Origin of the sequence: Ensifer sp. Root558 (genome assembly GCF_001427045.1) — a bacterium.
Classification (GTDB): domain Bacteria; phylum Pseudomonadota; class Alphaproteobacteria; order Rhizobiales; family Rhizobiaceae; genus Ensifer; species Ensifer adhaerens.
This window is the reverse complement of sequence record NZ_LMGC01000002.1, coordinates 1-56,964: the sequence shown is the minus strand read 5'-3', so window position 1 is coordinate 56,964 and position 56,964 is coordinate 1. Positions and strand designations below refer to the sequence as shown.

At 63.5% G+C, this 56,964-nt stretch carries 53 protein-coding genes (1 of these 53 only partly in view); 23 read left to right on the top strand and 30 right to left on the bottom strand.

Annotated features, from left to right (window positions below):
• On the bottom strand, positions 1–2,020 hold the 5' portion of the coding sequence (locus tag ASD63_RS06210; protein WP_051659146.1) for a glycoside hydrolase family 9 protein. 233 nt of this gene lie to the left of the window's left edge; only the first 2,020 of its 2,253 coding nucleotides appear in the window; its start codon is at positions 2,018–2,020; its stop codon lies off the left edge, out of view.
• Between the two features lie 264 nt (positions 2,021–2,284).
• On the opposite strand from ASD63_RS06210, the gene ASD63_RS06205 reads away from it, so the two are divergent.
• Together ASD63_RS06205 and ade are read left to right on the top strand one after the other, a co-directional pair.
• Complete coding sequence (locus ASD63_RS06205) at positions 2,285–3,610, top strand: aspartate aminotransferase family protein (RefSeq protein WP_034788948.1); 1,326 nt, start codon at positions 2,285–2,287, stop codon at positions 3,608–3,610.
• 133 nt (positions 3,611–3,743) lie between these two features.
• Positions 3,744–5,441 carry an adenine deaminase gene (ade, locus tag ASD63_RS06200; protein ID WP_060528885.1) on the top strand — a complete coding sequence of 566 codons (1,698 nt, stop codon included), beginning with the start codon at positions 3,744–3,746 and terminating at the stop codon, positions 5,439–5,441.
• Positions 5,442–5,454: 13 nt separating this feature from the next.
• Here ade and aac(6') read toward each other — a convergent pair whose 3' ends face one another.
• Positions 5,455–5,919, bottom strand: coding sequence for an aminoglycoside 6'-N-acetyltransferase (gene aac(6') / locus ASD63_RS06195; RefSeq protein ID WP_051659141.1), 465 nt, complete (start codon positions 5,917–5,919; stop codon positions 5,455–5,457).
• On the bottom strand, positions 5,919–7,550 hold the full coding sequence (locus ASD63_RS06190) for an alpha-glucosidase family protein (protein ID WP_034788951.1): 1,632 nt from the start codon (positions 7,548–7,550) through the stop codon (positions 5,919–5,921). The genes aac(6') and ASD63_RS06190 overlap by 1 nt, the downstream gene beginning before the upstream one ends.
• A gap of 174 nt (positions 7,551–7,724) precedes the next feature.
• Between ASD63_RS06190 and ASD63_RS06185 the strand changes: the two genes are divergently transcribed.
• Positions 7,725–8,642, top strand: a complete 918-nt coding sequence (locus ASD63_RS06185; RefSeq protein WP_034788952.1) for a sugar kinase — start codon at positions 7,725–7,727, stop codon at positions 8,640–8,642.
• A gap of 72 nt (positions 8,643–8,714) precedes the next feature.
• On the opposite strand, the gene der is transcribed toward ASD63_RS06185, so the two are convergent.
• From der to ASD63_RS06165, 4 genes are all read right to left on the bottom strand, one after another.
• The gene (der, locus tag ASD63_RS06180) at positions 8,715–10,145 is read right to left on the bottom strand and encodes a ribosome biogenesis GTPase Der (RefSeq protein WP_034788953.1); all 1,431 of its coding nucleotides are present in this window, start codon (positions 10,143–10,145) and stop codon (positions 8,715–8,717) included.
• A gap of 328 nt (positions 10,146–10,473) precedes the next feature.
• Complete coding sequence (locus ASD63_RS06175) at positions 10,474–11,142, bottom strand: tetratricopeptide repeat protein (RefSeq protein WP_034788954.1); 669 nt, start codon at positions 11,140–11,142, stop codon at positions 10,474–10,476.
• 285 nt (positions 11,143–11,427) lie between these two features.
• The gene (locus ASD63_RS06170) at positions 11,428–12,015 is read right to left on the bottom strand and encodes an NnrU family protein (RefSeq protein ID WP_034788957.1); all 588 of its coding nucleotides are present in this window, start codon (positions 12,013–12,015) and stop codon (positions 11,428–11,430) included.
• Positions 12,016–12,048: 33 nt separating this feature from the next.
• On the bottom strand, positions 12,049–12,240 hold the full coding sequence (locus ASD63_RS06165) for a hypothetical protein (protein ID WP_060528884.1): 192 nt from the start codon (positions 12,238–12,240) through the stop codon (positions 12,049–12,051).
• Between ASD63_RS06165 and ASD63_RS06160 the strand changes: the two genes are divergently transcribed.
• A complete protein-coding gene (locus tag ASD63_RS06160) occupies positions 12,239–13,246 on the top strand; it encodes a polysaccharide deacetylase (protein WP_034789068.1) in 1,008 nt (335 codons plus the stop codon). The genes ASD63_RS06165 and ASD63_RS06160 overlap by 2 nt on opposite strands.
• A gap of 19 nt (positions 13,247–13,265) precedes the next feature.
• Here the strand turns inward: ASD63_RS06160 and sbmA are convergent, their stop codons facing one another.
• The 5 genes from sbmA to ASD63_RS06135 all read right to left on the bottom strand — a co-directional run bounded on the left by sbmA (position 13,266) and on the right by ASD63_RS06135 (position 18,805).
• Positions 13,266–14,525 carry a peptide antibiotic transporter SbmA gene (sbmA, locus tag ASD63_RS06155; RefSeq protein WP_034789080.1) on the bottom strand — a complete coding sequence of 420 codons (1,260 nt, stop codon included), beginning with the start codon at positions 14,523–14,525 and terminating at the stop codon, positions 13,266–13,268.
• Between the two features lie 154 nt (positions 14,526–14,679).
• On the bottom strand, positions 14,680–15,879 hold the full coding sequence (locus ASD63_RS06150) for an MFS transporter (RefSeq protein WP_167550696.1): 1,200 nt from the start codon (positions 15,877–15,879) through the stop codon (positions 14,680–14,682).
• A gap of 214 nt (positions 15,880–16,093) precedes the next feature.
• The gene (map, locus tag ASD63_RS06145; RefSeq protein WP_034788960.1) at positions 16,094–16,843 is read right to left on the bottom strand and encodes a type I methionyl aminopeptidase; all 750 of its coding nucleotides are present in this window, start codon (positions 16,841–16,843) and stop codon (positions 16,094–16,096) included.
• A 101-nt stretch (positions 16,844–16,944) separates the two neighbouring features.
• Entirely contained in the window at positions 16,945–18,003 is a 1,059-nt protein-coding gene (locus ASD63_RS06140; RefSeq protein ID WP_034788963.1) for an LLM class flavin-dependent oxidoreductase, read from the bottom strand.
• Positions 18,004–18,109: 106 nt separating this feature from the next.
• Complete coding sequence (locus ASD63_RS06135; protein WP_060528883.1) at positions 18,110–18,805, bottom strand: TetR/AcrR family transcriptional regulator C-terminal domain-containing protein; 696 nt, start codon at positions 18,803–18,805, stop codon at positions 18,110–18,112.
• A 196-nt stretch (positions 18,806–19,001) separates the two neighbouring features.
• Between ASD63_RS06135 and ASD63_RS06130 the strand changes: the two genes are divergently transcribed.
• Positions 19,002–19,490, top strand: a complete 489-nt coding sequence (locus tag ASD63_RS06130) for a RidA family protein (RefSeq protein ID WP_060528882.1) — start codon at positions 19,002–19,004, stop codon at positions 19,488–19,490.
• A 95-nt stretch (positions 19,491–19,585) separates the two neighbouring features.
• On the opposite strand, the gene glpK is transcribed toward ASD63_RS06130, so the two are convergent.
• Entirely contained in the window at positions 19,586–21,073 is a 1,488-nt protein-coding gene (glpK, locus tag ASD63_RS06125; RefSeq protein WP_034788970.1) for a glycerol kinase GlpK, read from the bottom strand.
• 254 nt (positions 21,074–21,327) lie between these two features.
• Here glpK and ASD63_RS06120 point away from each other — a divergent pair, with 254 nt between their 5' ends.
• The 3 genes from ASD63_RS06120 to xdhB all read left to right on the top strand — a co-directional run bounded on the left by ASD63_RS06120 (position 21,328) and on the right by xdhB (position 26,074).
• Positions 21,328–22,104 carry a 3-hydroxybutyrate dehydrogenase gene (locus tag ASD63_RS06120; protein WP_034788972.1) on the top strand — a complete coding sequence of 259 codons (777 nt, stop codon included), beginning with the start codon at positions 21,328–21,330 and terminating at the stop codon, positions 22,102–22,104.
• A gap of 155 nt (positions 22,105–22,259) precedes the next feature.
• The gene (gene xdhA / locus ASD63_RS06115) at positions 22,260–23,735 is read left to right on the top strand and encodes a xanthine dehydrogenase small subunit (protein ID WP_034789086.1); all 1,476 of its coding nucleotides are present in this window, start codon (positions 22,260–22,262) and stop codon (positions 23,733–23,735) included.
• A gap of 2 nt (positions 23,736–23,737) precedes the next feature.
• Complete coding sequence (gene xdhB, locus ASD63_RS06110; RefSeq protein WP_034788974.1) at positions 23,738–26,074, top strand: xanthine dehydrogenase molybdopterin binding subunit; 2,337 nt, start codon at positions 23,738–23,740, stop codon at positions 26,072–26,074.
• A gap of 18 nt (positions 26,075–26,092) precedes the next feature.
• Here the strand turns inward: xdhB and ASD63_RS06105 are convergent, their stop codons facing one another.
• A complete protein-coding gene (locus ASD63_RS06105) occupies positions 26,093–26,431 on the bottom strand; it encodes a hypothetical protein (protein ID WP_143106240.1) in 339 nt (112 codons plus the stop codon).
• 12 nt (positions 26,432–26,443) lie between these two features.
• Here ASD63_RS06105 and ASD63_RS06100 point away from each other — a divergent pair, with 12 nt between their 5' ends.
• The 4 genes from ASD63_RS06100 (at position 26,444) to ASD63_RS06085 (ending at position 31,234) form a co-directional block, all read left to right on the top strand.
• Complete coding sequence (locus tag ASD63_RS06100) at positions 26,444–27,358, top strand: LysR substrate-binding domain-containing protein (RefSeq protein WP_034788978.1); 915 nt, start codon at positions 26,444–26,446, stop codon at positions 27,356–27,358.
• Between the two features lie 72 nt (positions 27,359–27,430).
• Complete coding sequence (gene puuD, locus ASD63_RS06095) at positions 27,431–28,669, top strand: urate hydroxylase PuuD (RefSeq protein WP_034788980.1); 1,239 nt, start codon at positions 27,431–27,433, stop codon at positions 28,667–28,669.
• Positions 28,666–29,982, top strand: a complete 1,317-nt coding sequence (gene guaD, locus ASD63_RS06090) for a guanine deaminase (protein WP_034788983.1) — start codon at positions 28,666–28,668, stop codon at positions 29,980–29,982. Before puuD ends, guaD begins: the two co-directional genes overlap by 4 nt.
• Positions 29,983–30,097: 115 nt before the next feature.
• Positions 30,098–31,234, top strand: a complete 1,137-nt coding sequence (locus ASD63_RS06085; RefSeq protein ID WP_034788987.1) for an alpha-hydroxy acid oxidase — start codon at positions 30,098–30,100, stop codon at positions 31,232–31,234.
• Positions 31,235–31,364: 130 nt separating this feature from the next.
• On the opposite strand, the gene ASD63_RS06080 is transcribed toward ASD63_RS06085, so the two are convergent.
• The 5 genes from ASD63_RS06080 to puuE all read right to left on the bottom strand — a co-directional run bounded on the left by ASD63_RS06080 (position 31,365) and on the right by puuE (position 34,911).
• Complete coding sequence (locus tag ASD63_RS06080) at positions 31,365–32,381, bottom strand: dienelactone hydrolase family protein (protein WP_234798703.1); 1,017 nt, start codon at positions 32,379–32,381, stop codon at positions 31,365–31,367.
• 82 nt (positions 32,382–32,463) lie between these two features.
• Positions 32,464–32,826: a hydroxyisourate hydrolase gene (uraH, locus tag ASD63_RS06075; RefSeq protein WP_034788993.1), complete on the bottom strand. Its 363-nt coding sequence runs from the start codon at positions 32,824–32,826 to the stop codon at positions 32,464–32,466.
• Positions 32,827–32,884: 58 nt separating this feature from the next.
• Positions 32,885–33,382: an ureidoglycolate lyase gene (locus tag ASD63_RS06070; protein ID WP_034788995.1), complete on the bottom strand. Its 498-nt coding sequence runs from the start codon at positions 33,380–33,382 to the stop codon at positions 32,885–32,887.
• Positions 33,383–33,478: 96 nt separating this feature from the next.
• Positions 33,479–33,982: a 2-oxo-4-hydroxy-4-carboxy-5-ureidoimidazoline decarboxylase gene (uraD, locus tag ASD63_RS06065; protein WP_060528881.1), complete on the bottom strand. Its 504-nt coding sequence runs from the start codon at positions 33,980–33,982 to the stop codon at positions 33,479–33,481.
• Positions 33,982–34,911, bottom strand: a complete 930-nt coding sequence (puuE, locus tag ASD63_RS06060) for an allantoinase PuuE (RefSeq protein WP_034789000.1) — start codon at positions 34,909–34,911, stop codon at positions 33,982–33,984. Before puuE ends, uraD begins: the two co-directional genes overlap by 1 nt.
• A gap of 193 nt (positions 34,912–35,104) precedes the next feature.
• On the opposite strand from puuE, the gene ASD63_RS06055 reads away from it, so the two are divergent.
• Positions 35,105–35,566, top strand: coding sequence for an NUDIX domain-containing protein (locus tag ASD63_RS06055; RefSeq protein WP_034789092.1), 462 nt, complete (start codon positions 35,105–35,107; stop codon positions 35,564–35,566).
• Here the strand turns inward: ASD63_RS06055 and ASD63_RS06050 are convergent.
• Positions 35,563–36,366 carry a DUF1045 domain-containing protein gene (locus ASD63_RS06050; RefSeq protein ID WP_034789003.1) on the bottom strand — a complete coding sequence of 268 codons (804 nt, stop codon included), beginning with the start codon at positions 36,364–36,366 and terminating at the stop codon, positions 35,563–35,565. The two genes, ASD63_RS06055 and ASD63_RS06050, sit on opposite strands and share 4 nt — an antisense overlap.
• Before the next feature lie 225 nt (positions 36,367–36,591).
• Here ASD63_RS06050 and ASD63_RS06045 point away from each other — a divergent pair, with 225 nt between their 5' ends.
• A complete protein-coding gene (locus ASD63_RS06045; protein ID WP_034789006.1) occupies positions 36,592–36,981 on the top strand; it encodes a PRC-barrel domain-containing protein in 390 nt (129 codons plus the stop codon).
• Between the two features lie 58 nt (positions 36,982–37,039).
• Here ASD63_RS06045 and ASD63_RS06040 read toward each other — a convergent pair whose 3' ends face one another.
• Positions 37,040–38,182, bottom strand: a complete 1,143-nt coding sequence (locus tag ASD63_RS06040) for an FAD-binding oxidoreductase (RefSeq protein ID WP_034789009.1) — start codon at positions 38,180–38,182, stop codon at positions 37,040–37,042.
• Positions 38,183–38,221: 39 nt separating this feature from the next.
• Between ASD63_RS06040 and mnmD the strand changes: the two genes are divergently transcribed.
• The gene (gene mnmD, locus ASD63_RS06035) at positions 38,222–38,938 is read left to right on the top strand and encodes a tRNA (5-methylaminomethyl-2-thiouridine)(34)-methyltransferase MnmD (protein ID WP_034789095.1); all 717 of its coding nucleotides are present in this window, start codon (positions 38,222–38,224) and stop codon (positions 38,936–38,938) included.
• A gap of 166 nt (positions 38,939–39,104) precedes the next feature.
• Entirely contained in the window at positions 39,105–40,691 is a 1,587-nt protein-coding gene (locus ASD63_RS06030; RefSeq protein WP_060528880.1) for a trimethylamine methyltransferase family protein, read from the top strand.
• A gap of 54 nt (positions 40,692–40,745) precedes the next feature.
• Here ASD63_RS06030 and ASD63_RS06025 read toward each other — a convergent pair whose 3' ends face one another.
• On the bottom strand, positions 40,746–41,195 hold the full coding sequence (locus ASD63_RS06025; protein WP_034789016.1) for a host attachment protein: 450 nt from the start codon (positions 41,193–41,195) through the stop codon (positions 40,746–40,748).
• Positions 41,196–41,322: 127 nt separating this feature from the next.
• Positions 41,323–41,997, bottom strand: coding sequence for a YafY family protein (locus tag ASD63_RS06020; protein WP_034789019.1), 675 nt, complete (start codon positions 41,995–41,997; stop codon positions 41,323–41,325).
• A gap of 143 nt (positions 41,998–42,140) precedes the next feature.
• Between ASD63_RS06020 and ASD63_RS06015 the strand changes: the two genes are divergently transcribed.
• The 3 genes from ASD63_RS06015 to ASD63_RS06005 all read left to right on the top strand — a co-directional run bounded on the left by ASD63_RS06015 (position 42,141) and on the right by ASD63_RS06005 (position 45,424).
• Positions 42,141–42,440: a hypothetical protein gene (locus tag ASD63_RS06015; protein WP_034789021.1), complete on the top strand. Its 300-nt coding sequence runs from the start codon at positions 42,141–42,143 to the stop codon at positions 42,438–42,440.
• Between the two features lie 38 nt (positions 42,441–42,478).
• A complete protein-coding gene (locus ASD63_RS06010) occupies positions 42,479–43,579 on the top strand; it encodes a DNA alkylation repair protein (protein ID WP_034789023.1) in 1,101 nt (366 codons plus the stop codon).
• Between the two features lie 294 nt (positions 43,580–43,873).
• A complete protein-coding gene (locus ASD63_RS06005) occupies positions 43,874–45,424 on the top strand; it encodes a DEAD/DEAH box helicase (RefSeq protein WP_060528915.1) in 1,551 nt (516 codons plus the stop codon).
• A 147-nt stretch (positions 45,425–45,571) separates the two neighbouring features.
• Here the strand turns inward: ASD63_RS06005 and ASD63_RS06000 are convergent, their stop codons facing one another.
• The 3 genes from ASD63_RS06000 to ASD63_RS05990 form a co-directional block, all read right to left on the bottom strand.
• Complete coding sequence (locus ASD63_RS06000) at positions 45,572–46,447, bottom strand: DMT family transporter (protein ID WP_034803471.1); 876 nt, start codon at positions 46,445–46,447, stop codon at positions 45,572–45,574.
• Between the two features lie 182 nt (positions 46,448–46,629).
• Positions 46,630–47,085 (bottom strand): GyrI-like domain-containing protein, encoded by a 456-nt coding sequence (locus tag ASD63_RS05995; RefSeq protein ID WP_034803463.1) that lies wholly within the window; start codon positions 47,083–47,085, stop codon positions 46,630–46,632.
• 82 nt (positions 47,086–47,167) lie between these two features.
• Positions 47,168–48,037, bottom strand: a complete 870-nt coding sequence (locus ASD63_RS05990) for a LysR family transcriptional regulator (protein ID WP_034803462.1) — start codon at positions 48,035–48,037, stop codon at positions 47,168–47,170.
• 80 nt (positions 48,038–48,117) lie between these two features.
• Here ASD63_RS05990 and ASD63_RS05985 point away from each other — a divergent pair, with 80 nt between their 5' ends.
• The 4 genes from ASD63_RS05985 (at position 48,118) to ASD63_RS05970 (ending at position 52,735) form a co-directional block, all read left to right on the top strand.
• Positions 48,118–49,197: a YeiH family protein gene (locus ASD63_RS05985; protein WP_082572793.1), complete on the top strand. Its 1,080-nt coding sequence runs from the start codon at positions 48,118–48,120 to the stop codon at positions 49,195–49,197.
• Positions 49,198–49,431: 234 nt separating this feature from the next.
• A complete protein-coding gene (locus ASD63_RS05980) occupies positions 49,432–50,826 on the top strand; it encodes a circularly permuted type 2 ATP-grasp protein (protein WP_034803477.1) in 1,395 nt (464 codons plus the stop codon).
• 3 nt (positions 50,827–50,829) lie between these two features.
• Complete coding sequence (locus ASD63_RS05975; RefSeq protein ID WP_034803460.1) at positions 50,830–51,768, top strand: alpha-E domain-containing protein; 939 nt, start codon at positions 50,830–50,832, stop codon at positions 51,766–51,768.
• Between the two features lie 115 nt (positions 51,769–51,883).
• Positions 51,884–52,735: a transglutaminase family protein gene (locus ASD63_RS05970; protein ID WP_034803458.1), complete on the top strand. Its 852-nt coding sequence runs from the start codon at positions 51,884–51,886 to the stop codon at positions 52,733–52,735.
• A 52-nt stretch (positions 52,736–52,787) separates the two neighbouring features.
• Here the strand turns inward: ASD63_RS05970 and ASD63_RS05965 are convergent, their stop codons facing one another.
• The 4 genes from ASD63_RS05965 to ASD63_RS05950 form a co-directional block, all read right to left on the bottom strand.
• Positions 52,788–53,456, bottom strand: coding sequence for a hypothetical protein (locus ASD63_RS05965; protein ID WP_034803457.1), 669 nt, complete (start codon positions 53,454–53,456; stop codon positions 52,788–52,790).
• A 231-nt stretch (positions 53,457–53,687) separates the two neighbouring features.
• Positions 53,688–54,011: a nuclear transport factor 2 family protein gene (locus ASD63_RS05960; RefSeq protein ID WP_127889350.1), complete on the bottom strand. Its 324-nt coding sequence runs from the start codon at positions 54,009–54,011 to the stop codon at positions 53,688–53,690.
• Between the two features lie 589 nt (positions 54,012–54,600).
• Positions 54,601–56,346, bottom strand: a complete 1,746-nt coding sequence (gene araD, locus ASD63_RS05955) for an L-arabinonate dehydratase (protein ID WP_034803454.1) — start codon at positions 56,344–56,346, stop codon at positions 54,601–54,603.
• Between the two features lie 55 nt (positions 56,347–56,401).
• On the bottom strand, positions 56,402–56,964 hold a 563-nt coding region (locus tag ASD63_RS05950), incomplete at its 5' end, for an aldehyde dehydrogenase family protein (protein ID WP_156624114.1).

Genomic DNA, 56,964 nt, shown 5'->3' with positions numbered 1-56,964 from the left:
TGTGCTGGTTCTGCGGCGAGCGGCTGCCATAGCCGGTTATGTAGGAAAGCCCCATCGCATTGCGCCCGAGGATGTAGTCCATGCCCTCGCGCGCGCCGTCAAGAAAGACCCTGTCGCCGGAGAGATCGTAGGCGGCCGACAGCACGACGATGTTCTGCAGCATCAACTGGTTCGATCCCCAGTCGTAGCGGCGCTCGTTCGGCCGGTAGACGATACCGAATGGCTCCGCCTGTTGCAGCGACAGCAGGTGCTGCGCGCTCGTGAGCACCGAATTGCGGATCGTTTCCTGATCGACCGCCGGCAGCGCCCTGCCATAAAGGGCGAGTTGCAGCCGCGCGAAGCCGGCAACGTCTCGCCAGTTGAAAGCGCCGCCGGGCGAAAACACATCCGCCTCCCAGAGCGGCGAGGCCCGCAGGGTCTTGAGATATTCGCCGTTGCCGGTCGTCAGATAAAGCTCGGTCGCCGCCCAGAAAAGCTCGTCGGAAATGCTGTCGTCGTCGTAGTCGCCGCCGCCGCCGAACCCATCGGACTTGGGGGCGAGGAGCGCCGGATTGGCATTCGCCGCCACCCACGCCTTGCGCGCCGCCGAAAGCAGCCGCGCGGAAAATGTCGGGTTATGCTCGGCAAAGAGCCTCGCGCCCTGGGCAGCCACCGCCGCAACATCGAGCGTCGCCGCGGTCGAGGGGCGGTAAAGCGCGCGCGGCTGCGGGTCGTCGCCCGGCAGCATAGGTGCGGCGGTCCAAGCCGTATCGTGGATCTTGTGGTGCACCATGCCGGCGAGCGGCTCGCCGTCCGGGACCATCATCCGCAGCAGGAACTCCAGCTCCCAGCGCGCCTCGTCGAGGATGTCCGGAAGGCCATTGCCGTTTTCCGGAATACGCAACAGCCCGTCGCGCATCACCGCCGATGTGGGCGCAAACGTCAGGCCGCGTTCGTAGGCGGCCAGCAGTTGGGCAGCAGCCAGCGCTCCGGTCACCGCATATTTGCCGTGGTCGCCCGCGTCATACCAGCCGCCGGTGACGTCCAGTTGGTAGGAACAGGACCAGCCGCCGTAGAGCGCCTCGGCCTGCGCGCCGCCAAGGCACGTAACCGCCTTGTCGCCCTGGTTCGGCGCGACGCCGACATGGCCGGCCGTCCGGGCATAGGCCTTGCCGGCGATCGCCCCCCTGATCTCGATCCCGCTTCTTTGCGGGTAGAACCAGGACAGCGCATCGACCCGCAACCGCATGTAGAGATCCTCGCCGATCGAAAAGCGGTCGCTTGCCCAGTCGCCGGATACCAGTCGATAGCCGTCGCCCGGCGTCTTGAACGCTGAGAAGTCCGCAACCTGCGTCTCGACCCCGGCCGTCGGATCGAAACCGTGGGGCTGCGTCTTGCCCTTGCCGACGATCCTGTCCGCAGAATCCAACAGTCGAAAATCGATGGGTTGTTTCGCATCGGCGACGAAGGTCGCCCGCTTCGGGCCATCCGTCAGGTAGCCGAGCTGGTTGACGCGAATGGCCGGCCCTTCGGCCGCCCGCCGCGCCGCCGGCGAGGAAACCCCGGTCGCCACCAGCGAGACGTCGTCGAGGCAGACACGGCCGCTCTCGCCGCCGCCAAGCGGAAAAACGAGCTGCGCTTCGTCCGGCTCCTGCCCCGCGAACTCCGCCGAAAAAAGGCTGCCCTCCGGCGTGCCTTCCATCGTGAATTCGTCCACCATGGTCCAGGGATCGGCGGCGCGCTGCACCCTTGCCTGGACGCTGCGCGCCGGCTCGGCGATCACCCTCATCGACAAACGGTAGATGCGACCGGGCTCGAGCTTCAAGCCATTGGTGCCGATGAGTTGGCTCCAGGCTTCACCGCCCCGCGCAGCCTCGACGCAAAGCCGGCCGTTCTCGCGCGCGAACGCCAGCCCGTCGCTCGCCCAGAACGTGTCCTGTCTTTTGTCAAAGTGGCCGTCAGCAATCAGTTCGGCGCCCTTTGCCAGGCCCGGCAGGAAGAGCACGGCAATCGCCGCGTGTGCTATCCCGAACCTCGACACGTTTCCAACTCCGAACTCGCCGGCCGCCCAAAAGGCGCCACGGAGCCGACAAGCCATGGCAGCAGAGCGTTGCCGCAAACAAGTTAAGCTTGAGAAAAGATCCGGCGGCGCGGCGAAATTTCGCTGTCGCCAAGACCCGTCGCGACCTGTCTGGCGGACCGGTGCGAGGCTTGACGCGCCTCGGCGCCCTGATAGTTTGACCAAAGGGTAAAAATTTGGGCGGCAGCACCGCCCGGACGACAAGAGAGACCGAGGAGAACTGGAATGTCGAACCGCCTTAACACGCCGAACGACCTGCGTGCTTTCTGGATGCCGTTCACTGCGAACCGGCAGTTCAAGAAGGAACCGCGCCTCTTCGTCGGCGCCAAGGACATGCACTACACGACCCATGACGGCCGCACGGTACTGGACGGCACGGCGGGTCTGTGGTGCGTCAATGCCGGCCATTGTCGCCCGAAGATCACCGAGGCGATCCGTGAGCAGGCGGGCGAGCTCGACTATGCGCCGGCCTTCCAGCTCGGCCACCCCAAGGCCTTCGAACTGGCAAACCGCCTGGTCGACATCGCGCCCGAGGGCATGAACCACGTTCTCTACACCAACTCTGGCTCGGAATCGGTAGACACCGCGCTGAAGGTGGCACTCGCCTATCACCGCGCCAAGGGCGACGGCTCGCGTTTCCGCCTGATTGGTCGCGAGCGCGGCTATCACGGCGTCAACTTCGGCGGCATTTCGGTCGGCGGCATCGTCTCCAACCGCAAGATGTTCGGCACGCTTCTGACCGGCGTCGACCATATGCCGCACACCCACTTGCCGGCCCAGAATGGCTTCACCCGCGGCGAGCCCGAGCATGGCGGCGATATCGCGACCGAACTCGAGCGTATCGTTACGCTGCATGACGCCTCCACCATCGCAGCCGTCATCGTCGAACCGGTGGCCGGCTCCACCGGCGTGCTGATCCCGCCGAAGGGCTACCTGCAGAAACTGCGCGAGATCTGCACCAAGCACGGCATCCTGCTGATTTTCGATGAAGTCATCACCGGTTTCGGCCGCCTCGGCACGCCGTTTGCCGCGCAGTATTTCGACGTGAAGCCGGATATCATTACGACCGCAAAGGGTCTCACCAACGGCGTCATCCCGATGGGTGCGGTCTTCGTCACCTCCGAGATCCATGATGCCTTCATGAATGGCCCGGAGCACATGATCGAGTTCTTCCACGGCTACACCTATTCGGGCAACCCGATCGCCTCGGCCGCCGCCCTCGGCACGCTCGATACCTACAAGGAAGAGGGCCTCTTGACCCGCGCCGCCGAGTTGGCACCCTATTGGGAAGAGGGCCTGCACTCGCTGAAGGACTGCCCGCATGTCATCGACATCCGCAATCTCGGCCTGATCGGCGCGATCGAGCTGCAGCCGATCGCCGGCGAGCCGACGAAGCGCGCTTTCTCCGCCTTCCTCAAGGCCTATGAGAGCGGCCTCTTGATCCGCACCACCGGCGACATCATTGCGCTGTCACCGCCGCTGATCATCAGCAAGGCAGAAATCGACGAGCTGTTCGGCAAGCTGCGCGCCGTTCTCAACAGCAATATCTAAGCAGGCCTCGTCGAGACCGTCAGAACCCTTTCCCCGGCAACGGGGGAAGGGTTACTCTTATCCGCAACAATGAAACCAAGCGTCGTCCCGCCGAGAGAGCATCCGGGGCGCGTATAAGAAATGGAGTTGCCTCATGTCCGAAGCGCTGGAACGCTATATCGATCAGGGCGTTGGACGCGAGCCGGCTGACATCGTCTTGAAGGGCGGGCAGTTCTTCGATCTCGTCACTGGCGAACTGGTCGCCTCCGACATCGCGATCTCCGGCGACCGCATCGTCGGCACCTTCGGCAGCTACGAGGGGCGCGAGGAAATCGACATCACGGGCCGCATCGTCGTGCCCGGCTTCATCGACACCCATCTGCACATCGAATCCTCGCTGGTCACGCCGCACGAGTTCGACCGCTGCGTCCTGCCGCTCGGCATCACCACCGTCGTCTGCGATCCGCACGAGATCGCCAACGTGCTCGGCACCGAGGGCATCGAGTATTTCCTGGATTCGGCGCTCGAGACGATCATGGACATCCGCGTCCAGCTCTCCTCCTGCGTGCCGGCGACGCATCTCGAAACGTCGGGCGCCGACCTGCCGATCGAACGTCTCCTGCCCTTCCGCCACCATCCGAAAGTCATTGGCCTTGCCGAGTTCATGAACTTTCCGGGTGTTGTGCACAAGGACCCGGTCTGCCTCGCCAAGCTCGATGCCTTCCAGGGCGCCCATATCGACGGTCATGCTCCACTGCTTTCGGGCAAGGACCTGAACGGCTATCTGGCAGCCGGCATCCGCACCGATCATGAATGCACCAGCGCTGAAGAAGCCATGGAGAAGATCCGCAAGGGCATGCACATCCTCGTGCGGGAGGGCTCGGTCTCCAAGGACCTGCATGCGCTGATGCCCATCATCACCGAGCGGCTGTCGCCGCACCTGGCGCTCTGCACCGACGACCGCAACCCGCTCGACATCGCCGAGCAGGGTCACCTCGACCATATGATCCGCACGGCGATATCCGCCGGCGTCGAGCCGCTGGCGATCTACCGCGCCGCCTCGATCTCGGCCGCCCGCGCCTTCGGTCTGCGCGACCGCGGCTTGGTCGCGCCCGGCTGGCGCGCCGATCTCGTGGTCATCGACAGCCTGGAAAACTGCAAGGCCGAAACGGTGTTCTCCGGTGGTCGCCGCGTCACCGACGCGCTCTTTGCCACCCGCAAGACGGTCGCCCCCGTCGGGCTCGACAGCGTCAAGGCCGGCCAAGTCCATGCCAGCGCCTTCGGCATTCCGGTCGCAGACGGCGACACCTCGGTCATCGGCGTTCTGCCCGGCAAGATCATCACCGAGCACCGCCGCTACCGCCTGCCGGCGGTCGGCAACCAGACCGGCGTCGATCTCGGCCGCGACATCATCAAGGTCGCCGTCATCGAACGCCACGGCGTCAACGGCAATCATGCCAATGGCTTCGTGCAGGGGTTCGGGCTGAAGAAAGGCGCGATCGCCTCGACCGTCGGCCATGACAGCCACAACATCTGCGTCGTTGGCGTCAACGACGAGGACATGGCGATCGCCGCCAACCGGCTCGGCGAGATCAAGGGCGGTTTCGTCGTCGTCGAGGACGGCAAGGTGACCGGCGAGATCGCGCTTCCGGTCGCAGGCCTGATGAGCCTCGAGCCCTATGAGAGCGTCCGTGACACGCTGCACGACCTGCGCCACGCCGCCTTCGCGCTCGGCGCAACGCTGGAGGAACCCTTCCTGCAGCTCGCCTTCCTGCCGCTGCCGGTCATCCCGCATCTGAAGATCTCGGATCGCGGGCTGGTCGATGTCGACAAGTTCATGCTGATCGGGTGATTGGCGGCGGCACTCAGTTGTCGGCCACGGCGGGCGCCAGTTCCTTGCGGAAATAGACGACGCGCTCCGTCTCCTCAAAGCCAAGCGCCATGTGCAGGCTTTGGCTCCTCAGATTGTCGGTCGCCGTGTCGGAGGCGAGTTCCTGGCAGCCCCGGCTTGTCGCCCAGCGTTCGACCGCGGTGATCAGGGCGCGCGCCACGCCGCGACGGCGGTAGGCGGGCAAGACGTAAATGCCTTCGAGGAAGCCGACGGGCGAGGTCTCGCAGCCGTTGACGTAATCGTGGCGGATCGACGCTTCAGCGAAACCGGCAGCGACGCCGGCTTCGTCCTCGCAAAGGAACGAAGCGTAGCGGTCGCCCTCCGCGAGACTGGATTCGACTTCGGCGCGATGATCCGCCGCCGGTGTATCCGGCCAGAGCGCCAGACGCATCTCGACCCAGCGGCCGATGGTTTCGCCATCCATCAACAATACGCGCATCAGAACTTCCCTGAGAAGGCCGACAGTCCGGCAACCCTGATGCTACCGGCTTCAGGCCGTGCCGGATATCCGGGCAATTCCAGGGGCTCAACCGCCGACGGCGCCAGAAACTCCAGCGGTTCCCGGGTGAGATTGAAGACGAAGAGCAGCCGCTCGCCGTCTTTCTCGCGAACAAAGGCCAGGAGATCGCTGTTCGTGTCGAGGAACCGCATCGTGCCATCGCTGAGTGCCGGCTGCGATCGGCGGAAGGCGAGCGTCGCGCGATAGTGATCGAGCACCGTGTCCCCGGTTTGCTGGGCGTCGACCGAAAGCCGCCGATGATCCTCGGGCACCGGCAGCCACGGCTTGCCGGCGGTAAAGCCGGCATTGGCCGCCGCGTGCTCCCAAACCATCGGTGTGCGGCATCCGTCGCGGCCCTTATAGGAGGGCCAGAAACGGATGCCATATGGATCGCGCAGATCCTCGAAAGCAAGCTCCGCCTCCGGCAGCCCCAGTTCCTCGCCCTGATAAAGGCAGATCGAGCCGCGCAGGCTGGAAAGCAGTGTGATCGCCAGCCGCGCCACCCTCTCCCGCTCCGCTTCATTGCGGGCAAAGCGGCTGACATGGCGCGTCACGTCGTGGTTGGAAAAGGCCCAGCAGACCCAGCCGTCGGTCACCGCCTCCTGGAAGTTCTCGACGCAGCGGCGGATATGGGTCGCGGTAAAGTCCGGCCCCAGGAGGTCAAAGGTATAGCACATGTTGAGCTTGTCGCCGCCGCTGGTATAGGCGGCCACGGTCTTCAGCGAGCGGGCGCCGTCGCCCACCTCGCCGACGGTCATGCGGCCTTCGTAGCGATCAAGCAATGCCCGGAACCGCGCGAGGAAGGCGATGTTTTCCGGCTGGCTCTTGTCGTGGAGATGGTCCTGCATGCCGTAGGGGTTCACGTCGGGCGCATCGTTGCTGGTGGCATCCGGATCCGGCACGAGCGGCGGGTTGTCCCGCAAGTGCTTGTCGTGGAAGTAGAAGTTGACCGTATCTAGACGGAAGCCGTCGACGCCCCGCTCCAGCCAGAAGCGGGCAGCATCGAGCACCGCGTCCTGAACTTCGGGATTGTGAAAGTTGAGGTCCGGCTGCGAGCCTAAGAAGTTGTGCATGTAATACTGCTTCCGCACCCCGTCCCATTCCCAGGCCGGTCCGCCGAAGATCGACAGCCAGTTGTTGGGCGCTGTGCCGTCCGGCTTAGGATCGGCCCAGACATACCAGTCCCCCTTCCCGTTCGTTCGGCTGGAGCGGCTCTCGACAAACCAGGGATGGCGATCGGCGGTGTGGGAGATCACCTGGTCGATGATCACTTTCAGGCCAAGACGATGGGCCTCGCCAAGCATCTCGTCGAAATCGGCGAGTGTTCCGAACATCGGATCGACGTCGCAGTAATCCGAGACGTCGTAGCCCATGTCGGCCTGCGGCGAGGTGAAGAACGGCGACAGCCAGATCGCTTCGACGCCGAGCGAGGCGATGTGCGGCAGCCTGCGGGTGACACCCTTGAGATCGCCGATGCCGTCGTCGTCGGTATCCTGGAACGAGCGCGGATAGACCTGATAGATCACCGCACCGCGCCACCAATCGTCACCCGATACCTGCCGAGACGCCATGTAAGCCCCCTGAAGACGGTCTGTCGCGCAAAGGTGTAGCGTTGCCCGGCGCCGGAGTAAACGCCATTCACCGCCACGCACGGATCGCCACCAAACAGCCGGAAACTATCTCTTGCCGAGAACGATCGAGACCCTTATCCCGTCTCAGACGAAATCTTGTGAGGAGGAAAGTCGTTGGCCGGAAAGATGCTTGCGATCGGAGAGTGCATGGTCGAGCTCATGCAGGCGGAAGGCGGGCTCTTGCGCAAAGGCTATGCCGGCGACACGTTCAACGCCGCCTATTATGCGCGGCTCTTCATGCCTGCTGATTGGACCGTCGCCTATTGCTCCGCCGTCGGCACCGACACGGTTTCCGACGAGATGCTGGCCTTCATGGCGGAAAAAGCGATCGACACCTCGGCCGTCCGTCGCATCGAGAACCGCTCGGCAGGCCTCTATATGATCCATCTGAAGGACGGCGAGCGCAGCTTCTCCTACTGGCGCTCGCACTCGGCTGCCAAGCTGCTTGCCGACGACGCCGAGCACCTCAGACGCGCAATCGAAGCCTCCGACCTCATCCTCTTCTCCGGCATCACGCTGGCGATCCTTGCGCCCGATGCCGTAGAAACGCTGCTGTCGGAACTGCGCCGCGCCAAGGCTGCCGGCAAGACGGTGGTCTTCGACCCGAACATTCGCCCGCGTCTCTGGGACGATGCCGAGCGCATGCGCCGCACGCTGACCGACGGTGCCCGCGCCGCGACCCTGGTGATGCCGAGCTTCGACGACGAGATGACCCATTTCGGCGATGCATCGATCGACGCGACGATTGCCCGTTACAAGAGCCTGGGCGCCACCAACCTTGTCGTCAAGGATGGCGAGAAGGGTGTGACGCTCGCCTTCGGCGATGCCCCGGTTGAGCATGTGCCGGCGACCCCGGTCGAGCGCGTCGTCGATACGACCAGTGCCGGCGACAGCTTCAACGGCGCCTTCGTCTCCCGCCTGGTGGCGGGCGACAAGCCAGCCCAGGCCGCCGCCCTTGCGGCAAGCGTCGCTGCCGGCGTCATCGGCCATCACGGCGCGCTCGTGGCGCGGGAGAAGCTGCCTGCCGCGTGAGCGGCGGGGTCACTTTTCAGGAACTTTAGGAAGGATGCAGACGGAAAGCCTGTTTGGTTTTCCGCTCCCTCTTTAGCGGCGCTTCTTCGCCTTGGACTCGTACGGGTTGTCGCCCGAACGGAAGTGCATGCGGATCGGCACGCCCGGCAGGTCGAAATCGTTGCGCAGGCCGTTGATCAGGTAGCGCACGTAGGATTCCGGCAGCGCGTCCGGCCGCGTGCAGGAGATCATGAAGCCCGGCGGGCGCGCCTTCACCTGGGTCATGTACTTGAGCTTGAGCCGGCGACCGGAAACGGCCGGTGGCGGATGCTGAACCGTCTGCGATTCCAGCCAGCGGTTGAGCCGCGCGGTGGAGATGCGGCGGTTCCAGGTCTTGTCGGTCTCGATGATCGCCTGCATCAGCCGATCGAGGCCGTAGCCGGTGTGACCGGAAATCGGCACGGCACGGATGCCGCGGGCCTGCGGCAGCAGCCGCTCGGTCTTTTCGCGAAGATCGGCAAGCACCGCCTGCCAATCCTCGACCAGGTCCCACTTGTTGAAGGCGAGAACGGCCGCCCGGCCTTCGCGCAGCACGAGGTCGACGATCTGCAGATCCTGCTTCTCGAAAGGGATGGTCGCGTCGAAGACGATGACCACCGTTTCGGCAAAGCGGATCGCCCGCAGGGCGTCGGCGACCGAGAGCTTTTCGAGCTTCTCCTGAACCTTGGCCTTGCGGCGCATGCCGGCAGTGTCGAACATCTTGATGGTGCGACCGCGCCAGTCCCATTCGACCGAGATGGAATCGCGGGTGATGCCGGCTTCCGGGCCGGTCAACAGCCGGTCTTCGCCGAGGAAGCGGTTGATCAGGGTCGACTTGCCGGCGTTCGGCCGGCCGACGATCGCCACCCGCAGCGGCTTGGTCTCGTCATAGGCGGTCTCCACCTCTTCGTCTTCACCGTCGTCCTTGAACGTGGGGCGCAGATCGATATCGGTTTCGGCCACGTCGTCTTCCGGCGGGTAGGCCCGGTCTTCGCCGATCGCAGCGACGATCGCGTCGCGCAGATCGAGCATGCCCTGGCCGTGTTCGGCCGAGATCGGGCACGGCTCGCCAAGGCCAAGCGTGAAGGCATCGTAGAAGCCACCGTCGGAACCGCGTGCTTCCGACTTGTTGGCGACCAGCACCACCGGCTTGCCGCGGCGGCGCAGCATTTCGGCAAGCGTCTCGTCTGCCGGCGTCAGGCCGCCCTTGGCGTCCACCAGGAACAGCGAAAGATCGGCTTCGTCGATCGCGGCCTCGGTCTGCGCCCACATGCGCCCCTGCAGCGTGTCGGGTCCCGATTGCTCGAGACCGGCCGTGTCGATGATGCGGAAGCGCAGATCGATCAACTTGGCGTCCCCCGGGCGACGGTCGCGGGTGACACCCGGCGTATCGTCGACGAGCGCCAGCTTCTTGCCGACCAAACGGTTGAACAAGGTGGACTTGCCGACATTGGGACGCCCGACGATGGCGACGGTGAAGCTCATGGATCTATCCGTTTCCGCTTGGAGCGCTGCTGCCAACAAGGCGGCTGCGCTCATAAATTCGTTTTCTGCCGCATCGGGCAGCGACAGTCCCAGCAGGAACTGTTCCGATTGTACTCGGCAATCCCGAACGCAAAACCGCTTAAGCACTTTTGCTGGAACTGCTTGCCTTGTCTCTCACAGTTCCGGACGCAAAACCGCTGAGCACTTTTGCTGAAACTGCTTTAAACGCTTTAGCGCACAATCCCAAGGTCGAGACCGACATTGGGATCATGCGCTGATTCGAAAGGGTCTTTCACCCTGTGCCCTTCCGGTGGGATGGGCTGTCGTCTTATGCCTTGCCGCTCGCGGCGATCACGTCGAGCAGCATCTGGGCGCGACCGGTGACGTTGCGCGGGCTCTGCGCATCGTCGACGATCTGCTGGAACCAGGTCTTCGCCTTGGCGTAGTCGCCGGACTTGTAGGCAGCGAGGCCAAGGGCTTCACGCGCCGAGTGGCGCATGTTGTTCTGCGGCGTAGCAAGCTGCTCGACCTCGGCCGAAACCTGGTCGTAACCGCCGGTATCGACGAGCAGGTAGGCTGCACGCAGACGCGCTGCCTCCTGGATAGCTGCCGGGACGCTGCTGTCCTTGCCGATAGCGGAGAAGGCCTTGGCAGCCGCCTCTGTCTCGCCCTTCTGCGCCTGCAGCGTGGCAGCGCGCAGACGCGCCAGCACCGGATAGGCGCCGTAGCCGTCCTTCTCCAGCGTGTTCAAGGCGGCGAGCGCCTCGTCCGTCTTGTTTTCCTTGGCGAGGTTCAACGCCTGCAGGAACGCATCGCCCGACTTCGAGGAGGCGCCATCCTGCCAGTAATCGAAGCCGACCTTGCCGATGGTGCCGAGTACGATAAGCACGGCGATGGCCACGATGACGCCGCCGAAGCGGGCCCAGATGCTCTTCATCTGGTCGGAACGCAGTTCCTCATTGACCTCGCGGATAAAGCTGTCGTCTTGGTTCGCCATCTATTGCCCCGGCCTTGCCTGCACACTGGCCCGTCGCGCCAACGGTCATATGACGATCGGCGAAACGGACACTCTCAAACTGTTCGAGCATGCACGAGGGGTCCTTGCCGCACCCGCCGCACTCTCATGGATTTTGCGCCTTCTACCCGATTTTGCGGCGCTTGTAAGGGGGCCGACGCGATTTAGAGCGCCTATGGCCGACACGAGGCCGACTCCGTCGCTCTAAATTTTCTGTTACTGCAATTCCGGACGCAAAACCGCGGTGCACTTTTGCTGGAAATTGCATCAGCCCATGACGACCGGTGCAACGCCGATCAACCATTCGTGCAGCTTCCAGACGAAGAGCACGTAGGCGACGAGGCCGATGATGATGGCGAGCACGTCGTTGGAGGCCGATTTGAACACCGGCAGTACGCGTTCGCCTGCCCGCTCGCGGCGTTTCAGCGAGATACGCAGGATCACCGCCCAGGCGAGAAACGAGCCGAACAGCAGGACGGAGGACGTCTCGCCGTTGGCGAGCAGATGCGCCAGCGCCCAGACCTTGATCGAAAGCACCTGAGGATGCTTGACCGCAACCGCGATGCGCCCGGCCGGAAGGAAGCCGGCAGCAAGGAAGATGAAGGCAAAAAGCATCAGAAGCAGTGCGATGTGGCGCATGAATACGGGCGGATCGTAGAGCATGCCCGTTTCGCTGCGGGCCTGGCCGAAGCCATAGATGATCAGACAGAGGCCGATGAGGCTGAGGATTGCATAGATCCCCATCCAGGTGCCCTTGCCGCGGCGCTCGATGACGCCGGCGCGGAAACCGGGCGCGACGACGCGGATGAGATGCAGGCCGAGAAAAAGAAGGATGCCGAGAACGAGTATCGCCATGGGGCCACCGCTTTGTTCGAGTATCGGGCAAACTCAGCGCCGCTCGTCGGAAAAGACGGGAGCTGGCCGCTGAAGCGTGTTGATTTCCAGTGTATTCGGTTCCCGGACCGATTCCGCCCAGGTTGCTATGGAGTAGCCTTGATGGCGCGTTTTTTCCAGACCGATCAAAGGATTGCCGCATTTTCGAACCATTTGCGACAAAACCAAAACAGTGCAGTTGATCATGATCCGTATTCCGCTTGCCCTCTCGCTCGCCCTTCTTCCCGCTCTTGCCAGGGCCGAGCCGGCGTCGCCGGCCACCGCGCCCGCCGGTGACAGGCAGTTGGTGATCGTCTCGTTCGACGGCGCGCATGACAACGCGCTATGGGAAAAAAGCCTGGCGATGGCCAAGCGCACCGGTGCGCATTTCACCTATTTCCTCTCCTGCACCTTTCTGATGACCCGGGCGGACGGCAAGACGCTCTACAAGCCGCCGGGCCAGAAGGCAGGCCGCTCGAATGTCGGCTTCGCGCAGAGCCGTGAAGAGATCGCGGCCCGCGTCGGCCACATCTGGCAGGCCCATCTCGACGGCCACGACATCGCCAGCCACGCCTGCGGCCACTTCGACGGCAAGGGCTGGAGCAAAGCCGACTGGCAAAGCGAGTTTTCGACCTTCAACGCGGCGCTCAAGGACGCCTGGAAGAAGGCGGACAAGCCCGAGGCCGAGCCGGCCGGCTGGGCCGAATTCGCCGCAACCGGGATCAAGGGATTCCGCGCGCCCTATCTGTCGCTGAGCGACGGCCTGCTGCCGGCACTCAAGGCGGACAACTTCACCTATGACGCAAGCCTGGTGACCAAGGGTCCGGGCTGGCCGACGACAAAGGATGGCCTGCCGCGTTTCGGACTGCCGCTGATCCCCGAAGGGCCGTCGCAGCGCCCTGTCATCGGCATGGACTACAATCTCTTCGTCCGCCACTCCATGGGTGTGGAGAACAAGAAGGACAGCGCCCGCTTCGAGGAGCGCACCTACGAGGCCTACAGGAAAGCCTTCGACCGGGAATATGCGGGCGACCGCATCCCACTGCAGCTCGGCTTCCATTTCGTCGAAATGAACGGCGGCGCCTACTGGCGCGCGCTCGATCGGCTGCTGGGCGAAGTCTGCGGCAAGCCCGACGTCGCCTGCGTCAGCTACGCCCAGGCGCTGCCGCTGATCGAGCAGGCAAAAAAGAAGGCGGGTCGAACCGCCTTCTGATTGGCTTTTTTCGCTCGCCTCAGGCCAGCTCTTCGTTGCCGCCAACCGCAATGAACTTCTGGTCGATGTGCGGCAGCGGCTCGTCATCGATTGCCGCTTCGAATGCGCGCAGGCGCTTGTAGATCGACAACAGTTCGACGATCGTCGGCCAGGACGAAACTAGGTACTGAAATGACGACGACACCTGCCCGAAAGCATTCGAGATCTGGTTCAACGCACCAAGCGCAACCTTGCCGGCGATGATCGAAGGCACGATGATCACCAGCGAAAAGATACCATTGATCTGCAAATAGAAAATGCGGGCAACGTTGAAGTACAAATAGTGGAAATAGAGCCGGAAGTAGTTCCGGCGAACGTTATCGAAGAGATCGGCGACCGTCGGCGGTTGGGCGCGATCAGCATGGTCCTCACCATAAACCAGCTCTTTGCGGTAGGCAGCTTCCACGCGCTGGTTGCGGAACTCGAGGCCCGGCAGCTTGATACCAACGAGAGCCAGGAACACCGTACCGAACAGCGACCAAAGTATAGCGGACGTAACGAGCGGATACGGGATGACGCCAATGAGCGGCAATTCGGTGACGTGCGACTCGAGCCGGATCAAGACCGGCATGAACGCTATCAACGTCATCACACTATCGATCAGGCTAACGCCAAGCCCTTCCACTGTAGTGGAAAAGCGCATCGTGTCTTCCTGCACGCGCTGCGAGGCCCCTTCGATATGGCGCAGCTTGTCCCAGTTGGCCATGTAGTATTCGTTCATCGCTGTTCGCCAACGGAAGATGTAGTGACTGACGAAAAAGCGTGTGATGACCCCGACCGCGACCGCGACCATGGCGATGCCGAGAAAGACGGAGATTTCTCCGTAGACTTCCGCTGCAGGAACCACCTTGGTCTTCGCAATGATTGCCTGGATCATATCCCAGAACGGGCCGTACCAGTTGTTGATTGCGACGCTGACCTGCACCTGAAAATAGGTGACGAAGAGGATGAGTGCCGAGCCGAGGATCGACCAGTTCTGCCAACGGTGCGGCGAGTAGACGTACCAGAAAGCGGCAAACAGCCCGACGACAAGCGCGAAATAGAGGTAGAACCAGATGAAGGCCGGCGACCAGAAGGCAGAGATGCCGGTGATCGGCGGCGCATCCGCGGCCAAAGGCGGCATTCCGAAGACGGCACCCAGCTGTTCGCCACCGCCATACCAGAAGGCTACGGCAACCAGCGACCAGACGACAAAAGATATGAAGAAGAGCTTCGGCTTCGGAAAGAAGGATAGGAACAAGTGCGGCACTCTCGTTTCGGTGGAGACGAACAACTCGCCTCCCGAAGCGCCGAAACTAGGGCAAAGCGCCGTCGTCAACAATCGGGTAATGTAAACGTTACTGTTATTTCATCCAGGCGCGCGCCGGTGCCGGAGGGTCTTTTTTCGCCGCTGCTCAGGCCCTCAATGCCTGTGAAATCCGCTTCAGCTCGACGACGATGACCCCACCGCACAGGAAAAGAACGGCAGCCGCGATCAAGGTTGGTGCGGCGAAGCTGCCGGTGCGCTCCGCAAGCCAGCCGGCGACCAGCGGACCGACGATTTGCCCAATACCGAAAGCAGCCGTCATCAACGCAAGCGCCTTGCGCGGGCTCTCGGGCGCCAGCTTCCGGCCGATCTGCAGGCCATAAGCAGTGATCATCATGAAGGTTGCGCCGAGCATCAGGCCGCCGGCAAGCGGCGCATAGGGCAAAGGCAGGCTGACCGTCAGCACCAGCCCGACCGCCTCGACCAGAAGGCCGATCGCGTAGACACCGGCAAGACCGAAGCGCGGCACGGCAAAGCGCCAGAGATAGACGGAGAGCGCTGCGGCAAGCCCCGTTAGCAGCCAGGCGAGAAATTCGATGCTGTGGCCGCCGCTCGGATCGCGCGCCATGGTGACGAGGAAGGTTGCGGTGATCACGTAGCCGAAGCCGAAGAGCGCATAGGTGAACGTCACTACGGTCAGCGGCCGCGTCCAGCGCAGCGGCCTTTCGCGCACCGGACCAGAACCGGACGACGGAACGCCGGGAAGAAGTGCGGCAACGACGATCGTCCCGACCAATCCGACCAGCGCGCCGGTAAACCAGTCGCCCATGGAGGTCGTCAGGCCGGCGTGACCCGCGATCGGGTTCGCCCAGACGCAAAGCGATGAAAACGCGATACCGAGGCCGACGCCGCCAAAGTGAACGGCCGGCACGTGTTCCGAGCGCGCGAGCACGCCATGGCCGAGCACGATGCCGGAGATGAAGATCATCGCAAAGGCGCTGGCAAGGCCGGCGAGGAAACGGATCAGCGCCAGCACGACGACGGAGGACGAGAGGCCCATGGCCGCCAGCAGAGCCGTCGTGGCGACGAGCGACAGCAGACCGATCCGCCGCTCGTGCCCATGGGCCCAGCCATAGGCCGCAAGAATGGCGCCGGCGAGATAGCCGACGAAATTGGCCGAGGCGATGAGCCCGGCATCACCCGGCGACAGGCCGAGATCCACCATCATCGCCGGCAGGATCGGCGTATAGGAGAAGCGTCCGAAGCCCATGGCGACGGCCATGGCGATGGCGCCGGCGGTTGCCGTGGCGGAGATGTTGGTCTGCAGCGGTCGGTCGAGCGTGGTCATATCATTTTATTGCGCCGCAACACGACGCACGACAAACGACAATAATTGAAGGATCTATTGAAGAAATCGAACGATCGCCGATTTCAATGGCTTAGACCAATCGCCTAAAAGGTGAGGTGCACCACATCACGGCGGCAGATCATGCATCGCGGCGATGGAGCAAAAAATCGTCTGGAGGACGACGGAGGCTGCAGGCCGCCGCCGTATCCCTGGGTCAGCCCGGTAGTGTCACCACCAGCGGCCCGCCGCGGGTGACGACAACTGTGTGCTCATACTGCACCGTCGGCGCGCGCGGGTCGCTGTAGAGCGTCCAGTCGTCGTTGCCGCCCTCGGCCCATTGCGCGCCCATCGACAGGAAGGGTTCGACGGTGAAGACCATGCCGTCGGTCATCCGGCGACGTTCGCGCGGATCCGGCCAGGTGGCGATCTCGGTCGGCTCCTCGTGCAGCGAGCGGCCGATGCCGTGGCTGGCGAGATTGGTGACAAGCGAATAGCGGTTCTTGCGGGCGAAGTCGCCGATCGCGTTGCCGATGGCAGCCAGCGGCTGGTCGGGGCGCACCTGCTTGAGGCCCACCCACATCGCCCGCTTGCCATCGCGGCAGAGCCGGTCGATCGCGGCCGTGACCGGCGGTACCGGGAACGAGGCGCCGGTATCGGCAAAGATGCCGTCCTTTTCGGCCGAGACGTCGATGTTGACGAGATCGCCGGCCTTGATCACGCGGTTGCCGGGAATGCCGTGGGCGATTTCCTCGTTGACGCTGATGCATGTGGCACCAGGAAACTGGTAGCAGAGTTCGGGCGCCGAGCGTGCGCCGGCCTCTTCCAGTACCTTGCGGCCGATCGCATCGAGTTCCGCAGTGGTAATGCCGGGCTCGAGCGCCTCGCCCATCGTCTGCAGGGCATTGGCGCAGATGCGGCCGATTTCCTTCAGCCGCAGCAGATCTTCTTCGTTGTTGAGGGTCATCCGTGTCTCGCTTTCGCGCTCACATGTAGCGTGTCGCAACGCGTTATGCCAGCGTCGAGCGGGACGACCGGAGCCGGGCCCCAGCCCCGGTCGTCGAATGGTCAGACGGAGGCCGCCGCTGCTGCCCTTTCCTCGGCCAACGCCTGGCGCACGAGCGGCGCCACCCTGGTGCCGTAGAGTTCGATGCCGCGCATGATCTGGTCGTGCGGCATCGGACCGATCGCCATCTGCAGCAGGAAGCGATCGTTACGGAACAGCTTCCAGTTCTCGACGATCTTCTCGGCCACCGTTTCCGGATCACCGAGGAAGAGGTTGCCGGAGGGGCTGCGCGCCTGGTCGAAATGCGCCCGGTTCGTCGGTCCCCAGCCGCGCTCGCGGCCGATGCGGTTCATCACTTCCGCCTGCGGCCCGTAGAACTGGTCGGCGGCAAGATCGGTCGTATCGGCGATGAAGCCGTGCACGTTGATGCTGGTCTTCAGCCTGGCGGCGTCCTGGCCGGCACGCCGGGCCGCCTCGCGGTAGAGATCGAACAGCGGCGCAAACCGGCGCGGCTCTCCGCCGATGATCGCAAGCGCCACCGGCAGGCCGAGCGCACCCGCGCGGGCCACCGATTGCGGCGTGCCGCCTACGGCGATCCAGAGCGGCAGCACCTCCTGCAGCGGCCGCGGATAGACGCCGCGATCATGGATCGCCGGCCGCATCTCGCCGGCCCACGAGACCTTTTCGCTTTCGCGCAGCGCCATCAGGAGGTCGAGCTTTTCGGCAAAGAGCTGGTCGTAGTCATCGAGCGACTGGCCGAAGAGCGGGAAGGATTCGATGAACGACCCGCGACCGGCCATGATCTCGGCGCGGCCGCCCGAGATCAGATCAAGGGTCGAGAATTGCTGGAAGACGCGTACGGGATCGTCCGAGCTCAACACCGTGACGGCACTGGTCAGCCGGATATTCTTCGTTTTTGCCGCTGCGGCCGCGAGGATGACCGCCGGCGCGGAGGCCGCGTAGTCAGGCCGATGGTGTTCGCCGAGCCCGAAAACATCGAGGCCAACCTGATCTGCAAGCTCGATTTCCTCGAGAAGGTTCTTGAGGCGACGCTGGCCCTCCATGCCCTTGTGATCCGCGTTCGGATCGACATCCGCAAATGTGTAAAGCCCGAGTTCCATGAGGTCTGTCCTTTTTCTGTTTGCACAACAGATAGTTGGCGCACACATGAGCAGCAAATGCGCATCCGGGAAACGCTGTGTTTCCCGGATGCATACGAACGAGACCTTACCCTCTCGGTAGACCGTCAAGCAGGACGTCGAGGCCCTTCCGGAACGTGCCATCCCAATCGCTGTCCAGGAGCAGGCGCGTGCGCTCGATCGTCGGGTAGCGTTCGCTGAGCGCCGAGAGGCGCTTCTGTCCGGCAGCCTGGTCGGCGTGCGAAAGCGCGAAGCTCGCCCGGGTGACGGTGGCGCCGAGCACGTAGTTCCAGAGCGACCACATCGCGACATTCATGTCCGCGTCGGCAACGCCGGCTCTCGACAGCACCTCGCTCATGGTTTCCAGGCGGCCGAGTACATTCGCGCCGAGCGCCCGGCGCGGCAGCAGCGACGCCGACCAGGGATGGCGCAGCATGATTGCGCGCCAGTCTTCGAGCATGTGAACCACATCCCTGCGCCAGTCCTCGGGCTCGATCCTTTGCGGGGGGGCGCGATAGGCAAACACCGCATCGAGCGCCAGGTCGAAAACCTCCTCCTTGTTGGCGACATGCCAATAGAGGCTCATGACGCCCGCACCGAGACGGTCGGCGAGACGGCGCATCTTCAAGCCGTCGATACCCTCGGCGTCCAGCAATTCGACCGCAGTCGCCACGATGCGCTCCAGAGACAGGGACGGCTCGCCGCCCGGCTTCTTCCCGGCCTGGGCTGCCGACTCTATCCGCTGGGAGCGTTTGCCCTGCCCGCCGTTCCCTTTCGCCGCCATGCGTCTTCCTTGCTGATTGGAGTGTCGATTTACGCCGACAACGCGCCGGATGTCGATCCTGAACGATTGACTCGTACGGCGTACGATGTAAATGAGTCGTACGCTGTACGAGTCAATAGCAAGAGCGTCGGCGAAAGGTCAAACCTGCAGGCCTGCAAGCGGCATCGCGCGCAGACCTCGGAGACGAGAGAACACCATGTCACGCGCAATCAGACATCTCATGATCGGAGGACTCATCATCATGACTACGGGCGTTTCCACGGCGGCCACCGCGAGCGAGCAGGCGGCCAAGCTGACGGTCGTCAACCCCAAGAACCTCTACGACCCGACGCCGCATGGCTATAGCACCGCGGTGATCGTGCCTGCCGGGGCACGGGTGGCCTACATTTCAGGACAGGGCGGCCAGGATAGCATCGGCGGCCTGTCTCCCGACTTCGCGGTTCAGGTCAAGCAGGCCTATGCCAATCTGGGCGCAGCGCTCGAGGGGCTCGGCGCAAGGCCGGACCAGGTCGCCAAGCTCACCATCTTCGTGGTCGACCACGACATGTCCAAGCTCGAGGTCCTGACCGGCAGCGTCAAGGAAATGTTCGGCGCGACGCTGCCGGCGCAGACACTGGTACCCGTGCCCAAGCTGGCGGTCGACGGCATGCTGTTCGAGGTGGAAGCGGTCGCTGTCATCGACTGACGGCGGCCCGGTTTGCGGCACCGCGCGTCGGCCCGGAAGGCAGAGTATGGTCGGGAGAAACGGACGCGCGGCGAAAATCGCCGCTCGCCCGGCTCTTAGCTCAGCGTCCTTTTGACCGCGTTGCGCCAACCCTTGAACTTGGCCTTACGCGTCTTTTCGTCCATGGCGGGCTCGAAGCGGCGGTCGCGTGCCCAGGACTTGGCAAAGTCTTCCTGCTTCGGCCAGACGCCGGCGCGGCTGCCGGCAAGCCAGGCGACGCCGAGCGCAGTCGTTTCCAGGATGACGGGCCGATCGACCGGCGCGTCGAGCAGGTCGGAAAGCCGCTGCATCGTCCAGTCGGAGGCAACCATGCCGCCGTCGACGCGCAGAACCGTCTCCTTGCCGTTGCTGCGCCAGTCCTTGTGCATCGCCTCAAGCAAGTCGCGCGTCTGGTAACAGACGGCTTCGAGTGCCGCGCGGGCAAACTCCGCCGGACCGGTGTTGCGGGTCATGCCGAAGATCGCGCCGCGCGCGTCCGGATCCCAATGCGGCGCGCCGAGCCCGGTGAAGGCCGGCACGAGATAGACGTCCTGCGTCGGATCGGCGCTTGCGGCAAGCGTCCCGGTATCGGGCGCAGCCTTGATCACCTTCAGCCCGTCGCGCAGCCATTGCACCGCAGCACCCGCGACGAAGATCGAGCCTTCGAGCGCATAGGTGGTTTCGCCATCAAGCTTGTAGGCAATGGTGGTGAGCAACCGGTTCTTCGAACGCACCATGTCCTTGCCGGTGTTGAGCAGTGCGAAGCAGCCGGTGCCATAGGTGGATTTCAACATGCCCGGCTTGAAGCAGGCCTGGCCGATGGTCGCCGCCTGCTGGTCGCCGGCAACGCCGAGGATCGGGATCGCCGCGCCGAAAAGTGCGGTATCGGTAACGCCGAAATCGGCGGCGCAATCCTTGACCTCGGGCAGCATGGCGCGCGGCACCTTGAGGATCTTCAGAAGCTCGTCGTCCCAGGCATTTTCGGCGATGTTATAGAGCAGCGTGCGCGAGGCGTTGGTCGCGTCGGTCACGAAGGATTTGCCGCCGGTCAGCCGCCAGATGAGGAAGGTATCGATGGTGCCGAAGCAGAGTTCGCCCTTGGCGGCGCGGGCCTGCGCCCTGTCGATGTTGGTCAGCAGCCAGTTGAGCTTGGTACCGGAGAAATAGGGATCGAGCAGCAGGCCCGTCTTCCGGGTGAAAGTCTTTTCCAGCCCCTGCTTCTTCAGCCGATCACAATAGGAGGCGGTGCGACGGTCCTGCCAGACGATGGCGTTGTGAATGGGATTGCCGGTCTTGCGATCCCAGACGACGACGGTTTCGCGCTGGTTGGTGATGCCGATCGCCGAAAGGTCGCCGGCCTTGATGCCGGCCTTGGCGATAGCGTCCTCAACCGTCGAAAGCACCGTTTGCCAGATTTCCTCGGGATCGTGTTCGACCCACCCGGATTTCGGAAAATACTGCTTGAATTCCTTGTGGCTGGCCCCGGCGATCTGCTGCTGACCGTCGAAGATGATCGCCCGGCTCGAGGTCGTACCCTGATCGATCGCGAGAATATATCCGCCCATATGCCCCTCCCCGGCCACACGCATGTTTGTTCACCCGGCCTTGAAGGCGGGATCTCATTTCGAAAACTTCAATACGATGGCAAAACGAATGTCAAACGAAAACAAAACGCAACCGCCGACTTCGCCATTCCCCTCCTCAACTCTGCGGTCCCGATCCCAAAAACACAATTGTCAGCGCCGGCGTTTTCCGCGTAGGCTGGCGCTGTTGCGCCGCAACAAAGCAGTGCGCGGCGCCACAAAGGGAGAGAGCAGCAATGACGAAAACAGCGGTCATCACCGGTTCGACGAGCGGCATCGGGCTTGCGATCGCCAAGGCCTTCGCCAAGGGTGGCGCCAATATCGTGCTGAACGGCTTCGGTAGCCCGGACGAAATCAAGAAGGCGACGGACGACGTGAGCGCGCTGACGACAGGAACGGTCGTCTATCATGCCGCCGACATGACGAAGCCAGCCGAGATCGCCGATCTGATCACCACGGCGACGACCCGCTTCGGCGGCGTCGATATCCTCGTCAACAATGCCGGTATCCAATATGTCGAGAAGGTCGAGGATTTCCCGATCGAGCAATGGGACCGCATCATCGCGATCAACCTCTCCTCGTCCTTCCACACGATCCGCGCCGCTATTCCCGGCATGAAGGCGAAGGGTTGGGGCCGCATCATCAACATCGCCTCGGCCCATGGCCTCGTCGCCTCGCCCTTCAAGGCGGCCTATGTGGCGGCGAAGCACGGCGTTCTCGGTCTGACGAAGACCGTGGCGCTCGAAGTGGCCGAAAGCGGAATCACCGCGAACTCGATCTGCCCGGGCTACGTGCTGACGCCGCTCGTCGAAAAGCAGATCCCCGATCAAGCCCGCACCCGCGGCATCACCGAGCAGCAGGTGATCAACGACGTGATGCTGAAGGGGCAGCCGACGAAGAAGTTCATCACCGTCGAACAGGTCGCAGCCCTTGCCGTCTATCTCGCCGGCGACGACGCGGCACAGATCACCGGCACCCATGTGTCGATGGACGGCGGTTGGACGGCGCAGTAACGGCCGACATTCGTCAAGTGGTCGGCAGCGCGGACCGGATGCCCCCCGCGCTGCCCGCATGGCGTGCAAAAGTCCGCCCAGCCCTTTGCTTTTCTGCATAACCACCTAAGATCAAAGTGATTTCAGGACGTATGCAGCAGCAGGGAATGAATGGCATGCCCCAACCGACCGGTTCAATCAGCTTCATCCTCAACGACCGCGAGGTCGCTCTTTCCGACATCGCACCGACAACGACGCTGCTCGACTATCTGCGGCTGGAACGCCGGCTGACCGGCACCAAGGAAGGTTGTGCGGAGGGCGACTGCGGCGCCTGCACCGTGCTCGTCGGGCGGCTGGTCAGCGACCGGCTCGTCTATGAGAGCGTCAACGCCTGCATCCGCTTCCTCGGCTCGCTGCAGGCAACCCATGTCGTCACCGTCGAGCATCTCGCCGGTCCGGATGGCACGCTGCATCCGGTGCAGCAGGCAATGGTCGATTTTCACGGCTCGCAATGCGGCTTCTGCACGCCCGGCTTCGTCATGTCGCTCTATGGCCTCTGGCTTGGCAACGACAGCCCCAGCCGCGCCGATATCGAAAAGGCGCTGCAGGGCAATCTCTGTCGCTGCACCGGTTATGAGCCCATCGTGCGCGCGGCCGAAGCGGCGGCAGAGGCGCGCCCCTCCGACATCTTCGATCCGATCACCAGGGAGCGGGAAACGATCACCATCAGGCTGAAGGCGCTGGCACCGACGGAAACGATCACACTCCGCCAGGGCGAATATTGTCTGATCGTGCCGGCCGACGGCAGTGGCCTGGCGGAAGCACTCGCCGACCATCCCGGGGCGACGGTCGTTGCCGGCTCCACCGATGTCGGCCTCTGGGTGACGAAGCAGATGCGGGCGATCAACCCGGTGATCTTCATCAACGGCATCACCGAATTGCAGCAGATCGAGGAAACCGCGGACGGCCTGATTATCGGCGCCGGCGTCAGCTACACCATGGCCTATGCCGCCCTCGCCAAGACGTTTCTCGGGCTCGGTCCGCTGATCAACCGCATCGGCGGCGAACAGGTGCGCAACATGGGCACGATCGGCGGCAATATCGCTAACGGCTCACCGATCGGCGACAGTCCGCCGCCCCTGATCGTGCTTGGCGCGACGGTGACCCTGCGCTCGACCGCCGGTCGGCGGACGTTGCCGCTCGAATCCTTCTTCATCGCTTATGGCAAGCAGGATCGCCAACCCGGCGAATTCGTCGAAAGCATCTTCGTGCCGCGCCTGCCGGCGGGCGATCTCTTTGCCGCCTACAAGATCTCCAAGCGCCGCGACGAAGATATCTCCGCGCTGCTTGGCGCGTTCCGTCTATCGGTGGATGGCGGCATCGTCCGCTCCGCCCGCATCGCCTTCGGCGGCATGGCCGCGACGCCCAAGCGCGCCAGCAACGTCGAGGCGGCGCTGATCGGCAAGCCATGGACCGAGGAAACGGTCCGCGCCGCGCAAGCCGCCTTCGAGAGCGATTACCAGCCGCTCACCGACTGGCGGGCAACGAGCGACTACCGCATGCTTGCGGCGAAGAACCTTCTGATGCGTTTCTTCCTGGAAAGCGGCGGCGAGCCGGCGCAACTGGTTCGCTTTGCTGCGGGAGGCCGATAGTCATGGACAAATCCACCTTCGAGGAACGCAAGACGATCCGCGGCGAGATGCATGTTTCCCAGCGTCACGACAGCGCCCACAAGCATGTCTCCGGCACCGCCGACTACATCGACGACATGCCCGAGCCGGCGGGCACGCTGCATGGCGCGCTTGGCATGACCGACCGGGCGCATGCGGAAATCACCGCCATGGACCTTTCGGCCGTCGCCGCCGTGCCCGGTGTCATGCTGGTGCTGACCGCCAAGGACATGCCGCATTCCAACGACATCAGCCCGAGCCACCTGCATGACGAGCCGGTGCTTGCCGATGGCCTCGTGCAGTTTCATGGCCAGCCGGCCTTCGCCGTGATTGCAGAAACCCGTGACATCGCCCGTCGGGCGGCAAGGCTCGCCAAGATCACCTATCGCGACCTGCCGCATTTCACCGACATTCTCGATGCCGTCGCCCATGGCGGGCAGTTGGTCACCCAGCCGCTCACGCTGCAGCGCGGCGATGCCGAGGCGGAGCTGGAAAAGGCGCCACGGCGGCTCAAAGGCAGCATGCGCGTCGGCGGACAGGAGCATTTCTACCTCGAAGGCCATATCGCCCTTGCCATTCCCGGCGAGGACGACGAGGTCACCGTCTGGTCCTCGACCCAGCATCCGAGCGAGATCCAGCACATGGTCTCGCACGTGCTCGGCGTGCCCTCCAATGCGGTGACCGTGAACGTGCGCCGCATGGGTGGTGGCTTCGGCGGCAAGGAAACGCAAGGAAACCAGTTCGCAGCCCTTGCCGCGGTCGCGGCGAAGAAGCTCAACCGCGCCGTCAAGTTCCGCCCGGATCGCGACGAGGACATGACGGCAACCGGCAAGCGCCACGACTTCCTCGTCGATTACGACGTCGGCTTCGACGACGAGGGCCGCATCCATGCGGTCCATGCCAACTACGCGGCGCGCTGCGGCTACTCTTCGGACCTCTCCGGCCCGGTCACAGACCGTGCGCTGTTCCATGCGGACAGCTCCTATTTCTATCCGCATGTGAAGCTCACCTCACAGCCGCTGAAGACCAACACGGTCTCAAACACCGCTTATCGTGGCTTCGGCGGCCCGCAAGGCATGGTCGGCGGCGAGCGCATCATCGAGGAAATCGCCTACCAGCTCGGCAAGGATCCGCTCGAAATCCGCAAGCTGAATTTCTATGGCGACAAGGGCTCCGGCCGCGATGTCACGCCCTACCATCAGCAGGTCGAAGACAACATCATCGCGCAGATCGTCGCGGAGCTGGAAGAAAGCGCCGACTATCAGGCGCGCCGTCAGGCGATCCTCGCGTTCAATCGGGAAAGCCGCGTCATCCGCAAGGGCATCGCGCTGACGCCGGTGAAGTTCGGCATCTCCTTCACCATGACCGCCTTCAACCAGGCGGGCGCGCTTGTGCATATCTACCAGGACGGCTCGATCCACCTCAACCACGGCGGCACCGAGATGGGCCAAGGCCTCTACATCAAGGTCGCGCAGGTGATCGCCGACAGCTTCCAGGTCGACCTCGACCGCGTTCGCATCACTGCGACGACGACCGGCAAGGTGCCGAACACGTCGGCGACCGCCGCCTCTTCGGGCTCTGACTTGAACGGCATGGCCGCCTTCGACGCCGCGCGCCAGATCAAGGACCGTCTCGTCGGTTTCGCCTGCGAGCGCTGGCAGACGACGCCCGAGAATGTCAGCTTCGTCGCCAACCACGTGAAGATCGGCGAGGAGCTGATCCCCTTCCCTGAATTCATCAAGCAGGCCTATATGGGCCGTATCCAGCTTTCGGCCGCCGGCTACTACAAGACGCCGAAGATCCACTGGGATCGAGCCAGCGGCCGCGGCACACCCTTCTATTACTTCGCCTATGGCGCTGCGGTTTCGGAGGTTTCGATCGACACGCTGACCGGCGAATACATGGTCGACCGGGTCGACGTGCTGCACGACGTCGGCCGTTCGCTCAATCCGGCGATCGACCTCGGTCAGATCGAGGGCGGCTTCGTGCAAGGGATGGGCTGGCTGACGACGGAAGAGCTCTGGTGGGACGACAAGGGACGGCTTCGCACGCACGCCCCCTCCACCTACAAGATCCCCCTTGCCTCCGACCGGCCGAAGATCTTCAACGTCAAGCTTGCCGAATGGTCGAGCAACGCCGAGAAGACCATTGGCCGCTCCAAGGCGGTGGGAGAGCCGCCCTTCATGCTGCCGATCTCGGTTCTGGAAGCCCTGTCGATGGCGGTGGCGAGTGTCGCCGACTACCGCGAGTGCCCGCGGCTCGATGCTCCGGCAACACCGGAGCGTGTGCTGATGGCCGTCGAACGTCTGCGCAATCGCTGACAGCCATCACGATTTGCCTCAGATCCGCGGCAGTTCATTGATGCTGAACAGGCGGCGAGCGTTGGCCATCGCCTCCTCGTCGTCGCGGTGCGGGCTATGAACATCCATGAAACCCATGTCTCTCTTGATATGATCGGAGAGCGTGTTGACATCGAGCATCGGCTTGGGGGCAACAAGGCCACCGAACAGGGCGGCTGTGAGCCGGGCGACCGGCTCGAATGAAAGAAATGCTTTTCTTTCAGTACGTTCGTAAGTGTCGCAAGTCATTTCAGCACCTGTTTCGTCTTGGGAAGTTGACTTGAAGGATGCCGTGGAGGAGGATCGAAATCCAATCGAACATCCGTCTGGATGCATCAAGAGAACTTATCCATGAAGATGTCGAAGCAGTTTCCGCTGAATGCGCTGCGGGTCTTCGAGGCGGTCGCAAGGCTCGGCAGCTTCACCAAGGCCGGTGAAGAGCTGGGCATGACCCAGACGGCCGTAAGCTACCAGGTCAAGTTGATCGAGGAGAATGTCGGCGAGCCGCTGTTCCTGCGGCGCCCGCGCCAGATCTCGCTGACGGAAGTCGGCCAGCGCATGGCGCCGCGCGTCACCGAAGCCTTCGAGATGCTGCAGGAAGCGGTTTCGAATGCCCGTGGCGATATCGACAGCGCGCTCCTGATCAGCTCGACGCCGACCTTCGCCTCGCAATGGCTTGCCCGCAACATCGGCAGCTTCCAGCTCGCCCATCCGAACATCGCCGTTCGGCTGACGACCAGCGACTCGCTCACCGATTTTACCCGCGAACCGGCCGACCTTGCCATCCGCTCCGGTGCCGGCGTCTGGCCCGGCCTCGACACGCATCCGCTGATGCGGGTGGAATTCAGCCCGATGCTGAGTCCGGCGCTTGCCGAGACCATTGGCGGCGTGCACGAGCCGCGCGACCTGCTGAAGCTGCGCATCATCGATCCCGGTGACCCCTGGTGGCCGATGTGGTTCAAGGCCGCCGGCGTCAAGGATCCCGATCTCGAAGGACGGCCGCACAGCCGCCTCGGCGCGCAATCCTTCGAGGCGCGCGCCGCCATCGCCGGCCAGGGCGTGGCGATCCTGACGCCGGAATTCTACCCCGATGACGTGGCGCTCGGTCGGCTCTACCAGCCCTTCGAGCTGCGCTGCAGCGACGGCTGCGATTATTGGCTCGCCTATCCGCACGCCCGCCGCAACACACCCAAGATCAGGATTTTCCGCGACTGGATCCTCGGCGAACTTTGCGCGCCGAACTTCCTGCAAGCAAATAGCGCTTGAGGAGCGTCGAAGCCCCTTTTCCCCTCCGTGGTTTATGCGCAAAGTGAGGCAACGGAGACAAAGGGGATCTGAATGTACGAGTTCGCCATCGCCTGGGAATGGCTGGCCTTTGCCGTGCGCTGGTTGCACGTCATCACCGCCATCGCCTGGATCGGCTCATCCTTCTATTTCATCGCGCTCGACCTGGGTCTCGTGAAGCGCGATCACTTGCCCGTCGGCGCCTATGGCGAAGAATGGCAGGTCCATGGCGGCGGTTTCTATCACATCCAGAAATACCTGGTCGCACCGGCCTCGATGCCCGAGCATCTCACCTGGTTCAAATGGGAATCCTACGTGACGTGGCTTTCTGGCTTCGCCATGCTCTGTGTCGTCTACTATGGCGGCGCCGATCTGTTCCTGATCGACCGCCACGTGCTCGACATCTCGGCGACCACGGCGATCCTGATTTCGCTCGCCTCGCTCGGCATCGGCTGGCTGTTTTACGATCTGCTCTGCAAGTCGCCGATCGGCAGGAACACCTGGGGGTTGATGGCACTGCTCTATGTGGCGCTGGTCGTCATGGCCTGGGGCTATACGCAGGTCTTCACCGGCCGCGCCGCCTTCCTGCATCTCGGCGCTTTCACCGCGACGATCATGTCGGCCAACGTCTTCTTCATCATCATCCCCAACCAGAAGATCGTCGTCGCCGACCTGATCGCCGGCCGCACGCCGGATCCGAAACTCGGCGCGCAGGCCAAGCAGCGCTCGCTGCACAACAACTACCTGACGCTGCCCGTCATCTTCTTCATGCTGTCGAACCACTATCCGCTTGCGTTTGCCACCGCGTTCAACTGGATCATCGCCGCACTCGTCTTCCTGATGGGCGTCACCATCCGCCACTGGTTCAACACCACCCACGCCCGCAAGGGCCGGCCGACCTGGACCTGGCTCGTCACCGCCCTCCTCTTCATCCTGATCATGTGGCTTTCGACCGTGCCGAAGGTGCTGACCGGCGGCGAAAAGGCCGAGGTTGCGCCCGCCTTCAGCCGCTTCGCCGCCAATGCCCACTTCCCTGCAGTCAAGGACACGGTCTCGACACGCTGTTCCATGTGCCATGCGGCAGAACCGGTTTATGAGGGTATCACCCAGGCGCCGAAGGGCGTGATGCTCGAAAGCGACGCGGAGATTGCCGCCCATGCCCGCGAAATCTATATCCAGGCCGGGCGCAGCCATGCGATGCCGCCCGGCAACGTGACAGACATGACGACGGACGAGCGCCAGCTTCTGACAGCCTGGTTCGAAAGCGCCGTCGAGGAAGGCAAGACACAATGACGACCACCCTCATCCGCGGCCGATTGCTGAGCTTCAACCGCGCGCCATCGTCGATCGACGACAGCGCCGCCTACAGCTACGAGAGCGACGGTGCGCTTCTGATTGAGGGGGGACAGATCGCCGCGAGCGGCTCCTATGCTGCGGTCAAGGCAAGCGCGCCTGACGGCGTCGCTGAAGTGGACCATCGCCCACACCTGATCGTGCCCGGCTTCATCGACACGCATCTGCATTTCCCGCAGATGCAGGTCATGGCCTCCTATGCCGCCAACTTGCTTGAATGGCTGAACACCTACACCTTCCCCGAGGAGTGCCGCTTCGTCGAGACCGCCCATGCGGAGCGCATCGCGACGCGCTTCTTCGATGAGATGGTGCGCTATGGCACGACAACAGCAACCGCCTATTGCTCGGTTCACAAGGCGTCGGCCGATGCCTTCTTCGCCGAGGCGCTGCGCCGCGACATGCGCATGGTCGCCGGCAAGGTGATGATGGACCGCAACGCCCCGCAAGGCCTGCTCGACACGCCGCAGATGAGCTACGACGAAACCCGCGCGGTCATCCGCGAATGGCACGGCAAGGGCCGCAATCATGTGGCGATCACCCCGCGCTTCGCCATCACCTCAACGCCGGAGCAGATGGACGTCGCGAAGTCGCTGGTGCACGAATTCCCCGACCTGCACCTCCAGACGCACCTTTCGGAAAACCGCGACGAGATCGCCTTTACCTGCGAACTCTATCCGGAAGCCAAGGACTACACAGACGTCTACGCCCGCTACGGCCTGCTCGGACCGAAGAGCCTGTTCGGCCACTGCATCCATCTGTCTGAGCGCGAGGCGGATGTCATGAGCGAGACCGGCTCGGTCGCCGTTTTCTGCCCGACCTCCAATCTTTTTCTCGGTTCTGGCCTCTTCCCGCTGCGCGCGCTCAGCCGCCGCGAAAAGCCGGTGCGCACCTCGGTCGCCTCCGACATCGGCGGCGGTACCAGCTATTCCATGCTGAAGACGCTCGACGAGGCCTACAAGATCCTGCAGCTGCAGGGCGAGCGGCTGAACCCGTTCGACAGCTTCTTCATGATGACCCGCGGCAATGCCGAGGCGCTATCGCTGGTCGACAAGATCGGAACTTTGGAAGCCGGCACCGACGCCGATTTCATCGTGCTCGACATGGCGGCGACGCCGGCGATGGCGCTTCGGGCCGAAGTGGTCAACTCTCTGGCAGACGAACTCTTCCTGCTGCAGACCATGGGCGACGACCGGTCGATCGTCGAAACCTATGTCGCCGGCAAGCCGGCAAAATCGGCGCTTGCCGCCGCATGACCGACCAAAAGCAGAGAGGTCAAGAAAATTGACCTCTCTGCGTTCTGGCTATTAACAAGCCTCTGCCAAACATGGTAATGGCTCGTTCAATCTCCGTTGGACGAAGGCCTTATCCATGACGCAAATCCTCGAAATCAGCGATCTCAAGGCGCTCGCCAAGCGCCGGGTGCCGAAACTCTTCTTCGATTACGCCGACAGCGGCGCCTGGACCGAAGGCACCTATCGCGCCAACGAGGAGGATTTCGCCAAGGTGAAGCTGCGCCAGCGCGTGCTGGTGGATATGACCGACCGGTCGCTGGAAACGACGATGATCGGCCAGAAGGTGTCGATGCCGGTGGCACTCGCCCCGACCGGCCTCACCGGCATGCAGCACGCCGACGGCGAAATGCTGGCAGCCCAGGCGGCTGAAGCCTTCGGCGTGCCCTTCACGCTCTCGACGATGAGCATCTGCTCGATCGAGGACGTCGCCTCGGTCACCACCAAGCCCTTCTGGTTCCAGCTCTACGTCATGCGCGAACGCGAATTCGTGCTGAACCTGATCGACCGGGCCAAGGCGGCGAAGTGCTCGGCGCTGGTGCTGACGCTCGACCTGCAGATCCTCGGCCAGCGTCACAAGGATCTTCGCAACGGCCTCTCGGCACCGCCGAAGATGACGCCGAAGCACCTCTGGCAGATGGCGACGCGCCCCGGCTGGTGCATGAAGATGCTCGGCACCAAGCGCCGCACCTTCCGCAACATCGTCGGCCACGCGAAAAGCGTCACCGACCTCTCGTCGCTCGGCGCCTGGACGGCGGAACAGTTCGACCCGCAGCTCTCGTGGAAGGATGTCGCCTGGATCAAGGAACGCTGGGGCGGACCGCTGATCCTCAAGGGCATTCTCGACCCCGAGGACGCCAAGATGGCAGCGGCGACCGGTGCCGACGCGATCATCGTCTCCAACCACGGCGGCCGCCAGCTCGACGGCGCCCATTCCTCGATCAGCATGCTGCCGCGCATCGTCGATGCGGTCGGCCACCAGATCGAGGTGCATATCGATGGCGGTATCCGCTCCGGCCAGGACGTGCTGAAGGCCGTCGCCATGGGCGCCAAGGGCACCTATATCGGCCGCCCCTTCCTCTACGGCCTCGGCGCCATGGGCAAGGAGGGCGTCACCAAGACGCTGGAAATCATCCGCAAGGAGATGGACATCACCATGGCCCTCTGCGGCAAGCGCGATATCAACGACGTCAACCGCGACATTCTCGCGGATTGATCGACCGCGTCAGCGATCCGCATTTGTTGCCCGGATGAGGGAGGGCTTCAGGGTCTTCTCTCAATCCGAAGTACCCGGCTCGCCGTCGATAAGGTCGGCTTCGGACAACCGAGTTCGTGGCGAAGATTGCTTACGGAACCGCCACAGCAAGCGTTCTGGTGAAAAAGGCTGCGATTTCAGCGTTGATGGTGCGATGGAGTTCTACCCGATCAACCCCGGGAGGATCCGCGCATATCGCGGGCACGGCGTCTCTCATTTGCGGCGAGCACGGAGCAAGGAACGTGAAATGCCCGGCGTTTGGGACGACCTCGACGCGGATTTCGGACTGCATGTCGCGCGCAAGCGCCAGGGCGTTGTCATCAGGCGATAGCTCCTCATCCTTTTCGCCGACATAGACCGATATCGGAGCCGCAACGGATTTTAGCCCTTCCGTAGGGAAGAGGACGCTGAGCGGTGCCAGCAAAACGAAGGATCGGATTCGCGCGTCGGCTGAAGCCCCAAGTTCGGCACCCTCCACCCCGATGCGCCCGCGAGCTTCGCAGACATGGCGATCATCGGGACGTTTGGCGCAATAGCCTACAAGACGGGAAAGGTCAGGCTTGGCTCCCGCCAGGATAAGCCCCGTCGTCCCGCCTGCGGAAAACCCGACGAAGCCGATCCGCTCGCGGTCGATGTGCAGAGCAAGGACGGGATCATCGAGGGTGGCCGTCAAAGCCGCCGATATCTGCATGGCGCGTCCGTAGATGGCGCCGGCGGTGCTGATCCGACTTGTGTCCTGAAAATTGTCGCCGACATGCGTGACGCTGACGACCATGTATCCCTGCCGCGCGAGGGACGAAGCCAGGTCGTGGTGGCCCCACATGCTCCCCATGCTGCCATGCGAGAGCATGATCAAAGGGTAGCGGTCGTCACCGATGGGCGCCGATCGAGACACGTCGACCTCGTAAGGTCCGATGCTGCTGACATCCGTCTGGTCGGGGCTTGGAAAGAACACGACCGCATCCATCGGCTTTTGCTCGACGGGGTCGACCACCTCAAGCTTCTTGGCGCCTACGCCTTCGATAACGCCGGCGCTGGCATTGGCACTCCAGAGAAGGACGAGGCACAGAGAGGCCAGCAATCTGAAAAACATATCGCTTGGATCCAAGAGAAATGATGATGTTTAAGCCATTGAAAATTATATTTTAAATATCACCCTTTGCATCACCACGAACACTCATCCTTCAATCTCAGCTGCCGCGGTAGGTCGAATAGCCGTAGGGCGAGAGAAGCAGCGGCACGTGATAATGGCTCGCCGGATCGGCGATGCCGAAGCGCAAGGGGATGCGGTCGAGGAAGGCCGGCTCCGGCAGTGTAACGCCGGACCGGCGCAGATAGTCGCCGGCATGGAACACCAGCTCGTAGTTGCCGGCCATGAAGCCGATGCCTTCGACCATCGGGCCGTCGACACGGCCGTCGCTGTTGGTATGTACGGTGCGGATCAACTGCCGCTCTTCCCCCTCCAGCCAGTAGAGGTCGATGCGCAGACCCTCGGCCGGTTTCCCGAGAGCGGTATCGAGAACATGGGTGGTCAGGCGGCCGGCGCTGCTCATGGCTTCTCTCTTTCACACATTGGCGCGGGATGCTGTCAGAAGCCGCGCGCACGTCCTGCTAGATAGCGCTGTCTATGACGAAAGGCTCGTCATAGAAGAACTCCTCGAGATTGTTACCCGGCCCTTCGCGGTCGACGATGAGGAAATCGCTGACGGCGCCGACGGACATCAGCGGGTGGTGCCAGATATTGCGGCCGTAGTTGACGCCCTGCCGGCCGTTCGCCTGGAAAACGCGCGGCGTGCCCGGGCGCCCGTCCTCGTCGTCCGCCACCACGACGAGCCATGGGCGGTCGTCGAGCGGCGAAAAGCTCTGGCTGCCGAGCGGGTGGCGCTCCATCATCGTCACCGAATAGGGGAAAGACCGCGGCTGGCCGCGGAAGATGTTGATGATGACATTGGCGCCGTCGCCGACGACATCGGCACGCGCAAGACCGTGGAAACGTTCCGTGTTGCCGCCGTTGATGTGGCGCATCGTTGCCGGATCGGCTTCGATGATGGTGCCGAAGGGAGCGAAGGCCTCGCGTGTCAGCGGTTCGATTTCGAGCAGGCGCGACATTATGCGGAGACCTCGCAGGACGATTTTGCGCTTGCGGATGTCCGATCCAGTTCGAGGGCCCTCCTCATGAGCGGGGACAGGCATCGAACGGTTTTGTCAGGCATTTTCGTCTCCAGGAATCATCGACTGCAGGCGCAGGCGGGCGATTTTCTCGACCTGTGCGCAAGCGGTTTCAAATTCCTCTTCGGGCGAATTGTCAATGCGGCTTTGGAAGGAGGCAAGAATTTGCCCCTTGGTCAGCCCCTTCACCGCGATGATGAAGGGGAAGCCGAATTTTTTCGTGTAGGTGTCGTTGAGCGCGGTGAAGCGCTCATGCTCCTCTGGTGTCAGCCGGTCGAGGCCGGCAGACGCCTGCTCCGCCGTCGAGTCCGCCGTCAGCTTACCGGCGATCGCCAGCTTGCCGGCAAGATCGGGGTGCGCGCGCAGCACCTGCATCTTCTCGCGCGGCAGCGCCGTGCGAAAGGCCTGGCAGAGCGCCGAATGCACCGTGCCCGCCGTCAGCCCGGTCGCCGCGGCTCGGTCGTAGGCGCGTTCGGCAACCCAGGGCGAGTGCTCGAACACGCCACCGAAACGGGCAACGAAGGCATCACGGTCGGTCATCAGAGCGCCCCTTCCGGCTTGTGGTGCTGGTACCAATGGTTGGCGATGTCAATGCGACGCGGCACCCAGACCTTGTCGTGCGACATGACGTAGTCGATGAAGCGAGCGAGCGCAGCAGCGCGGCCCGGGCGGCCGACGAGACGGCAGTGAAGGCCGATATTCATCATCTTGGCGTCGCCCTGGCGACCTTCCTCGTAGAGCACGTCAAATGTGTCCTTGAGGTAGCTGAAGAACTGGTCGCCGCTGTTAAAGCCCTGCGGCGTCGCAAAGCGCATGTCGTTGGCATCAAGCGTATAGGGAATGATCAGGTGCGGCTTGTCGGCCGAAAGACCCGGCACCCAGTAGGGCAGTTCGTCGGCGTAGCTGTCGCAGGAGTAAAGGAACCCGCCTTCCTCCAGCACCAGCTTCAGCGTATTGGCCGAAGGCTTGCCCTGGTAGATGCCGAGCGGCCGCTCGCCGGTGAGCTCCGTGTGCAGGCGGACGACCTCGCGGATATGCTCGCGTTCGACCTCTTCCGGCACGTCCTTGTATTCCAGCCAGCGCAGACCGTGGCTGGCGATTTCCCAGCCGGCTTCCTTCATGGCAGCGACGGCTTCCGGATTGCGCGCCATGGCCTGCGTCACGCCATAGACGGTCAGCGGGACGTTGCGGCTGGTGAACATGCGCCACAGCCGCCAGAAGCCGGAACGGGCACCGTATTCGTAGATCGATTCCATGTTGAGGTTACGCTGGCCAGCCCAGGGCTGCGCGCCGACAATTTCCGACAGCAGGCACTCGGACGCTGGGTCGCCATCGAGAATGCAGCTTTCGCCGCCCTCTTCGTAGTTCAGCACGAACTGCACGGCGATGCGCGCATCGCCCGGCCAGTTTGCCTTCGGCGGATTGCGGCCGTAGCCAACGAGGTCGCGCGGATACTTAGTCTCAGACATCAAATCACCCTTCGAATTTTTAGGAACGGTATCACCGCCGACCGGATTGTCGATACCGAAATGACGTGAGGCAGGGCAGCGGCAGCGCCACGGCCCTGACGGAAATTACCAGAAAAATTCGGCTGAGCCCGAGGTTGAGAGATTTTTCGAAACAGCGTTGAATGGATCGGCAAGGACAACGGCCCTCATCGAGATGAAATCCTACATTCAAGCGCTCCGCGAAAAAGTCGGTCCCGGCCTGCTTCTCTGCCCGTCAGTGGCGGCCGTCATTGTCGATTCCGATGGCCGGGTCCTCTTGCAGGAGAAAGCAAGTGGCGAAGGCTGGAGCCTGCCGGCCGGCGCGATCGAGCCGGGCGAGACGCCTGTCGATGCGGTCATCCGCGAGGTCATGGAGGAAACCGGCTATCCGGTCTCGGTCGAGCGGATACTGGGCGTCTTCGGCGGAGAAGCGTTTCGCTACACCTACCCGAACGGCGACCACGTCGAATATGTGGTTACCCTCTATCGATGCCGGATCGTCGGTTCCCAGCAGCCGATCACCGATGGCGAAACGAAGTCGCTGCGCTACTTCGCGCCGGCGGACATGCCGGACCTCGGCCTGCCCTATCCGAAAGCGCTGCTCTTTGCAGCTTCGCCCGCGTCCGTTTCCGATTAGCGCTGCGCCATCAGCGCAGCGACGATCAGCGGCAGCGGCCGGACCGCGCCTTGCGGCGCCAGCGATGGGTCGGCGGCGGCCCGCTTCGCCCGCTCTGCGCGCGTGTTCGTCGAGATCTTGCCGAGCGGGTGCTGTGAATGCACCCGCATGGGTGCGCCCGTCTCCTGCTCGACAAACAGCGCAAGGCTGCCGATCGAAAGCGGTTTTGATAGGCAGGGCTCGAACAGGTCACGGAGCGGCGCCTCGAGCCGCCGCATCGCGTCTGGCGCAAGCGGACCGGTCAGCATCATGTGGAAACGGTATTCGTCCATCACATGCGGATCGCCCCAACGGTGCAGGTTGGAGAACTGTGGGGCGGTCAGCCGGTCCGGATCGGAGCGCTCGATCTCGTCTTCGCTGAGCGGCGCGCGGAAGGCGTCGAACTCCTGGATGACGTTGGCCGCAAGCAGATGCATGGCCGTGCTCGGCACCTGCGGCATCAGCCCGAAGCATCGGCCGATGCGGGCGACCTCCAGGCGATCGATTTCGAACGGAGTCTGGGCGCCGGCAAAATGCATCAGCGCCTTCAGAAGCTTCGGTTCCGTCATGTCCGGATGCAGGCGGAACGGCGACATCATCACCGCATGAAAGCCGAAGCGTCGCGGAACCGCCGTGTGATAGGCGACATCCGCGGCGCTCAAGCCCGCGACCGACGGCAACTCGGCAGGTTCCCCGGAATAGACATTGCGCCCCAGCCAGCTTGCAGCGGTCGCGGAAAGCGGGTCGGCCATCGGCGGCGTAAAACAAATGGCATAGCGCATCGGCTGGCTCCGGGTATCCGTCAGCGCAGGATGAGCAATAGCTGCGGTTTTCCGCCCTCACCCCGACTTGTCCAATGGCCGCGTCTTAGGTGATTTGCGTGACAGATTGACGAAGTCGGCCGGGGATGAGCGCGGCAGCGGTGCGAACGTCACCCCTCGTTTTTCGGAACCATCCGGCCCATCGCCCGTTCCTAAAAGGTAGGAAAACAAGGATGGAGAAGAAGCGTGACCTATCACAATGCGAACCTTCAGGACGCCCGGATCAAGGAGACCCACGACCTGATCGCAAGCGACAAGGTTGAAGGCACGAGGGTCTATGGCCCCGACGACAAACACATCGGCTCGATCGAGCGCGTGATCATCGAGAAGCGCAGCGGGCGCGTCGCCTATGCGGTGCTCGGCTTCGGCGGTTTTCTCGGCCTCGGCGAAGACCACTATCCATTGCCTTGGGCAAAGCTGACCTATGACGAGAAGCTCGGCGGCTATCGCACTGATGTGACTCGCGATCAGGTCGAAAACGCGCCGAAATATCACGGCACCGAAGAATACGACTGGAACGCGGAAAACGGACGCCGTGTCTACGACTACTACGGCGTGCCGCCCTACTGGATGTAATGCCTGACTTTCGATCTTTCGGGTCCCGCCGCGGGCGGGGCCCTTCGCATGTCCGGCCCTAAAGATGTTTCTCGCGAAGTGCGGCTATGTGATTCCGGCAGAAGAAAGAATCGGGAATATCGATCGCCGGAGAACCGGCGATCTCTTCGACGACGAAACGCGCCAGGCGGTGTGCGATGCCGAAGCTCACCTTGAACCCGCCGGTCAGGACCGAGACGTTCGGATGGTCCGGATGCCGGCCTGCCATCGGCTCGCGCCCCGTCGCTTTCGGGCGCAACCCTGCCCATCGCTCCACCACCTCGGCACCCGCCAGGCGCGGCGCGAGCGCTACGGCGCGCCGAAGCAGCTCATCCAGCTGCTCGTCCGTCGACAGGGGATCGGCAAAACTGTTTTCGCTGGTGCTGCCGACCGCCACATGGCCGTCGTCATGGGCAATAATGTAGACGCCGTCGGCAAAGATCACCGGAAGCGCCGGATCGATCTCCGCGCGCAGCAGTGCCGCCTGCCCCTTGACAGCCGTGCCGCTCGTTTCCGCCAGCGGCACCGACACGTCGTCGATCAGTTGAAAACTGCCGACGCCGGCCGCGATGATGCAATGCTCGAAATCGATCCGGGTGCCATCGTCGAGTTCGGCCCGGCCGCGTTCCGGCTCGATCCGGCGCACGCCCCTGCCCTCGTCTAAATAGGCGTTCGGTGCCTGCAGGAGCGCTGTGCGGAGCGCAGCAAGCATGCGACGCGGCGAAACCCGTGCGGCGAGCGTGTCGAAGACCATGCCATGCGCCGCCGCGGCAGCACCCGGCCAGCCCTCAGGCCCGTCGTCCTTCACGTGCCAGTGGAACTGCCTGTCGGCCGCGCGCCAATGGCTCCGTGCATCCTGCTCGTGCCGGAGGGCGATATCGCGCAGGTGAGGCTTGGCAAGCGGGATCAAACGACCCGTCCGCCGATAGCCGGTCGAAAGCCCTGTCTCCGCCTCGAGCGCCGCTATCTCTTCCTCGAGCGTCACAAGCGCGTCGAATTGGAACTGTTTCTTATCGTTCCAGCGATCCGGCATATGCGGCATGAGCGCGCCCAAAAGGCCACCGCTGGCGCCTGCGCCGATCGCTTGTTGCTCGGCGACCCGCACGGCCATGCCCCTGCGCGTGGCGCAAATGGCGGCCCACAGCCCCATGATGCCGCCGCCGACGACCAAAAGCTCGCTCATCGATTGACCTTCTCCGGCCGGCGGATTATCGCCTTGGCCATGACAGGATCCGCAGACCCGATCGAGCCCCCGGCGCACCAGAACCTTGATTGGCACGAGGGCGATATGCCCTATTCCCGGGAGTTTGGCGATCACTTTTATTGCCGCACCGACGGGCGGCTGGAGTGCGGCCACGTCTTCCTGTCGGGCAACGGCCTGCCCGATCGTTGGGTCGGTGCGGGCACCTTCCGCATCGGCGAACTCGGCTTCGGTACCGGGCTCAATTTCTGCGAGACGTGGCGCCAGTGGAAGATGACCGCGGCCGCTGGCGACCAGCTGCAGTTCGTGTCCTTCGAGCGCTTTCCGATGGCGGCCGAAGAGATTTCGCGCGCCCTCAGCCATTGGCCAGAGATCGACACGGAGCACCAGGCGCTGGCCTCGCGCTGGCCGGTCGAGCCTGATGGTGATGTCCAGATCGACTTTGGTGACGGCGTCAGCCTCACGGTCGTCTGCGGCGCGGCACTCGGCGGCGTCGCCCGCGCGGAAGACCCGTTCGAAGCCTGGTATCTCGACGGCTTCGCGCCGTCGCGCAATCCCGACATGTGGTCGGAGGAACTGATGCGGCTGGTCTTCGAAAAGACCACGCCCGGCGGCAGCTTCGCCACCTATGCCGCCGCCGGTTTCGTCCGACGCAATTTGCAGGCCGCAGGCTTTGCCGTCGAGAAGCGCAAGGGTTTTGCCGGCAAACGCGAGATGCTGCGGGGCGACCGACCCTAGCGCTCGTCGCGATTGCGGCCTGTCTTGAACGGTTGCGCCACCCGACTGCAGAAATGCGTCAGCGCAAGCGTTTTACTCCACAAGAGAACTGAACTGTCGCAAATGGCGGGCCATCGCCGTCTCGAATCTGCGACACACTCCCCATCGGCAACACGGTGGGTCTTTCATGAACGACGATCAGTTTCCCGATGCAGCAACCGGCGACGCAACCTCGACGCCGCTGGAGCGCCGACGCCGCCCGGGCGGGCGCAGCGCCGAGCGTGTGCGCAAGTCTCCCGGCGGGAAATATCTCAATCTTGTCAATACGCTGGCGAAATCCACCGTACTTTCGGATGATGCGCTTGAATCGGTGCATGAGGCATCGCTAACGATCCTCGAAGAGATCGGCATGGACGTTATCCTGCCGGAGGCGCGCGAGCGGATGAAGGCGGCTGGCGCCGACTTGACGCCCGGCACCGACCGGGTGCGCTTCGACCGCGGCCTGATCATGGACATGATCGCCTCTGTTCCTCCGGCCTTCACCATGCACGCCCGCAACCCGGCCCGCAATGTCGCGATCGGCGGCAACAATCTCGTCTTCGCCCAGATCGCCAGCGCGCCGTTCGTCGCAGACCGGGACGGCGGCCGCCGCACCGGCAACCAGGAAGACTACCGAAAGCTGGTGAAGCTCGCGCAGTCCTATGACATCGTCCACACGACCGGCGGCTATCCGGTCGAGCCGGTCGACATCCATGCCTCGGTGCGCCACCTCGATTGCCTCTCCGACATGGTGAAGCTCACCGACAAGGTGTTCCACGTCTATTCGCTGGGCAAGCAGCGCAACACCGACGGCATCGAGATCGCCCGCATCGGCCGTGGCATCACGATGGAGCAGATGGAGCGCGAGCCGTCGCTCTTCACCATCATCAACACCTCCTCGCCGCTCCGGCTCGACGGGCCGATGCTGCAGGGCATCATCGAGATGTCCTCGCGCAACCAGGTGGTGGTCGTCACGCCCTTCACGCTCGCCGGCGCCATGGCGCCGGTGACGATCGCCGGTGCGCTCGTCCAGCAGAACGCCGAAGCGCTCTGCGGCATCGCCTTCACCCAGATGGTCAGGCGCGGCGCACCCGTGATGTATGGCGGCTTCACCTCCAACGTCGACATGAAGACCGGAGCGCCCGCCTTCGGCACGCCGGAATACATGAAGGCGGTGGTCGCCGGGGGCCAGCTCGCCCGCCGCTACAACATCCCCTACCGCACCTCGAACACCAACGCCGCCAATACGCTGGACGCTCAAGCGGCCTACGAATCCGCCATGTCGCTCTGGGCGCTGACGCAAGGGGGCGGCAATTTCGTCATGCATGCCGCCGGCTGGACCGAAGGTGGGCTTACGGCCTCCTTCGAGAAGTTCATTCTCGACGTCGACATGTTGCAGATGGTGGCGGAATACCTGACCCCGCTTGATGTCAGCGAAGATGCGCTGGGCCTCGATGCCGTGCGCGACGTCGGCCCGGGCGGCCATTACTTCGGCACGCTGCACACGCTGCAGCGCTACGAGACCGCCTTCTATTCACCGATCCTGTCGGACTGGCGCAACTTCGAGACCTGGACCGAAGCCGGGCGGCCGACGACATACGATCACGCCAACCGGATCTTCAAACAGAAGCTGAACGAATACGAGCGCCCGCCCCTCGATCCGGCGATCGAGGAGGAACTCGATGCCTTTGTCGCCAAACGCAAGGCCGAGGGCGGCGTCCCCACCGACTTCTGACGGGACGCCTTGGGTAAACCGGAAAGCGTTACGAAGTCCGGCTGCGGCCGAGCCTTAAGGGAACACCGCGGCCCGTGCCGTTGCGATCAGTTGCTCGGTGGTTGCAGCCACGCAGTTGCGGTCGATCTCGGCGACTGTCCGCTCGCGGACATGGGCGGAAAGCTGCTTGCGGAGATCGCCAAGCGTCCGGGGTGCTGCGCAAATCACCAGGCTGTCGAAGGCATGGTTGGCGGCGTAGCTCTCCAGCCTTCCGGCCACGTCCGCAACAAAGCGCTGCTGCTCCTCGCGAACGGGATCGCTCTTGTATTCCATGGCCGAGCGTCCGTGTCCGACGGACGAATGCGACCGGCCCGGCTTGTCGGCCATGATGTCCTGAACGCGCTTCGGTTCGGTGTGAAAGGTCTCCTCCTCCGGCCGCTGGCGCTCTTCCTTCAACAGGTTCACGCCCTTGACGATGCGCGCGGTGTTGCCATCCGCGGCCAGTATCCAAGTCCGGTTCTGCACGATTGTCTCCCAGTGAAAGGTGTGGATCGCGAAGGGTCATGAAAACCCTGTAAAGGAAACGAACGAGCGGCGATCCGGTTCCATCGGAAGGTGGCGATGATGCTGATTATTTGGCCGGATGCGCCGGTCACATCCGCGCGATATAGGCTTCGAAGCTGCGTTCCGGCGTCACCTCGTAACGCTCGCGCTGGACACGAAGCGTGCTGATCCTGTCGACCCGGAAATCGCGGAAATCCGACCTCAGTTCGCACCAGCCCGTCAGCAGCCAGAAGTGGCCGAAGACGCTGAGGCCGAGCGGCCAGATGGTGCGCTCGGAATGTTCGTCCTTGAGGCTGTCATAGGCCAGGCGAAGCTTGCGGCGACCGGCGATCGCCAGGCGGATCTCGCCGAGCAGCGCCGGCGGTTCCGGCTGGAGCGAAGAGCGGAAGGCGCGAAGGGGCGCGGCTGTCAGCCGCTGCCGATGTTCGGGCGGCAGACCATGGGCGATCTTCTCCATCGCCTCGCGCGCCGCCTGGGCGAGCCTGCCGTCGCCGAGCATCTGCACGGCGCGGGCGCCGAAAGCGAGCGCTTCCAGCTGCTCGAAGGTAAAGGCAAGCGGCGGCGCATCGAACGCACCGCGCAGGAGATAGCCGACACCGCGTTCGCCGTCGATCGGCGCGCCGGAGGCGATCAGGTGCTCCATGTCGCGATAGATGGTGCGCTGGGCGACCTCCATCTTCTCGGCGATCTCGCGCGCCGTCATCACCCGGCCGCTCGCGCGCAGGAGCTGGATGATGCGAAACAGCCGGTCGGCGGGTCTCATGCCTGGCCTCCCCGCGGCAAGACTTCGTTCAAAAGGGCTACCGCGCGCATCGCGTGTCCACAAGCACGGCACCGTCGATAATGGCCATAAGGCTGTCAGTTGCCCTGTGTTAAATCAAGCGACAACTCACAGGGAGCCTCATCATGACCAGCGATCACATCCTTGAACTTGCTGTCTGCATCGTCACCGACAGGCCGGCGGCCACAGCCACGCGCCAGCGAGCGATGCAGGCCGTTTCCCGCTATCCGGGCTTCGTCTCCTGGCGCGCGGTCGATTCCTGCGAGACCTCGGGCATGTTCGCAGACCTGGTCGAATGGGAGACACTGGAGGCTGCGCAATCGGCCGGAGAGCGCGTCCGGGTCGATCCGGAGTTCGCACCTTACGCAGCGACGATCAGCGCGGTAATGCTCGTGCAGCATTTTAGCGGCGGCCAGAGGATCTGACCGGCCCGGAATTGGACGAGCAAAGGACTGCCTGAGCGATGGCCGAACCACTGAAGAATCTGCTGCACCCCGGTGTCGTCATCGCCATCGCCGATGCGCTCGAACGCAACGCCGCCGGTTTCGACCGCAAGAGGTTCGTGGCGCTTGCGGGTGACGGGCTGGAGGCGCTGGAGCTGATGCAGCGCTCGCTGCAGATCCGCGACGCGCTGGTCGAGACGCTGCCGCAGGCGTTTCCGGAGGCGGCCGCCAACCTCCACGCCTGCCTTCCTCGCGACGGCGCGGACGGTATCAGCGGCTGGTCGCTGCTGCCCTTCAGCCAGTACGTCGCCTTGCGCGGCCTCGACGACTTCGACCTGTCGCTGTCGCTGTTGCGGGCGCTGACGCCGCATTTCACAGCCGAGTTCGGCATCCGCGTCTTCATCGATCGCGACCAGGAGCGCGCCCTCGCGACGATCCGGGACTGGACGAAGGATCCCAACCATCACGTCCGGCGACTGGCGAGCGAAGGCACCCGCCCGCGCCTGCCCTGGGCGATGCGACTGCTGCAGCTCATCCGCGATCCGCAGCCGATCCTGCCGATCCTGACCGCGCTTCTCGACGACCCCGAGGAGTATGTGCGCCGCTCGGTTGCCAACAGCCTCAACGACATCGCCAAGGACCATTCGGATCTGGTGGCTGCTTTCGTCGCCGAACAGATCGGCGACGCATCGCCGGAGCGCCGCCAGCTTCTGCGCCACGCCTCGCGCACGCTGCTGAAGCAGGGGCACGCGGACGCGCTCGGCAATTTCGGTTTCGCTCCCCCGGCCGGCATCAATGCGCGCTTTTCGCTCGATCGTTCGGACATCGTGCTTGGCGAAAGCCTCGGCCTGCGCCTCGCCGTCAGCCATGACGCCGAGACGAGCCAGAAGGTGATGATCGACTACGCTGTGCACCATCGCAAGGCAAACGGTGCGACCTCGCCGAAAGTCTTCAAGTGGACATCCGCGACGCTTGTCCCCGGCGGCTCGATCGAGATCGAGAAACGCCATGCGATCCGGCCCATTACGACCCGTCGCTATTACCCGGGCGCGCATCGCATCGTCATCCTCGTCAACGGCCAGGAAGCGGCAGAAGCGGGCTTCGATCTCGCGCTTGAGTAGATCTCATTTCGCACCTGCGAAAAGATGGACCTTGACTTTTTCGTCCAAACCAACGACATGGTGCCCAGCGTCACCTTCCGGCCGCCGCGTGAGCGCGCCCTCGGCAGACATCGAAAGCCGTGAAGAAGGATAGCGCACATATCACCGCGATAGGCGGTACAGCACAGGCGCTTGACGACTTAATTCAACCCACAAGTTCCCAATTCACGCGGGGTTCTTGACGCCGAACGACACCGGAACAGCAACGATGCGGTTCCGGCGAATGCGTTTGGCGCCCCCAAAAGGTATATGCATTTGTCCACCTTTAAAGATCTCGGCCTCTCCGAGCACATTCTGGAAACCCTGACTGCCAACGGCTTCGAAAAGCCGACCCCGATCCAGGCTCAGGCGATCCCGCTGGTGCTGAAGGGCAACGATCTCATCGGTCTCGCCCAGACCGGCACCGGCAAGACGGCCGCCTTCGGCCTGCCGATGATCGAGAAGCTCGTTGCCGAAGGCAAGCGCCCCGATCCGCGCAACATTCGCGCCCTGGTTCTGGCGCCGACCCGCGAACTGGTCAACCAGATCGCCGCCAACCTCAAGCTGTTCGTCAAGAAGTCACCGCTGAAGATCGGCGTTGTCGTTGGCGGCGTCTCGATCAACAAGCAGACCGAACAGCTCGCCCGCGGTGTCGACATCCTGGTCGCAACCCCCGGCCGCCTGCTCGACCTCGTTGCCCGCAAGGCCGTGACGCTGACGCAGGGCCGCTACCTGGTTCTCGACGAAGCCGACCAGATGCTCGACCTCGGCTTCATCCACGACCTGCGCAAGATCTCCAAGCTGGTGCCGAAGAACCGCCAGACGCTGCTCTTCTCGGCCACCATGCCGAAGCAGATCGCCGAGCTTGCTGGCGAGTACCTGACCAACCCGGTCAAGGTCGAAGTCACGCCTCCGGGCAAGGCTGCCGACAAGGTCGAACAGTATGTTCACTTCGTTCCCGGCAAGGACCTGAAGACGACCATCCTCAAGAAGACGCTGACAGAGAACCCGGACGGCCTGTCGCTGATCTTCAGCCGCACCAAGCATGGCGCCGAGAAGCTGATGAAGCATCTCGACCACGTCGGCTTCAAGGCCGCCTCGATCCACGGCAACAAGAGCCAGGGCCAGCGCGAGCGCGCGCTCAAGGCCTTCCGTGACGGCGAGATCCGCGTGCTGGTCGCGACCGACGTCGCCGCCCGCGGCATCGACATCCCCGGCGTTACTCACGTCTACAACTACGACCTGCCGGAAGTGCCGGATGCCTATGTTCACCGCATCGGCCGCACCGCGCGCGCCGGCCGCGACGGCATCGCCATCGCCTTCTGCGCGCCGGACGAAATCCGCCTGCTGCGCGACATCGAGAAGCTGATGGGCATCAACATTGCCGTTGCCAGCGGCGAGGCTCCCGCCGACCAGGCGCGTCCGGCCAAGGGCCGCGGCGGCCGTGGCAACAACGGCGCCGGCCACCGCAAGGGCAATGGCGGCGGTCACCACCAGAACGGCGGCCGTCCGCCGCGCCGTGAGCGTCCGGCCGGCGAGCCGGTTGCTGCGACCAGCGGCTTCACCGGTGACGACCTATTGCGCGACGAGCGTCGCCCGCAGCGCCAGGAGCGCCGCGATCACGGCCATCCGCAGACCGACGGCCGTGGCGAAGGCAACCGCAACCACGAAGGCAAGAAGCACCACGGACGTCCCGGCCAGAAGCAGGGCGAACGTCGTGACCGCAACCATGGCGGCCGCAACGAAAACCGTGGCGGTGGCGAGCGTCGCGAAGGCGGCCAGGGCCAGCGTCGGGGCAATGGCGGCAATCGCGGCCACCAGGGCTGACCCAGGCGCTGCGCGTCAACCGGGCGCGCAAAAGCCAGCGTAGAATTTTGAAATGTGAACGGCGGGTCGCTTCGGCCCGCCGTTTTAGTTTTGGGCCAAGCGCATGCCGCTATTGCAAAACCGCTTCACACTCTCGCGCGTCGTGCTTCACGCCTGCTTGCGGTTGGTGAGATAGACGCCGGCAACGGCAATGATGGTGCCGATGACCATCGGCAGCGTCAGCGCTTCGCCGAAGAAGAGCCACGCCTGCACGGCGGCAAGCGGCGGCACGAGATAGATCAGCGACGCTGCGCGCGACACCTGCCCCCGACGGATCAAATAAAGCAGCAGCGCGATCGCGCCCATCGAGAGCCCGAGAACCGACCAGGCAAGTGCCAGAACCACCTGGAGGTTCCAAGTGACGTGCAAGTCTTCGAGCATCAGCGCCAGCGGGATCGTCACGATCAGCGCGCCGAGATATTGCAGCGCTGCGATGGTGCGGATGTCACCGCTCTGCAGATGGCGCTTCTGGTAGAGCGTGCCATAGGTGACGGCGCCCATGCCGAGCACGTTGATGATCACAGGCAGAAAGTGGATCGGCGTCGCCCCCGTGTCGATCGCCAGCACCTTCGGCAGGACGGCAAGCGCAATGCCGAAGAAGCCGAGCACCAGCCCGAGCTTCTGCTGCGTGCTCAGCCTCTCGTCGATGACGAAGGCCGCGGCGACCGCGGTCATCAGCGGCTGCAGGCCGGCGATGATGCCGGAAATGCCGGCCGGCACGCCCTCGCCGATCGCCCACCAGACCGACCCGAGATAGAGCCCGTGCAGGAACATGCCGGACACGATCGCATGACCGGCCATTTTCCAGGACTTCGGCCATCGTGCGCCGGTGACGACGCAGAACAGGATGAAGAGCGCGATCGCCAGCGTGTAGCGCAACACGAGAAAGGTCAGCGGATCTGCGTAGACCGCAGCATATTTCGCCACCACCCAGCCGGTGGACCAGAGCAGAACGAAGATGGCGGGAGCCAGACGGGCGAGCATGGTGAGCCTATCGGAATGACGGCGGCAGGTGGAAGCAATGAACCGCCCTCGCTGAAGCGCGTCGGGCTGTTGTAACGCTTTGATCTGCCGCTGATTTCGCGCTCAAATCCCTCCGATTTAAGCACTCATGCAAGTATCCGCGCCGGTATCGATGGTCAAAGCAATTTTTCTGATGGGAAGCATCAGCCAATCGGAACCATCAGCCTGAGCGAGGATAGCGACAGCGAGACGAAACCGGGATCGTACTCCTCGCGATAGTGCAGCAAGGCGGTATCGACCGCGTGGCCTTCGGCCGCGATCCAGTCGAACATTCTCTGGTAATGGGCAAAGACGTCGCCACTATCAGGGTGATGCAGGGCCGTGACGAAGCGCATGGCCGGCAGGTCGACAAAGCCTGGGTGCACGGTCGTCTCTGCCTTGTCGGAAACATAGCCGACGAGATAGCGGAATCCATCCGGGCGATCGTTCCAGGAGATGCCGACCAAGGCTGCATGATCGCCTGGATGCAGATGCTGGTGATGCCCCTGCATTTCGGCGATCAGCCGGCGAACGGCACCATCGGCCGCCTCGCCGAAGGTGCCCTCCCAGAACGATCCGGAAATGCGCTGTGCGGGTCTCTCGACAATTTCGAACACCATGGTCGCCTCTTAAAAAAGAGATCCTGCAGCGATTGCCAGGGGTCTCCCGCATGGCAAGCCCTGGAGCAAAACGGAATTTGCCTCAAAGCAGTTCCACGAAGGCCCGCGCCGCGTGGCTGAACTGCCTCTCGCGGTGGGTCAAAAGCTCGAAGCTGCGCTCAGCCAGTTCGAACGGCAGTTCCACGAGCCGGCCGCTATCGACGAAAGGTTGTGCTGCGAGCCGGGAAACGGCCGTGACGAAAGGACCGCTTTCGACCGCCGTCAGCACCGCCTCGTTCGAGGGCAGCTCAAGCTCGATCCTGAGCCGATCGACGTCTGCTCCATGATCATTCATCGATTGCAGGAACATTGCCCGCGTGCCGGAGCCTTCCTCGCGCAGCACCCAGCGCGCAGAAAGCAGCATTTCCAGATTGACGGCAGCCCCAACGAACGCGTGCAAGGGCGCGGCATAGACGGCGATGCGATCGACGGCGACGCGGCGATGGTCGAGCTTGGCGCCATCCACGCGCCCCTCGACGAAGCCGAGCTGCGCCGTGCCCTCTTCCACCGCCTCGGCGACGACGGCCGTGTTGCGCACGGTGAGCTTCACATCGACCTGGGGATAGTCGTGGGTGAAGCGGGCAAGGCGCGACGGCAGCCAATAGCTCGCGACCGTCTGGCTGGCAGCGATCGACAGTTCGCCGCGGCGAAGCTCCGAGAGATCGCGCAGGCAGGCAGTGGCGGCGAGCGCCCGGGCGAGCACCGCCTTTGCCTCCGGCAGGAAGATCTTGCCGGCATCGGTCAGCGTCAGGCCGCGGCCGACGCGATCGAACAATCTGATGTCGTGCTGGGTTTCGAGCGCCGCGATGGCCGCGCTTGCGGCCGACTGCGTGACGTTCATCGCCTCGGCGGCTTTGGTCATGTGCAGCCGCTCGGCGACCGCGACGAAGATTTTAAGCTGATCGAGTGTCATGGTAGATCAATCGCAAAAATCGATCAGAATGACAAGAATAATCCGTTAGACTGATTCATGGATGAGCGTAGGTTGCGCCCATGTCCAGATCGCATTCCCCATTTCGCTCCCAATTTTCCTCAGTCGCCTCCCGCCTGACGTGCATTCTTCCGGGCCTTTTCCTCTGCTGTCTCGTCGCACTTGCGGCCATCGGTCTGGAATGGATCGAGCGGCGCTGGACCGGCCGCGCCTGGCTGGAAGCGCTCGTTCTCGCGATCCTTCTCGGCGCTATCGTCCGCAGCCTCTGGACACCCGGCCCCCGCTTCCTCTCCGGCATCCACTTCTCGGCGAAAGTCCTGCTGGAGACAGCGATCGTGCTGATCGGCGCGATGCTGAGCTTCGATGCGATCGCCGCGAGCGGGCCGACCCTGCTCGTCACCATCGTCGCCATGGTTCTTCTGTCGATTTCCACCGGCTACGTGATTGCGCGCATGCTCGGGCTGCCGAAACGCCTGGCGACCTTGATTGCCTGCGGCAACGCCATCTGCGGCAACTCGGCGATCGCCGCCGTCGCACCGGCCATCGGTGCCCGCGGCGAGGAGGTCGCAGCTGCAATTTCTTTTACCGCCATCCTCGGCATCGCCGTCGTCCTGTCGCTGCCCTTCGTCGGCGGTTGGCTCGGCATGACGCCTCAGGGCTACGGCGTCTTTGCCGGCATGACCGTCTATGCCGTACCCCAGGTCCTGGCCGCGGCCAGCCCCTTCAGCCCGCTCTCGGTCCAGGTGGGCACGCTGGTCAAGCTCGTGCGCGTGCTGATGCTCGGCCCCGTCGTCTTCTGCTTCTCGCTAATTGGCAGCCGCGATACCGAGCCGGAATGCAAAGCGCCCGGACAACGGAAGTCGCGCCTCGCCACGATCCTCCATTTCGTTCCCTGGTTCATTCTGGGTTTCCTCGCCGTTGCGATCGCCCGCAACAGCGGCGCAATCTCCGACACACTCGCGACCGACGCCGTGACGGTCTCCACCTGGCTGACGGTCATCGCCATGGCCGCCCTCGGCCTTGAGGTCGACATCCGCGCGCTCGCCCATTGCGGGCCGCGTGCAAGTGCTGCCGCCACATTGTCGCTGCTGGTGCTCGGTGTCCTCGCGGTCCTCGCGATCGTCTGCCTGGGTCTCGGCTAGCTTCGGCGCCCGCGTCCAAATTTAGAGCAAGTGCATATTTCTTGCCCACCCGGTCGCAACCACTTTCTGCGACCGGATGCGGCTGCCCTGTCGTTGGGCAGATTTCCCCGCGAACGGGCGCTTCTGGCGTGGCCAACTTTCTTTTCAGGCGACTGAGCACGCTTCTTGCATTGCAACCAGCCTTGTACTCAAATGGTCAAAAATAAGGGGACCACGCCTTTGGCATTTGACGAAATGATGAATGCGGACAGCAGTCCGCGCCAGCCATATTCGACCTATCATGATTGGTATGCCAGCCAGGACAGAAATCGGCTCATAGCGAAATCCAAGGACGCCGAGAACATCTTCCGGAAAACCGGCATCACCTTCGCGGTCTACGGACACGCAGACAGTTCCGAAAAGCTCATCCCCTTCGATCTCATCCCCCGCATCATCTCCGGCCGCGAATGGCGCAAGCTCGCCCAGGGCATCGAACAGCGGGTCATCGCTCTCAACGCCTTTCTCGACGACATCTACCACAAGCAGGAAATCATCCGCGCCGGCCGCATCCCGCGCGAACTGATCGAGAAGAACGAAGCCTTCCTGCCGCAGATGATCGGTTTCCGCCCGCCGGGCGGCGTCTATACCCATATCGTCGGCACCGACATCGTCAGAACCGGCGAAGACCAGTTCTACGTTCTCGAAGATAACGCGCGTACCCCGTCCGGCGTCAGCTACATGCTGGAAAACCGCGAAACGATGATGCAGATGTTCCCGGAACTCTTCCATCAGAACCGCGTGCGCCCGGTCGAGAACTACCCCTACCTGCTGCGGCAGAGCCTTTCGTCGCTAGCCCCTCCCGGCTGCAGCGGCAAGCCGCGCGTCGCGGTGCTGACGCCCGGCATCTACAATTCGGCTTACTACGAACACGCGTTCCTCGCCGACCAGATGGGCGTCGAGCTCGTCGAAGGATCGGACCTGCGGGTGATCGACGGCAAGGTGAAGATGCGCACCACCCGCGGCTACGAGGCGATCGACGTGCTCTACCGCCGCGTCGATGACGACTTCCTCGACCCACTCACCTTCCGACCGGATTCCGCCCTCGGCATTCCCGGCATCATGGACGTCTACCGCGCCGGCAACATCACCATTGCCAACGCGCCCGGCACCGGAATTTCCGACGACAAGGCGATCTATTCCTACATGCCCGAGATCGTCGAGTTCTATACCGGCCGCAAGCCGCTCTTGGAAAACGTCCCGACCTGGCGCTGTTCCGAGCCGCAGAGTCTCAAATACGTGCTCGAGCATCTGGAAGAGCTGGTGGTCAAGGAGGTCCACGGCTCAGGCGGCTACGGCATGCTGGTAGGCCCGACGGCGACCAGGAAGGAACGCGCCGTCTTCGCCGAGAAGCTGAAAGCCCGCCCGACCAATTACATCGCCCAGCCGACGCTTTCCCTTTCCACCGTGCCGATCCTCGTCAACAAGGGCATCGCGCCCCGGCACGTCGACCTTCGCCCCTATGTCCTCGTCTCCGACAAGGTCCAGATCATCCCCGGCGGCCTGACGCGCGTGGCGCTGAAAGCCGGTTCGCTCGTCGTGAACTCCAGCCAGGGTGGCGGGACCAAGGACACCTGGGTGCTGGAGGACTGAGAGATGCTGGGAAGAACTGCAAACGGCCTCTACTGGATGTTCCGCTATATCGAACGCGCCGAAAACAGCGCCCGGCTGATCGATGCCGGCCTGCGCATGGCGCTGACCCGCAGCGAGGCAACGGAGGGCGACTGGGACGGTGTGCTGCAAAGTGCGGGCGTGCGCGAACTTTATGACGAGGTGCACGAAACGCTGACGAGCATCGACGCGATCGACTTCCTGCTGCGCGACCGGGCCAACCCCTCAAGCGTGATGTCCTGCATCGAGGCGGGGCGTCACAATGCCCGCATGGTGCGCACGGCGCTGACGCGCGAAACCTGGGAAGCCACCAACGAGTGCTATCTCGAGATGAGGGCAATGCTGTCGAAGAAGGCGCGCCCGACGGACATGCCGGAGATCATCGACATGATCAAGCGCCGCGCCGGCCTCATCCGTGGCGCCTTCCACGGCACCATGCTTCGAAACGAGATCTTCAATTTCTCGCGCATCGGCACCTTCATCGAACGGGCCGACAACACCGCCCGCATACTTGACGTGAAGTACTACGTGCTTCTGCCGGCGGTCGCCGCCGTCGGCTCGTCGATGGACAATGTGCAGTGGGAATCGATCCTGCGCTCGGTCTCGGCGCATCGCGCCTATGGCTGGGTCTATGACGCCGAACTTCGCCCCGCCAACATCGCCGACTTCCTGATTTCCAACGGCCGCATGCCGCGCTCGCTTGCCTATTGCTACGAGAAGATCGCCAGCAACCTCGGCTATCTCGAGCGGGAGTATGGCGAACGCCATGCCGCCCACGAGACGGCCGACCGGACGCTAGCGTCGCTGCGCAGCCAGTCGATCAAGGACATCATGGATCAGGGGCTGCATGAGTATCTCGAAGAATTCATCAGCCACAACAACCGTCTGGGACAGGAAATCTCCGACGGCTACCGATTCTACTAGAGCAGTTTCAGCGAAAGTGTAACGCCGTTTCGCGTTTGGAATTGCGTAAAAACAAGGAGATAGAGCGCTTTCACAACTCCGTTTTGACCGGAAGCGTTCTAGATCGGAGGATGGCATGCACCTGAAGATCAGCCACACGACCGAATATCACTATGACGAGCCCGTGCAGTATGCCCTGCAGCGCTTGCGGCTGACGCCGCTCACCCAGGTGGGCCAGACCGTGCTCGGCTGGGAGACCCTCGTCGATGGCGCTGCGATCGAAGTGAACTACGACGACCACTTCGGCAACCGTGTTCACCTCGTCAGCATCGACGGCGACCGCGAAACGATCCATATCACGGCCTCCGGCGAGGTCCACACGGAGGACCGCGCCGGCGTCTTCGGCCCGCACCAGTCCTATGTGCCGCTGTGGCTCTTTGCACGCGAAACACCGCTTACCAAGGCCGGAAAGCTCATCCGCGAGCTCGCAAAATCCGCCGAAGGTGACACCGCCCTTGCCCGCATGCATGCGCTGATGGAGACGATCCACGAGGCGGTGACGTACAAACCCGGCGAGACCCATGCGGAAACGACGGCCGAGGATGCGCTGGAAAGCGGCCAGGGCGTCTGCCAGGACCATGCCCATATCCTGATCGCAGCGGCGCGCTCGCTCGATCTACCGGCGCGCTACATCTCGGGCTACCTGATGATGGAGGGGCACCCCGAACAGACGGCCAGCCACGCCTGGGCCGAGGTGCATCTCAACGGGCTCGGCTGGGTCGGCTTCGATGCAGCCAACAAGATCTGCCCAGATGATCGCTATGTCCGCATCGCCTCCGGCCTCTGCTACCGCGACGCCGCCCCCATCTCCGGGCTGATCCACGGCGAGGCGAAGGAGACGCTGAAGGTGTCGGTCACGGTCGAACAGCAGCAGCAAAGCCAAAACCAAAGCCAGGCCCGGGGCCAGAGCCAAAATCAGAGTCAGTAGGGCCTGAGGCGGGGCGGCGAGGACGCCCCGCCGAAGCTGCAGGGTGTTGCAACTACCGCGAGGCGCTCGCCTGCAGGATGCGGCAGAGCGAAACCAGCCCGCTGTCATAACCGCCGCCAACGACATCGCGACAGCGTTTGATCAGCTTGACCCGCTCGCCGACGGGCAGTGCATTGAACGCGGCCATCGAAGCGCCTGGTGAAACCGAGCCTCCCGAACCGCCTCCGGTTCCACCGCCAACGCTGCCGCCACCCCCGGAGCTCCCGCCGCCGGATCCCGTTCCAACTCCCACGCCGAGCCCAAGCCCGACGCCGTTGCCGCCGCCTGCATTGGCCTTGAGACCAGCAGTCAGGCCATTCCGTCCACCGACCGTGGCATTGACCGAAGTGTTGAGCCCTTTTCCGCCGCCAAGGCCGACATCGGCATCCGCGTTGATGCCATTGGCGCCGCCGGCGCTCGCCTGCACATCGGCGTTGACGCCTTGCGCACCGCCGATCGAGGCGTTTGCGTTGGCATTGACGCCGTTTGCGCCGCCGAGCGATGCGTCGACATCGGCCTTAAGGCCGTTCGAGCCACCAAGTCCGACATTGGCGTTCAGCCCGCTCGGGCCACCGACGGACACGCCGACGCCAAGACCGTTCGCACTCTGTGAAAATGCCGGCTGGGACAGCGCCACCGTCGCAAGAAGACCGAGCGACAACGCAAATACATTCCTCCGCATGATCGTCCTCCTAACAAGGTCAGGGTCGGAATGGCCCCGACAAAGGGGATACGTCGCAGGGTTGCTGCCGGTTGCAGCGGATCAGCCGAAAAGCGAGGGTTTTGCCCGGTGTGGATAACACAGGGCGAAGATGCGGCCGAAGGCGTGTCTTTTCGAAACGATGGCCTTGGCACCCAAACAGGATCGCCGCACTGAAAGTGGTGCGGTGATCGTTCTGAGGCTCTTAGCGGATCAAAGGACGTCTGATGAGACGCGCGCCGTTGTAAGGCTGGCCAATGGCCCGAAAAAGCCGATGATGCGCGTAATGCGCGTCGCGTTGGGATCGAGGAATGCGATGTCCAGACCCTCGGGGAAAGATGATCCGTCGGGCATCACAAATCGCCAGGCGAAGCGTGCGATCCCATGATGAACATCCACGTCGCTTGTCCGAGTAATACGCGCGCCCGGGTGCCCAGCCTGAATACCTGCAATGTGCGCGAGCAGTTCTTCTGCACCGGCGGCATGAACCGTCGGGTCCGTGTACGTTGCGCCATCGGCCCAGATCGGCACCAGCAACGCCCGCCTCTGCTCGGCGTCCTCCGACGACCAGGCAGCGCAATACGAATCGATAAGATCTGTTAACGGCACGCTTCTTCACTCCCTTAGATCATAGGTTCCGACACGCTCCGACGGCCAAGTCGAGGAGCATGCTCCTTCTCGCCGCAAGATAGCTGACGGCTGTTCGGCTGCTGCATTTATCCTTCGATCGTCTCCGATCAATGGAGCACTGCCGCGGCCGCCCACCTGCAGGCACGCAACGTCGCGGGAGAAAACTATGACGTCGACGCTGCGAGGCCAATACGCACCGCGCGGTCAGTGGTTACCCAGAGGTAAGGGAAGATGAACAGGCCCGCCGACTAGGGCTGATTGCAGCGATGAAGACGGTCGCGGGTCAGTGCGAGCATAAAAGTTACAGGTCCCGTCCCGCGACGATGCTTGCGGGTGCGCCAAGCCTGCTCAGCTCGCAGCGGCCTCCTCGACGCTGGCACCTGGGACCGTCGCACCGCAATTACGGTGCGACGGCGGCCTTTGCGCGTCTGTTATGACGCAAGCTGTGTTGAGCGCCAAAGACAAGAGCGAACTGTCCGCTCTCGCGCCGACAGCGTCAGTGGCTGTCGCGGTTCATCGGAATTTCCGCGCCGCGCGGACCGACGAGGAAGTCGAGATCCGCGCCCGTGTCGGCCTGCATCACGCTCTTGACGTAGAGGCCGGCATAACCACCCTTGAGCGGCATCACCGGCGACACCCAGGCAGCGCGACGACGGGCCAGTTCTTCGTCGGAGACATCGAGATGGATGGTGCGGGCCGGCACGTCGACGGCGATCATGTCGCCGTTTTGAACCAGTGCCAGCGGGCCGCCATCGGCCGCTTCCGGCGCCGTGTGCAGGATGACCGTACCGTAGGCCGTGCCGGACATGCGCGCATCGGAGATGCGGATCATGTCGGTAATGCCCTTTTTCAGCACCTTCGGGGGCAGGCCCATGTTGCCGACCTCGGCCATGCCCGGGTAACCCTTCGGGCCGCAATATTTCAGCACCATCACGCAGGTCTCGTCGATGTCGAGATCATCGCGATTGATGCGGGCGTGGTAGTCCTCGATGCTCTCGAACACCACCGCCCGGCCCTTGTGCTGCATCAGGTGCGGCGATGCGGCGGACGGCTTCAGCACGCAGCCCTTGGGCGCAAGATTGCCGCGCAGCACCGCGATGCCGCCGGACTTGGTCAGCGCTTTGTCGCGCGGCACGATGACGTCGTCATTGTAGTTGACGACATCCTTGACGTCGTTCCAGATCGTGTCACCGGTGACGGTCACAGCATCCTTGTGAAGGAGGCCCATTTCGCCCACGGCCTTGATCACGACCGGCAGCCCGCCGGCATAATAGAACTCCTCCATCAGGTACTTGCCCGACGGCTGCAGGTTGACGATCGTCGGCACGTCGCGGCCGAGGCGATCCCAATCGTCGAGACTGAGGTCGACACCGACACGGCCGGCAAGCGCCAAGAGGTGCAGCACGGCGTTGGTCGAGCCGCCGACCGCGCCGTTGACGCGAATGGCGTTCTCGAAGGCCTGCTTCGTCAGGATATCCGAAGGCTTCAGATCCTCCTTGACCATGTCGACGATGCGGCGGCCGGAGAGCTGGGAGATCACCCGGCGGCGGGCATCGACGGCAGGGATCGCCGCATTGCCGGGCAGGGTCATGCCGAGCGCTTCGGCCATCGAGGCCATGGTCGAGGCCGTGCCCATGGTCATGCAACTGCCGGCCGAGCGGGCCATGCCCTGCTCCGCATCCATGAATTCGGCGAGCGACATCTCGCCGGACTTCACCATTTCCGAAAACTGCCAGATCGCCGTGCCCGAGCCGACATCCTTGCCGCGCCACTTGCCGTTCAGCATCGGGCCGCCAGAAACGAGGATGACCGGGATGTCGACGCTGGCAGCCCCCATCAGCAGGCTCGGCGTGGTCTTGTCGCAACCGCCGAGCAGCACGACGCCATCGACCGGATTGCCGCGGATCGCCTCTTCGACGTCCATGGCCGCAAGATTGCGGAACATCATCGCCGTGGGCCGCAGCGTGCTTTCGCCAACGGAAAACACCGGGAATTCGACCGGGAAGCCACCGGCCTCGTAGACGCCGCGCTTCACCCGCTCTGCGAGATCACGCAGATGCGCGTTGCACGGCGTCAGCTCCGACCAGGTGTTACAGATGCCGATGATCGGCCGGCCATCGAAGGTGTCGGCGGGCAGGCCCTGGTTCTTCATCCAGGAGCGGTGCATGATGGCATTCTTGCCGGTACCGCCGAACCAATCCTGCGAACGCAGCTTGCGCGGCCATTCAGCTTTCTTCTTCATCTCTTCCTTCCTTATGCGGCCCGCACCGTTCACGCGGGCCCGATGACGGCGTGCTTCAGGCGAGCGTGTAGGCCGTCTTGACGGTGGTGTAGAACTCGGCGGCGTAGCGCCCCTGCTCGCGCGAGCCGTGGGACGAACCCTTGCGGCCGCCGAAGGGCACGTGGAAATCGACGCCCGCCGTCGGCAGGTTGACCATCACCATGCCGGCCTCGGCATTGCGCTTGAAATGGGTCGCGTGCTTGAGGCTGGTGGTGGCGATGCCCGAGGACAGACCGAAGGGCGTGTCGTTGGCGACAGTGAGCGCCTCATCGTAGTCCTTGACGCGGATGACGGATGCGACCGGCCCGAAGATCTCTTCCCGAGAAATGCGCATCGCGTTCGTCGCTTCGGTGAACAGCGTCGGCTGCAGGTAGAAACCGGGCGTGTCGCGCTTCAGAAGCTCGCCGCCGAAGGCAAGCTTGGCGCCTTCCTGGCGGCCGATGGCGATATAGTCGGTGTCCTGGTTGAGCTGGCTCTCATCGACCACCGGACCGATCTGGGTGCCGGCCTTCAAGGCGTCGTCGATCACAAGCCCCTTCATCCTCTTTGGGATGAAGTGGACATGACGGCCATCCGCCG

Excerpts from the sequence above, each read along its gene's own strand:
- ASD63_RS06070 (WP_034788995.1), bottom strand. The coding sequence starts at position 33,382 with ATGTCGCGCCTGCTCGAAATCGAACCGCTGACACGCGAGGCCTTCGCT.
- der (WP_034788953.1), bottom strand. The coding sequence starts at position 10,145 with ATGAGCTTCACCGTCGCCATCGTCGGGCGTCCCAATGTCGGCAAGTCC.
- puuE (WP_034789000.1), bottom strand. The coding sequence starts at position 34,911 with ATGTCTGAGACTAAGTATCCGCGCGACCTCGTTGGCTACGGCCGCAAT.
- ASD63_RS06020 (WP_034789019.1), bottom strand. The coding sequence starts at position 41,997 with ATGAGACCCGCCGACCGGCTGTTTCGCATCATCCAGCTCCTGCGCGCG.
- ASD63_RS05970 (WP_034803458.1), top strand. The coding sequence starts at position 51,884 with ATGCACCTGAAGATCAGCCACACGACCGAATATCACTATGACGAGCCC.
- guaD (WP_034788983.1), top strand. The coding sequence starts at position 28,666 with ATGACGACCACCCTCATCCGCGGCCGATTGCTGAGCTTCAACCGCGCG.
- ASD63_RS06100 (WP_034788978.1), top strand. The coding sequence starts at position 26,444 with ATGAAGATGTCGAAGCAGTTTCCGCTGAATGCGCTGCGGGTCTTCGAG.
- ASD63_RS06000 (WP_034803471.1), bottom strand. The coding sequence starts at position 46,447 with ATGCTCGCCCGTCTGGCTCCCGCCATCTTCGTTCTGCTCTGGTCCACC.
- ASD63_RS06085 (WP_034788987.1), top strand. The coding sequence starts at position 30,098 with ATGACGCAAATCCTCGAAATCAGCGATCTCAAGGCGCTCGCCAAGCGC.
- araD (WP_034803454.1), bottom strand. The coding sequence starts at position 56,346 with ATGAAGAAGAAAGCTGAATGGCCGCGCAAGCTGCGTTCGCAGGATTGG.
- ASD63_RS05965 (WP_034803457.1), bottom strand. The coding sequence starts at position 53,456 with ATGCGGAGGAATGTATTTGCGTTGTCGCTCGGTCTTCTTGCGACGGTG.
- ASD63_RS06015 (WP_034789021.1), top strand. The coding sequence starts at position 42,141 with ATGACCAGCGATCACATCCTTGAACTTGCTGTCTGCATCGTCACCGAC.
- ASD63_RS05990 (WP_034803462.1), bottom strand. The coding sequence starts at position 48,037 with ATGACACTCGATCAGCTTAAAATCTTCGTCGCGGTCGCCGAGCGGCTG.
- uraD (WP_060528881.1), bottom strand. The coding sequence starts at position 33,982 with ATGACCGACCGTGATGCCTTCGTTGCCCGTTTCGGTGGCGTGTTCGAG.
- ASD63_RS06040 (WP_034789009.1), bottom strand. The coding sequence starts at position 38,182 with ATGAGCGAGCTTTTGGTCGTCGGCGGCGGCATCATGGGGCTGTGGGCC.
- map (WP_034788960.1), bottom strand. The coding sequence starts at position 16,843 with ATGACCCTCAACAACGAAGAAGATCTGCTGCGGCTGAAGGAAATCGGC.
- ASD63_RS06135 (WP_060528883.1), bottom strand. The coding sequence starts at position 18,805 with ATGGCGGCGAAAGGGAACGGCGGGCAGGGCAAACGCTCCCAGCGGATA.
- ASD63_RS06055 (WP_034789092.1), top strand. The coding sequence starts at position 35,105 with ATGAAATCCTACATTCAAGCGCTCCGCGAAAAAGTCGGTCCCGGCCTG.
- ASD63_RS06120 (WP_034788972.1), top strand. The coding sequence starts at position 21,328 with ATGACGAAAACAGCGGTCATCACCGGTTCGACGAGCGGCATCGGGCTT.
- ASD63_RS06175 (WP_034788954.1), bottom strand. The coding sequence starts at position 11,142 with ATGGCGAACCAAGACGACAGCTTTATCCGCGAGGTCAATGAGGAACTG.
- xdhB (WP_034788974.1), top strand. The coding sequence starts at position 23,738 with ATGGACAAATCCACCTTCGAGGAACGCAAGACGATCCGCGGCGAGATG.
- ASD63_RS06150 (WP_167550696.1), bottom strand. The coding sequence starts at position 15,879 with ATGACCACGCTCGACCGACCGCTGCAGACCAACATCTCCGCCACGGCA.
- ASD63_RS06165 (WP_060528884.1), bottom strand. The coding sequence starts at position 12,240 with ATGATCAACTGCACTGTTTTGGTTTTGTCGCAAATGGTTCGAAAATGC.
- ASD63_RS06030 (WP_060528880.1), top strand. The coding sequence starts at position 39,105 with ATGAACGACGATCAGTTTCCCGATGCAGCAACCGGCGACGCAACCTCG.
- ASD63_RS06010 (WP_034789023.1), top strand. The coding sequence starts at position 42,479 with ATGGCCGAACCACTGAAGAATCTGCTGCACCCCGGTGTCGTCATCGCC.
- glpK (WP_034788970.1), bottom strand. The coding sequence starts at position 21,073 with ATGGGCGGATATATTCTCGCGATCGATCAGGGTACGACCTCGAGCCGG.
- ASD63_RS06170 (WP_034788957.1), bottom strand. The coding sequence starts at position 12,015 with ATGGCGATACTCGTTCTCGGCATCCTTCTTTTTCTCGGCCTGCATCTC.
- ASD63_RS05995 (WP_034803463.1), bottom strand. The coding sequence starts at position 47,085 with ATGGTGTTCGAAATTGTCGAGAGACCCGCACAGCGCATTTCCGGATCG.
- ASD63_RS05980 (WP_034803477.1), top strand. The coding sequence starts at position 49,432 with ATGATGAATGCGGACAGCAGTCCGCGCCAGCCATATTCGACCTATCAT.
- ASD63_RS06130 (WP_060528882.1), top strand. The coding sequence starts at position 19,002 with ATGTCACGCGCAATCAGACATCTCATGATCGGAGGACTCATCATCATG.
- uraH (WP_034788993.1), bottom strand. The coding sequence starts at position 32,826 with ATGAGCAGCGCCGGCCGCCTGACCACCCATGTTCTCGATACCGCTCTC.
- xdhA (WP_034789086.1), top strand. The coding sequence starts at position 22,260 with ATGCCCCAACCGACCGGTTCAATCAGCTTCATCCTCAACGACCGCGAG.
- ade (WP_060528885.1), top strand. The coding sequence starts at position 3,744 with ATGTCCGAAGCGCTGGAACGCTATATCGATCAGGGCGTTGGACGCGAG.
- ASD63_RS06050 (WP_034789003.1), bottom strand. The coding sequence starts at position 36,366 with ATGCGCTATGCCATTTGTTTTACGCCGCCGATGGCCGACCCGCTTTCC.
- mnmD (WP_034789095.1), top strand. The coding sequence starts at position 38,222 with ATGACAGGATCCGCAGACCCGATCGAGCCCCCGGCGCACCAGAACCTT.
- ASD63_RS05975 (WP_034803460.1), top strand. The coding sequence starts at position 50,830 with ATGCTGGGAAGAACTGCAAACGGCCTCTACTGGATGTTCCGCTATATC.
- puuD (WP_034788980.1), top strand. The coding sequence starts at position 27,431 with ATGTACGAGTTCGCCATCGCCTGGGAATGGCTGGCCTTTGCCGTGCGC.
- ASD63_RS06160 (WP_034789068.1), top strand. The coding sequence starts at position 12,239 with ATGATCCGTATTCCGCTTGCCCTCTCGCTCGCCCTTCTTCCCGCTCTT.
- ASD63_RS06205 (WP_034788948.1), top strand. The coding sequence starts at position 2,285 with ATGTCGAACCGCCTTAACACGCCGAACGACCTGCGTGCTTTCTGGATG.
- ASD63_RS05985 (WP_082572793.1), top strand. The coding sequence starts at position 48,118 with ATGTCCAGATCGCATTCCCCATTTCGCTCCCAATTTTCCTCAGTCGCC.
- ASD63_RS06190 (WP_034788951.1), bottom strand. The coding sequence starts at position 7,550 with ATGGCGTCTCGGCAGGTATCGGGTGACGATTGGTGGCGCGGTGCGGTG.
- ASD63_RS06140 (WP_034788963.1), bottom strand. The coding sequence starts at position 18,003 with ATGGAACTCGGGCTTTACACATTTGCGGATGTCGATCCGAACGCGGAT.